The following is a 57671-nucleotide window of genomic DNA, read 5'->3' as shown; positions in this document are numbered from 1 at the left end:
AACTGATCAACGCTTTCGCCCTTCAAAAAGAACACATTGATGTCTTCGTCTGAGGCTTCGTCAAGCTCTTCCACAAGACTTACGGCTGTATATTGAGTTCCGTCAATCTTCAATGTTCCAAGCACTTCAATTTCTTCTTCTTGGTCATTTTCATCTGCCAGCGTAAAAATATCGCCTACTTGAATCTCTTCCATACTAATTCCTCCTCTGTTTCTGTTAGTGGGTTCGTTCCCTCAAATAGTATCTCCACAAGGTCATTGTTTATTTCTCCCCATTTGTTCCAGCGTGCGCAAAACAAATCGGGACAACATGTCTATACCCTTTTTCAAAAGAAAATCTTACTTTTCATCCGTGTTTTCTTCTGCTTTTTTCGCTTGCGAAAGCACCTTCCAATAGTAGCCAATCAACAAAACAGAAAGTATGGTAAAAACAAACCCTTCAGCAGGTCTCATAATCGAAAACGGGTTGATTATATGGTTTATAGAGAGTTTCACGTTATACCCTTGAATGATATCCAGCAGCAGCATTAAGCCAAATAACATCACTGCCACTAATATTGGAACACCAATGATTTTCACAGCAACAACCTTCATCATTATTCACCCAGCCTCTCAATTGTTATTTCGTTGCCGGTTGCTTTTTTTGTTTCTTCCTATTTACTAAGATGGCACTGACCAGCAAAAGAAGCGGAAAAATCATTTGAAACGGCAAATGCAAATACAGCGGCACAATGTCGAGCCCTTCCCGAATATGCTCAGGAAAATTGCTCGCTATCCCTACAGATAAAAATAAGGTAATAAACCCCAAGGGAAACACAAGATGAGATGATTCTTTTACCTTAAATAAACTCGCTGTCCCCATAATGGCTACATAAACGAAAATCGTGATTTTAAAGAATCCACCGATTATGACACCAATCATAAAAAATACATCTAAACGCTCAATGAATTCTGCAATCTCGATTGTTTGTATAGTGGAGAGCAGCGGAAATTGCGAACGTGAAAGCAGGCTGAAACCGAGGACACTTAAATTGATTGCCATCGTTACGGATAGAACGAGCCCGCTAACCAGCAAAGCATAAATGCCGACACGCTTTGCTTTGTTTAATTGATTTAAGTATGGGTAAATCATGGTAAAAACAACGATCTCGCCAAATGGGAAAAATACAGATTCCCCCATTGCCTTCAGCACCGTGACGCTTCCCTCCTCGAAAAGGGGCTGCAAATTCCTTGTATCAATAGAGCCATTAAGTATAAGAAGAATTAAAGCAGTGACCGCAAGGATGACTACAACAGTGAAAAGGATTTCTCCCGTTCTCGCCAGCGTCTCAATGCCTTTTCTAATCGTATAGACAACGAGAATCATCCACAATAAGTTAATAATGAATAAAGGGGTTTCCGGATATGCGAACATAACAAGCATTTCTCCAAAGTCCCGCAGTACCCGTGCAGCAAGGTAGAAAAGATACAGAACATAAAAAAAGGCAAAAAACTTTCCAAAGAAAGGACCCCAAAGTTTCGGCATATATTCTGTCGGTACAAGTCCCGGATAGTAAGAGCCCACCTTATAGTAGAGTAAAAATAAAAGTAATCCTCCCACCATGCCGCCTAGTATGGCCAGCCAGGCGTCCTGTTTTGCTGTTAATCCGACCGGAATGATAATTGAGCTTCCGAGTTGAAATAATATAATAAGCACAAACAGCTGGCGGGGACTGATTTTTGCTTTCTCCATTGCCCTTCACTTCCTTTTTATTCCTTTCCATTTTTCATTTCTGATAGGTAGGAATTATTTCTTAGACCAGTTCGGCGGATATAGGTTTCCACTGATACATCTACAGCCAGGTCGGGAAAGATCTCATCCTCCCACTTCTTTTCAATCTTTTTCCATTCTTTTGGTTCAGCGCGGTGAAACACCTCTCCAAATCCAAAGATATCTGCTTTCCTCTTTTTTATATGACGGATAGATGTTTCAATTTCCTTCTTTAGCTGTTTGCTTATATCGTTCTCTATTTTTTCCAGCGTCTCTGGATCTTTCAGATTAACAGGCACCATTACTTCTCCAATATCGCCTTCCATATGAACAGCAACAGAAACATGCGGTTTTCCGTTTTTCATATCTGCCGATACATTTGTTTTTTGACGGACGACGCGATAAGAAATCGCATCTTTCTGACCTTTCCATGGTGTTGTAATGGTCGTGCTCTGAATCCGGTCCAAAACCCAAAGGGCGCTTCTCGCATCTGTGTCCTCAATCCAGCCCACTAACTTTCCATTTTTAAAGATGGCGTTGCCATCTGCCTCAATAGACGTTGGTATCTCGGTTGCTTGAAGGCTCTCTTGTTTAGTTCCTGCTTTTGGATCACCTTTTAACGTAAAGCCGCTGATCATCGGCTCTCGGCCAGGCGATACAAGTGCGCTAATGGTTTCTTGTAAGTCAATGTCTATATTCTCACCTAGTGCTTTTTCTGTTGATTCCAATGTCTGCATGATTTTTTGAGAGGGGACTTTATCCAGAGCAGCCAAGGTCGTGACGAGATCCTTTGCCTTTACACCGTGGGCAATTACGACAGACGTCGTTACGCGGAATTGGGAACCTCTGTCAAATGCCTCTAATGCAGGCGCAATGCCTTCTTTTTTGGCTACATCTTCACCAATCACCACAAGATTGGTGTGAGAGTAATACGGTTCCCGTGAAATTTTCCTTGACATATTCCCATGAACTTCCATAATCGTATCGCCTGTAGCCGTATAAACAGCAACAGGCGGACTTTGGCCTCCGCCTCCTCCCTGCAGACCGCCGGCAATATTCCCCGGGTTAAAGAATTGGTAAGAAGCCTCATATTGCCCTTCTTCGTTTAGGTCAATTGCTACGGCAGCCACCATCGCTATATCGGTCAACTGCCTTTCACTCCAACAGCCGGATGTAAAAACAGATAAACTAGCCAGTATTCCAAACAGAAAAGTGCGTTTACGATTCATTTTGATTCCCCTTTTCTGTGCTTTCGTTTTTAATCGTCCTTGGTTGAGGAGGAGCTGGCATTTGATTTTCCCTCTCACGCTTAACGTTGCCAGGACTGAAAAGGCTCGGACGCTTTTTCGTTGCCCACCATGGTGTGCGAATAAGGGTATCGCCATTTTCAACAGGTCTGAATGGGCCGAGTGGCGCCATGTATGGAACACCAAACGAGCGTAAGCTGCATAAATGAACGGTCAGCATAATTAAGCCAATGATAATACCATAGAAGCCAAATGTAGCAGCAAGCCCCATAAAAACAAATCGCAGCAGGCGTACAGAGATAGCAATGGCGAATGAAGGCGTGGCAAAGCTTGCGATCGCTGTAATGGCTACGACAATAACCATTGGCGGCGAGACAATACCCGCCTGTACAGCAGCCTGCCCAATAACAAGACCTCCAACAATAGATACGGTTGACCCAATCGCTTTAGGCAGCCGTAAACCAGCTTCCCGCAAAACTTCAAAGGCTAGCTCCATGATTAACGCTTCCACAATAGCCGGAAAAGGAACCGTCTCCCGCTGGGCAGCTATAATCAGGACTAACTGTGTCGGTATCATTTCTTGATGAAACGTGGTAGCTGCAATATACACGGCTGGCCCAATAAGAGAAATAAAAAAAATAAAAATCCGTAAAAAGCGGGTGAATGTCGCAATATCGAAGCGGAAATAATAATCATCAGGAGTTTGGAAAAATTGCACAAAAACGACGGGTACCAATAGTGCAAACGGTGTACCGTTGACAAAAATAGCCACACGCCCTTCCAGCAAGTTTCCAGCGATCACATCTGGCTTCTCTGTATGATAAATTTGTGGAAATGGACTTGCTGGCTGGTCTTCAATCAACTGTTCAATATAACCCGATTCCAAAATGCTGTCGATTTTTATCCTCTTTAATCTTTTTTTAACCTCTTTCACAACATCGTGATCGACGACGTTATTTAGATACATAATTGAAACATTTGTATTGGTCTGGGTGCCTATTTTCATCGATTCTACCCATAAATCCGGCGTTCTAATGATTCTGCGGACCATCGAAATGTTTGTGGAAATGTTTTCGGTGAAAGCTTCTTTTGATCCCCGGATTACGTTTTGAGTAGTTGGCTCTGAAATCGAACGGCCTTCGCCGCCCTGTGTACTTGCGACAGTAAATGCTTTGTCCGTTCCATCAATAAAAATGAGTGTTGCCCCGACCAATAAAGATTCGAGCAGCTTACTCCATTCTGTTTGTTTTTTTACACCACCCATAGGGATTACCAGGTCGTATATGTTATCCAGCATTTCCGGCTTTGTTTCATTCTGCGAAGAAGATTGATACTGCATCAACGATTCGATCAAAAAGTCGTTTAATAATTGGTTATCCACCAATCCCTGTACGTAAATCACAGCCGCCTTTGCTTTTGAAGAACCGATTTTTATTTCGCGGATGATAATATCAGGACTGTTCCCGAATTTTTGTTTCACTAAAGAGAGATTGTCCTGTAAGTTGCTCGTTATCGACCCAGGCATCGGGTCAACTGGCTGTGACTGGTTTGGTGCTGCTTGTTTTTTGCCTTTAAAAAATGGGGACATAGCGCTGCCGACCTTTCTGCTCTTTTTATCTACAGATTTGCCTAAAAAAGAATTTTTATACGTGTCTTTCCTTAAGCTTTATAGCCCGGCTGTCCACCCTGAAATGAGTCATGTACTGAGTTCATGGCATGCTAAATGAAAAATAAAAATAAATGGAGTTAAAAAACAATAGAGAGGTAATGAGGAATAACAATATTATGTTGATTTTTACTGCCATCAAACGGTATGCAAAAAAAGAATGGGCTTTTATTTGAGAGACAGACCAGTTACCGAAAAGGTTACATTGCTTTTTCAATATCCCAGACCAATAACCTTTATTTCCCTTAAAATAGAATATTTTATTTTTAATCTATCCTGATGTATACATTCTCACTTTATAAAAATTAATAGAGACCCTTCACTAAATTGCTTAAGAAACCAGATGTGACCTGGACTTTTTATATAACCAGGTTTTATTTTTATTCAGTTTTTTTAGAAAATACCGAATAAATAAACAAGTCATTCTGTATTGACAATTTAACTTTGCGTCTAATAATATGTAATATATTATACAGAGTGTTAGAATCGCCGGGATTATAGTTGCTTTCTGTATATACCGCACGATTATATTAACACAGGAAATATATGCAAAAAATACTTATTTACATATATTACCTAAAAAAGAGATTATTATCGTTACATAGGCGGTTTTTTACGTCCCGTTAGGTTATTCACAATGACATAAGGGATAAACAGCTTTATAGGTAGGGACAAAAGGAGGAAATGAAATGGAGCAATTTATATCAACTCTAGTCGGGCAGATCAATGAGCTTTTATGGTCTAACATTCTAATTATTCTGCTTGTTGGAACGGGTCTTTATTTTACCTTCCGCTCACGCTTTTTACAATTTCGTCTTTTAAAGGAAATGGTATCTGTTTTAAAAGAAGGAAAAACGAGCGGTTCTGCTGGCCTTTCGCCGTTCCAGGCGTTTTGTATTAGTATGGCAGCCCGTGTAGGAACGGGTAATATTACCGGTATTGCGATCGCTATTGCCCTTGGCGGCCCGGGAGCGATCTTCTGGATGTGGGTGATCGCGCTGATCGGAGCTACATCCGGCTTTGTAGAAAGTACGCTGGCTCAGATTTACAAAGTGAAAGACAACGAAGGCTTCCGTGGCGGTCCTGCCTACTATATGGAAAGAGGCTTGAAAAAACGCTGGATGGGTGTCCTTTTTGCGATTCTTATTACTTTGTCATTCGGTCTTGTGTTTAATGCCGTACAGTCAAATACGATTACAGTTGCGTTTGAAAATTCATTCGGCATAAGCCGCTTGACGCTTGGTATTATCATGACCATCGTTTTTGCCATTATCATTTTTGGCGGCATTAAGCGGATTGCTAAAGCATCAGAATACATCGTCGTTGTATTAGCTGTTCTTTATATCGGTGTGGCTCTTTTTATTACCCTTATGAATATTAGTGACGTACCGGACGTTTTAGCTCTTATCGTGAAAAGCGCCTTTGGACTTGAACAAGCAGTCGGCGGAACGTTTGGCGCCATTATTATGAACGGTGTAAAGCGTGGATTGTTCTCTAACGAAGCGGGTATGGGAAGTGCACCAAATGCAGCTGCTGCCGCTGTAACAAGCCACCCTGTTAAGCAGGGGCTTATTCAAGCTTTAGGTGTTTTAATTGACACAGGTATCATTTGTACAAGCTCTGCCTTTATTATTCTGCTTTCTCCGGTATATAAACAAACTGACCTAAGCGGAATTGAACTGACACAAGCATCACTGGCTACACACATTGGTTCATGGGCACCAGGATTTTTAGCGTTCATGATTCTCTTGTTTGCTTTCAGTACACTAATCGGCAACTATTACTATGGCGAAACAAACATTGAGTTTTTAAATACAAGCAAAACGTGGCTGATGGTATACCGTTTAGCGGTACTAGGCATGATTCTTTTCGGTGCTGTAGCCAAAGTACAGCTTGTATGGGACCTTGCCGACTTGTTTATGGGCTTCATGGTTATCGTCAACTTGATTGCCATTTTGCTTCTATCTAAAATTGCTTTCTCCGCTTTAAGCGACTATACAGCACAAAGGAAAGCCGGGAAAAATCCGCAATTTTACAAAGACACGATTAAAGATCTGGATGGAGTCGAATGCTGGCCTTCTTCCAAAGAAAAATAACTATATGTAATTGAGATTTGCTTTTCAATACATCAAACAGCCGCTCTTTCTTTCTAGGAAGAGCGGCTGTTTTTTTATCACGCGGCGTCTCAAAAACCTGATGCAGCTCCATCTCCTCGGGGATCTGCCCCGCCAAACATTACCTTCGTGTCCGGGTCGATTAAAATGGCGCCTGCATGCCCCATCGTATCGCTAAAGTCTTCTACCAATTCAAGCGAATGCCCTTTATCTTTCAACTGCTCCACTACTGTTTCAGGAATTCGTGCCTCTACTTTTAAGCTGTTAGAATCAGATCCCCACGTACGCCCATACAGCCACCGCGGTGCTTCAATAGCGGCTTGAACGCTATATCCGTAATCAACAATCCGAGTGACAATCGCTGCCTGCGTCTGCGGCTGTCCTTCACCGCCCATTGTTCCGTAAACGAGGTAAGGGGCGCCGTTTTTAAACAGCATGGCAGGATTTAACGTATGAAATGTTCGCTTATTAGGCTCGAGCCGGTTGATATGTGCGGGGTCCAGTGAGAAGAAGCTTCCCCGGTTTTGCAGTGTTACACCTGTTCCCTCTGGAATGATTCCAGAGCCGAAATCATGATAAATACTTTGAATAAAAGAAACCGCATTTCCTTCTTTGTCTACCACACCCAGCCAAACGGTATCTCCTTTCGGCTCCAGCTGTTTGTTTAAATGATTAGCACGTGTAAAATCAATTTGCGCTGCCAGGTGTTCTCCCCGTTCAACTGACAGCAGCTTCCGGAGTGGAATATGAAGAAATTCCGGATCTGTCAGCCATTCATCCCGATCAGCAAATGCCAGCTTAGTCGCTTCGACCAGCAGATGATAATACTCCGCGGATCCTTCCTCAATAAAACGCAGATCAAACTGATTTAAAATATTTAAAATTGAGAGCGACGCAAACCCTTGTGTGTTAGGCGGTAAGTTGTAAGCTGTATAGTCTCGGTAATTGACCGAAATAGGCCGCACCCAATCGGAACGATGTCGCTGAAAATCTTCCATGGTCAAGAGACCGCCGTTTTCCTGAACCTCACTGACAATTTGTTCACCGATTCTTCCGTTGTAAAGAACCTGGCTGCCTTCTTTGGCAATGGCCTCAAGCGTTTGAGCCAAATCCGGCTGCTTCATGATTTCTCCTGTCCGGTAAGCCGTCCCGTCTTCTTTTAAAAAGGTTTCTCGAAACCCTTTGAACCGTTGAAGGTTTCTAAATTCTTGATCATGTTCATCTAAATTGACGTTCGTCCAGTACTCCTGGCTCGGCGTAACAGGAAATCCATGTTTTGCATAAGAGATCGCTGGAGTCAAAAGCTCTTCCCAGGACAAGCTTCCTTCCATATGCTTTTTTGAGTACTCGTACGCTTCTTCCCACCCAGCAACTGCTCCTGGAACGGTCAGCGCTGCCAAATACCCGCGGGAAGGAATAGAAGTGAGGCCTTGATTACGATAAAAGTCAATGGTTGCATGCTGCCCAGCGCGCCCGCTGCTGTTTAATGCGTTGATCTCTTTTGTTTTTTCATTGGAAATCAGCCAGAAATTATCTCCACCGATGCTGTTCATATGAGGGTATACAACGGATAAAGTAGAGGCGACAGCAATTGTAGCTTCAATGGCATTTCCTCCTTTTTGTAAAACAGCGAGACCCGCCTGGGTAGCCAGATAATGAGGTGCTGTTACCATGCCGTTAGAAGCTAATGTAGTTGGGCGATACGAATTCATCGTTTGACTTCTCATACAAAAACCCCCTTTTATCAATATATGTATATGTGGTTTTTACAAAGACACACACGCTGTTATGTATTCTAAACTTGTGTAGAAAATCAGTGTCTTGATTGCTATAGCGTTACAGCTATTAAACTACAGCAGGAAGCATTTGGAATGGTTAATGTAAGAAAATGTAACATATTTTATTAAATGCCAGGAAATTAGCTTTCTGATTCTCTTATCAAGCCTGTATCAGCCAGGCTCAACATAAAAAACGGCTCTTAACAAATGTTAAGAGCCGTTTTTTATGTTGATTTTACTCGATATACAGCCGAATACGTTCCAGGCTGTTTTTCCAATTATCCCGCAGGGCTTCTTTTGCCTGGGCTGGATTTTTTCTCTTTAATGCATCAATAATTTGTTTATGTTCCTCATAGGAGGAAAGTTTTCTGACGTTTAAGCGAAAATAATGAAGTTCCATTCTTTTAATTTTCACCTTTACACCTTCAAGTATTTTCGTCAGCTCTGCATTACCTGAAAGCTGAATAATCTTATTGTGAAACTCGTTGTCTGCCTGGATAGCCGCAAGCTTGTCATCGCTGCGAAGTATTCGATAAAAGCGTTCATTTAGTGCTTCTAGTTCCGCAATATCTTTTGAAGAAATAAGCGCTGTACCCTGTTCTAAAGCCAGACATTCAAGGGTCCAGCCAATAGAGTAAATATTTTCTGCTTCTACAGGGTTAATAGGCGCTACCTGCGTCCAGCGATTTGCTTTTGTGACAACTAACCCTTCATCTTCAAGCTTAAGCAGTGCTTCCCGGACAGGTGTTCGGCTAATTCCCAGCATTTCTGACAGCTCTTGATCCTTCAACTTTGCATCCGGTTCCAATTTTCCAAGTACAATCCATTCCTGAAGTGTATTGTAGGCTTCATCCCGCATGAATGTACGTTTAACTTTTTTTACCTCGTTTTTATCTATGTTCAACGTAAAACACCCCCAGTTTGTCGCATTGCATAACCTATGTATCCATCTCTTTAAGAAAAAATAATAATGGACCTCTATTTTATCTGCTATAGCGGAGAGTGGGCCTTCCTAAATTATAAAACGAAACAAACCCCTATTTTATTCTTTTTATATGATATGTAATATACCACATCTTGTTTGGCAATCAAGCTATTTTTGTTCTTCAAAATTTTTAACACTGTTGTTTTTTCATCAAAAAGTAATTGCTATACCTATGTCTCTCTTCTCTGTAGTATAGCCTCTCTATTCTTTTTCCGTTTAATTTGCCCTCCCTTATCGTTTGAATGTGACACAAATGCATGTTAGGCTATATTTAAGTAACATAAGAGGTGAAAAAAGTGGAGTTTGTCAACCCAATCAAAAATGTGCAGGACATCCAACTAATGAAAGCCATATTAAAGGAACGCTCCAGCCGAGATTTTGTTTTATTTGTTTTAGGTATTAATACAGGGCTTAAAATTAGTACGCTTTTGTCTTTAAAAGTAAATCAGCTCGTGGAGGAATCTGGTGACATTCACTCTTTTCTATTAATAGAAGGTCAAAAAATTTACATTAATGACCAGGTAAAAGCAGCTCTGTCTTTTCATTTGGAGCAAACAGAGCCGCCGCTTGACAGCTATCTGTTCAAATCGCCTAAAAGTGATGCTCCGATCACACGGCAGCAAGCATACCGCGTCATAAATGAAGCTGCCCGAAAAGTAGGGATTGCCGATCAAATTGGCACGCATACTTTGCGGAAAACGTTTGGCTATCATGCTTACTTAAAGGGAGTAGCCATCTCTCTTATTCAAGAAAGATTTCACCACGCCTCTCCGTCTGAGACGTTCCGCTATATTGGAATGGATGAAAGAGACCAAAAAATCGATGTGAACCTGTAAAGAATACACAAAAAAGCCCTCAGAAGGAGAGCATGCTCTCTTCTGAAGGCCTTCCCTGCGATTTAGTTTTCAAATTTTTCTTCTTTGATCGAAGAGTGAATCGATGTTGGCTCCGTAATCCGTTCATCTGTCACATGAAGCTGGCACGTTTTGTTTTCTTTAATGTATGTGAATACCCCGTTGTTAAAATCCGTACCGGTTTCTTTATAAAAAATTCCTTCATGAATCACATGGTCTGAGTGCGTAAAGGTGATTCGGTGTCCGTCTTCTCCTTTTACTAGATACGCTCTTGTACCATTTTCAAAAAGATTTTCGTTATCTTCGACAGATCGGTCGATGGACACAATATGAAAATCGACAAATGAAATTTCACGCAGCAGTGTATTTACAAAAGAACCCTTTTTAATTTCTTGCCAGCGGCTACGCGGAGACTGCCCCAAAATAATCTGGGTAATATTCAGCTCACGGGCCACTTCTGCGATCACTTTCGCGGCCGGCCTCTTTTCATTGTAGCGAATAATAAACTCTTCCGCCCCTAGTTCTTCGGCAAGAACTTTCCATTCTTGGATGTACGCCGCTTTGTCTGCGCCTACTTCGTCTTTCGGAGACGGATCAACCGTTAATATATAAAGCGGGCAGTCCAGCATATCGGCAATTTTACATCCACGTTTAATAAGCCGCTCACCGTTTGGGCCATAATAGGCACACACTAATATACTTTCATCCATACGGGCTCTTGCTTTTTTCATAACCGTTTCACCTCTAGTATGATTTCCTGCTCTATTCGCCTGGGGACGTTTAAAACCAAGCTAAAAAAAGGAAAGAACCATTTTCTCACTTATCTTTAGTTAGGATAAAGGTCTATCCTAAAATTTTCAACCCCTAATCCAGGAATCTGGGCACTTTTCCTTTTAAAAGGCTTTTGCCTTTTTTTAAAACTGATTGTGTTTATTTACTAAGTCAGGAGGGATTTATTTGACACTGATTCATCTGTTTGTTCTCGTTCCGATCTTGTCAGCGCTGCTGATCCCCTTTATCGGAAAATGGTTTCCGAAACTTCACCTTGGCTGGGCCGCTCTTTTTGTTCCCGTTTTATTATTTGTTTGTTTTTGTACAGCCATTCCGAAAGTGGCGGCTGGAGGATCCGTCTTTGGATCGATGAGCTGGTTACAGGCATTGGATCTTGCTTTTTCCGTGCATCTAGACGGACTCAGCTTAATTTTCACGCTGCTCATTACCGGCATTGGCAGCTTGGTCGTTCTTTATTCCATTTTTTATTTATCAAAAGAGCGGGAGTCTCTCTCTCACTTTTACGCCTATCTGCTTTTGTTTATGGGCGCGATGCTCGGGGTCGTTCTCTCAGATAACATGATCATGCTGTACGTATTCTGGGAACTGACCAGTATTTCGTCTTTCCTGCTCATCGCTTTTTGGTTCCGGCGGAAAAAATCCCGCTACGGGGCGCAAAAATCTTTTTTAATTACGGTTGGCGGCGGGCTTTTTATGCTGGTCGGCTTCATTATGCTGCATGTCATAACAGGGACAAACAGCATACAAGAAATCATTGCCATGGATGATTCTATCCGGGAACACGCATTGTTTGTGCCAGCGCTCATTCTGATTTTAATTGGCGCATTCACCAAGTCCGCCCAATTCCCTTTTCATATCTGGCTCCCTGATGCAATGGAAGCGCCGACGCCTGTCAGTGCTTATCTTCATTCTGCCACAATGGTGAAAGCCGGCCTGTTCCTGGTCGCACGTTTTACACCCATTTTTGGCGGGGAAGCCGTTTGGTTCTGGCTGGTCAGCGGAATCGGGATGTTTACGATGTTTTGGGGTTCTTTTTCCGCTGTCCGTCAAAAAGATTTAAAAGCCCTGCTTGCGTATTCAACCATCAGCCAGCTCGGTTTGATTATGTTTTTGTTTGGAATGGGTTCTGCTGCTCTGCAGGGCGGCGCTTCCACAGAGTCTGTCATCTATACGAAAGCGATTTTTGCTGCTCTTTTCCATCTTGTCAATCATTCTACGTTTAAAGGCGCCCTGTTTATGGTGGTGGGCATTGTGGACCATGAAGTCGGCACCCGGGATATCCGGAAGCTCGGCGGACTGCTGCCTTTTATGCCGGTTACGTTTACTTTAGCCGTCATCAGCAGTTTTTCTATGGCGGGCCTCCCTCCGTTTAATGGCTTTTTAAGCAAAGAAATGTTTTTCACCGCCTCTTTACAGGCAGGCAGCATGAACATCTTTTCCATGGATACATGGGGACCGCTTTTCCCCATTATCGCATGGACCGGCAGTGTGTTTACGTTCGTTTATTCTATGTTTATTGTATTTCGGACGTTTCTTGGTCCGTACCGCCGCGAGCGGCTGGAAAAAACTCCTCATGAAGCACCTCTGGGTATGTTGATTTCTCCGATTGTGCTTTGTGTGATCATTGTAACGTTATTTTTTGTTCCAAATGGGCTGAGTCATTACCTGCTGGCTCCCGCCATGTACAGCATTCTTCCCTCTTATCAAAGCATAGAAGGTTTGGTTCCGCATATTTCAGCCTGGCACGGCTTTAATCCAGAACTGCTTATGACAGCAGGTGTAGTCGTGATCGGTGCATTGCTGGCGAGAATGTACCGCACCTGGCAGGACGTGTACGAGTTGTTTCCAGCAAGCCGGAGTCTTGACCGCGGTTATCAGTGGCTTTTGGCTGGAAGTGAAATAGGCTCAAGAAAAGTAACCAACCTCTATATGACTGGCTTTTTGCGCCATTACTTGTATTATATTTATGGCTTTTTGATTTTCTTGACGGGCGGCACTCTTCTTTTTTCAGGCGGGCTTTCCCTTCGTTTTTCTCACGATGTGCCCGCTGCTCCATATGAAATGCTGCTCGTGCTCATCATGGCAGCAGCAGGCGTCAGCATTCTTTTTACCAAGTCACGGATGACGGCCGCGCTGCTCAATGGCATCCTTGGCTACTCGATTGCGATCTTTTTCGTACTTTTTCGGGCACCCGATCTTGCTTTAACACAGCTTGTAGTAGAAACGGTTACAACGGTTTTGTTTCTGCTTTGTTTTTATCATCTGCCGGAATGGCCAAAAGAAGATCGTTCCTTTAAAGTACGTGCTCCCAAAATACTCATTTCTATCGGTATGGGTATGTTAACGGTGCTGCTCGCTCTTTCGGTACAAGGAAATAAATTGTTTGATTCCATTTCTTCTTATTTTGAAGATTCTTATGACCTAGCAGGCGGACGTAATATTGTGAATGCTATTTTAGGAGATTTCCGGGCATTTGATACGATGCTTGAAGTTGTCGTGTTATTTATTGCCGGAGTGGGCGTGTATACGCTGGTGAAACTGAAAACACCGAAAGGAGCGGATGATCATGAGAGAAAATGATGTGATTTTACAAACGGTCTCAAAAGTTGCCGTCTTTATTATTCTAACGTTCGGTGTATACCTGTTTTTAGCCGGACATCATCATCCAGGAGGCGGTTTTATCGGCGGGCTGACTCTTTCATCCGCTTTCGTTCTTTTATATTTAGCGTTTGATATAGAAAGCGTCAATAAAGGCCTGCCTTTTGATTACAAAAAAGTCGCTGCGCTCGGTGTGATCATTGCCACTCTTACCGGCACGGGCTCTTTGCTGTTCGGCAGCTCTTTTTTAAGCCAGACGTTTGCTTATTTTAACCTCCCTATTTTCGGTAAAACAGAGCTTGCGACCGTCATGCTGTTTGAGTCCGGAGTGGCGCTCGGTGTGATCGGTGTAGTGGTCACGATTATTATCAGTATTAGTGAGGATGTGTAAGATGGAAACCATGATTATTCTTTTAGTTGGCGTTCTTGTTTCAACAGCCACCTATCTGCTGCTTTCTAAAAATATGATTCGGATTGTGCTTGGCACCGCTATTTTATCACACGCCATTCATCTGCTGCTCATGACAATGGGCGGGTTAAAAACAGGCGGCGTTCCCATTTTAGCTGGCCATGGCGACACCTACACAGATGCCCTGCCCCAGGCTTTGATCTTAACAGCCATTGTCATCAGTTTTGCCGTGACTGCTTTTTTTCTCGTTCTTGTGTACCGTACGTATCAAACGACAGGTGCCGATAATCTGTACGATCTGAAAGGGCCTCACGATGAATAACATATTGGTTTTCCCGATGATTGTGCCGATTTTAGCAGCCATGCTGCTTCTTTTCTTTCGATCAAATCGTGCCATTCAGCGCTGGGGCAGCGTTGGGGCGATGACGGCCGTGTTTTTGATCAGCGTATGGATTCTGCAGCAGGTGATGCGCCGCGGTATCCTTCGGCTTGACTTTGGTGAATGGCTGCCTCCGTTTGGTATTACCTTTGTAGCAGATGCGTTTGCGGTGCTGCTTGTAACAGTTTCTTCTCTTGTCACCGTTCTTTGTTTAGTGTATGCCGCTTTTGCGAAAGATGAAAAACGCGAATCTTTCTTTCTGTATCCTTTTTCCCTGCTGCTCGCCGCTGGCGTAAACGGCTCGTTTTTAACAGGAGACTTGTTTAATTTGTTTGTCTGCTTTGAAGTCATGCTGCTCGCTTCTTACGCCCTGATGACACTCGGCGGAGAAAAAAAGCAGCTGACTGAAGGCATTAAATATATGCTGATCAACATTTTATCATCCTGGCTGTTTCTGCTCGGAGTCGCGTATCTTTATGGAACACTCGGAACTTTAAATATGGCTCATTTGTCCCTGCGGATCGCGGAAGCTGGACAGCCGCCTCTTTTAACCACGATCAGCATGCTGTTTTTAGTGGTCTTCTCCTTAAAAGCAGGACTCGTCCTTTATTTCTGGCTTCCGGGCTCATACAGCGCGCTGCCGGCAGCCATCTCTGCCCTGTTTGCGGCTCTTTTAACGAAAGTAGGCGTTTATGCGCTGTTCCGGACCTTTACCCTTCTGTTTTACCATGAGCCTTCTTTTACGCATACGGTCATCGGATATATGGCGGCTGCGACTATGATTGGCGGCAGTATCGGAGCACTTGCCCATCGGGATGTAAGGAAAATTGCTTCTTATAATGTTGTCATTGCAATCGGCTTTATCCTGGTCGGTCTTGCTTCTTACAATGAAGCAGGGATTCAAGGCTCTATTTATTACTTGATTCATGACATTGTTATAAAAGGCCTGCTGTTTCTGCTTGTTGGGACGATTATTCATTTAACCGGTAAAGCCCGGTTTGATGAGGAAAGCGGCTTGATCACCAACTATCCGCTGTTTGGCTGGCTTTTCTTTATTATGATTCTCTCGCTCGGCGGCATTCCTCCGTTCAGCGGATTTGCAGGCAAGCTGTTCATTGGAGAAGGAGCCGTTGGTGCAGGCCATTACGGATTAACGGCTGTTGCGTTTCTATCGAGCCTGTTTGTCCTGTACTCCCTTTTGCGGGTGTTTCTCATTATGTTTTGGGGAGAGACGACCATTATGTCGAAAAATCAAGTTCCTTTATCGAAAGGAATGCTTGCCCCCCTTCTGGCATTAGGGATTCTGACGACCGTTCTTGGGCTTGGAATGGATGTTCTTTCTCCTTATATTTCAGAAGCCGCTGATGTACTGATGAATCCCGGTTTGTATATTGAAGGAGCCCTGCAAAATGATTAAGGCAGGCACTTATCAAGGAGGTGCACTCTCGTGCCGGTTCAGTTCCTATTAAATATATTAATCGCCGTTTTATGGGTGATGTTAAAAGATGAAGACAGCTTTCAGCTTGATACGTTTGCCGGAGGTTTTCTGCTTGGCATTGTGATTATTTTTTTGATGCACCGATTTTTCGGTACTCCTTTTTACTTGAAACGTACCTACTCCATGCTGAAACTGTTTCTTATTTTTAATTATGAGCTCTGGACATCCAGCCTTCTCATTATGAAGCAAATTTTAATTCCAGGCGTGATTTTTGAGCCCGGTACGTTCTCATATCAAACAAAGCTTAAAAGTGAATGGGAAATAACCGCTCTTGCGCTTCTGCTTATGCTGACCCCCGGTTCCACTGTGCTTCGCATTTCACCCGAGGGGAATGAGTTTTTTATTCACGCGATGGATATGCATCAGACGAAGCAAATGGTTTTACAATCTATTCGAACCTACGAAAAAATTATTCTGGAGGTGACCCGGCCGTGATTTATTCTATTTTCACTGCAGCAGTTGTACTTTTCAGCCTGGCGATCGGCCTTTGTCTTCTTCGCATACTTAAAGGACCTACATTGCCGGATCGGGTCGTGGCATTTGATGTGATCGGCGTCAATTTAATGTCGATTGTAGCTATCCTTAGTGCCCTGCTTCAAACGAAAGCCTATTTAGAAGTGATTTTAATTATTGCGATTCTCGCTTTTATCAGCACCGTAGCTTTCTCAAAATATATGGAAAGAGGGATCATCATTGACAGAAAACCAAATCGTTGAGCTGATTGCGGCATTGATGGTCCTGCTTGGAGGCATTATTGCGCTCATCAGCGCTTATGGCATTTTAACACTTCCAGATGTGTATACACGCTCACATGCTGGAACCAAAAGCTCTACACTCGCTGTTCTGCTGGCGCTGACCGGCGTATTTATTTACTTTTGGTCGACGGAACATTACATTAGTATTCGTCTTGTTCTGGGCATTGTATTTCTATACTTGACCGCGCCGGTAGCCGGCCATCTCATCTGCCGCGCTGCATATAATGCAGAAGCTAAAATGGTAGAAGAACCGGTGGAAAGCAGCTTGAAAAATATAACTGAGACGGATAATGGAAAATCGATTCCTTAAGAAAAAGACTGCTTAAACATTTGTTTAAATAAATGTTTAAGCAGTCTTTTTTGGCTATTCTATTAAATCTCTCGCTTCAAGTAATGTTACATTTATCGTAGAAATGTTTTTATTACGCTGTGCAGCAGCCAAATTCAACACATCCTTTTTTCCAATTGCTGCGCAAATCGCTCCTTTAACAGAAGCAGCTAATGCACCGCTTGCATTCGCAAAGGAAAGAAGTGATGTGTGATGGGTGTTAATTGTTTCAACCAGCCCCTCACTATGGACATTTAGCTCCATAAGTTTTGACAAAAAGCCACCAATAAACGCATCACCAGCGCCTGTTGTATCCGTGACTGCCACTTGAAATCCCGGATCATGAAATTGCTGGCCGCCCTCCAGAAAAAGGGAGGCGCCATTTTTACCTTTTGTGAAAATAACTGCTTTTACATTCCCAGCAAACAAAGAAGAAATGGCTTTTCCTTCTTCCTCAATACCCGTAATAAAAAAGAGTTCTTCATCTGAAATTTTTATTAAGTCCGCCATCGGCAAAAATTCTCTGATTGCTTCGCGGCAGCTTTCTTCATCTTCCCAAAGAGGCAGGCGTACATTCGGATCAAAGCTGATGATTCCACCCTTCTTACGGCAGCTGTTTATGGCTTTTTTATGGGTCTCTCGAATGGTTTCATGAATTAAGTTCACCGAACAAAAATGAAGCAGGTCCCCTTCCCCAAACCAGTCCTCCTCTATCTCCTCTTCTTTAAGCAATAAATCGGCCGCATTTTCCCTATAAAATGTAAAACTTCTTTCGCCTGTCTTATCCACTGAAACAAATGCAAGTCCGGTTTCTCCTTCGTCACTGCGTACGATATGTGCTGTATCGACATGATGTTCTTGAAGGACATCCATAAGATGTTCTCCAAAGTGATCATTGGCCATTTTCGTAATCATCGCTGCTTCCCCGCCGTATTTTGCGACGGCAATGGCTACATTCATCGGAGCACCACCTGCTACCCTCTCAAAACCGGCTACATTTTTTAATGATGTGTCTTTTTGAACCGGAATAAAATCAATTAATGCTTCTCCTATACAAAATACTTTTGCCATTTTACATCTCTCCCTTTAAGTTGTTTTCCCTTCAATCATTTTCACTGGAAAGACAAATTCCTTTGTATCAACCAGGTCGTACTTCCCTTCAATTTCTTGGATAAGTGTATGAACCGCTTTTTCGGCCATGACATCCAGCGGCTGCTGAATGGTTGTCAGCTCTGGCAAAATGGTCTGCATCGTTTCAGTACCGTCGTATCCGACTACCTTTAATTGTTCCGGCACAGCTATTTTTCTTCGTTTTGCTTCTGTCAGCACGCGGGCAGCGAGGTAGTCATCGCTCGCAAAAACACCATCCATACCGGGGTTTTCATTAAAAAGGCAGTTAATAACTAAATCAACTTGCTGTTCTTGGGCCGTTACTGGTATTTCGTACGTTTTAAATGTCATTCCATTTCCTTCCATTACCTCTTCATAGGCATCCCTGCGTTTGTTAGCCGGTGTTTCTAATTCTCTAGGTCCGTTTATATGAATAATGGATGTGCAGCCTTTTTGAACAAGCAATTCTGTTGCCAGCCGGCCTCCTTGATAGTTATCACTGGAAACAACTGGGATGCTTTCAGATAAGTAGCGGTCAATACCCACAACCGGCAAGTTGGAGCGCTGGTAATCTTTAATCCCTCGATTGTGTGCCCCGCTGATAATACCATCTACTTGATTCCCCAGCAGCATCGCCACATACAGCTCTTCTTTTTCGGGCTGGTTGGAACTGTTGCATAAAAGTACCTTATACCCTAACTCAAAACAAATATTTTCCATACGAGCGATCAATTCTCCGTAAAATGCATTCGCCGTTGAAGGAAAAACAAATCCAATCAGGTTGGTTTTTTTTGTATAAAGTGAACGAGCCACGTCATTTGGTATGTAGTTCAGTTCGGTCATCGCCTGACCCACTTTCAAGCGTGTTTGTTTACTCAAGTACCCCCGGTTGTTTAGCACTCTGGATACCGTTGTAGGGGAGACACCGGCCCGTTCGGCAACATCTTTTATTTTCGGCTTCATGATGATTCCCCCTTTTACTTAAACAAAAAAGGAAACGAGCTTTTGGACCCGTTCCTTTTTTGCATTCATGACTTATTCCGCACTTGCTGCATTTCGGTCATAGCCATCCTGCTTAATCTTAAGCCATGTTTTTAAGCCAAGACGGTCAAGCTCTGCTAAATACTCCTGCCATTCTTCTTCCACTTTCCCTGTCTTAATCCACTCAGCCCGTTTCCGATGCACGTAGGCAAACAAGTCCGCTTCAATTTTTGACAGCTTTTCTAATTCCTCTAGCGAGAAGAACACTTTCGGATAGATGTTCTCCGCTTTCATATGCGGCACCATAACATCTTTCATCAGACCCAGCCGCCACGCTGCATCATCCGGTTTTGTTGTATACTTACCATAATATTCATCGAGGATTGCTAATGGGCCGCCAATGTTTGTTTTTTGTCTCAGCTCTACCGGTGCTGCGCCTTCAAGCGGAAGATGCTTCAGCATATTTTTTTCCTTATCGTACTCAAAAATATTTTGCTGTTTGTCATCCCCATATGTGCCCCAGTTGTTTTGAACAGACTGAATCGGGTCATACAATTGGTCAATCCACTTCGCTGTCAGCTCTACATTTTGATTTGCGCTTGTAATAACCATCCGGCCGCGGTCAAATCCCATTCCGTTTGTACGGGCTACGTTAATTTCACCGCTTGGTCCTGCAAGCGGATTCATTAATTCATATTTTTCATTCATGCCGGTAATATTTGCTTTATCCCAAGTGAAATAAAGACCATACCGCTCATCTTTTCCTTTAGATAAATACGTGTTAAAGTCCTGTTCGAATGCTTCTTCGTCAATTAACCCTTCCTTGTACAGCTCATTAAAATACTTCATGGCTTCTTTGTAGCCATCCTGATTTGCTGTAAAAGTTACTTTTCCGTCATTGGTTACAACGGTATGATCCCAGTTGTCGCCAAGACCGAATGAGCCAAATAAAAAGGCTAAATCTTCTCCTCCTTTATTAATAATAAAAGACATCGGAATTTCATCTGCCTTGCCGTTTCCGTTTGGATCCTGCGTTTTAAATGCAATTAATACTTTCTTTAGCTCTTCTGTCGTTTTCGGCATATCCAGCCCGAGATTTTTCAGCCATTGCTGATTAATCCATGGAAAAGTATCAACAGAGTGAATACTTTCCTTGCCGGAACCAAGCTCTTCAATCCATGGGAACGAATAAATATGGCCGTCCGGTGCCGTAATCATAGCCCGGTACTCCGGTGCCTGCTCAAGTACTTTTTTGAGGTTTGGCATGTGCTCTTCAATCAAGTCTTCTACCGGAATGATCGCCCCGTCATCCGCCAGCTGAAGCAAGTCGTTATCACTATAAGCCGCATCCATAATAGCATCTGGCAGATCTCCGCTCGCCACCGCTAGGTTCCGCTTTTCGATAAAGGAGTCATTCGTGTAGTTTTTCCAGTCAATGTGCACACCTGTCTGCTTTTCAAGGCGCTGATAAATCAGCTTTTCATTCGGATCTTCCGGCGCCAGAGGAGAGCTTTGCGTTATAAATTTTAAGGTTACTTTTTCTTTTAATGGAAATTCCACATTCTCAAGATCTAATGCCTCTGTCGAACTGCTCGAGCCTCCGCTTCCACAGGCTGAAAGCAGGACTGCTGAGATAGATAGTGCTGACATTACCTTGTATACTTTTTTCATTCCAATCCCTCACTTTTTTATTTAATAGAACCAACCATGGCTCCTTTTTCAAAATACTTTTGGAAAAACGGGTACATAATAAGCAGCGGCAGGCTTGAAATAATAATCGATGAATACTTAATCATCTCTGATACTTTTTTCAGTTCAGCCATGGCCAGCTGGTCACTGATCATGCCCGGCTGTACTTCGTTTTGAATAAGGATAGAACGAAGAACGAGCTGCAGCGGGTGCATTGATGGATCTTCTAAATAAATCATCGCATCAAAGTAAGAATTCCACTGCGCGACAAATGCATATAAGGCGAGAACAAGAATAATAGGCTTGGACAGCGGCACAATGATTTTAAAGAAAATGTGCAGATCCGAAGCACCGTCGATCCGGGCTGCCTCGAACAGCTCTTTTGGAATCGCTTTAAAATACGTTCTAGCTAAAATAATATTAAACACGCTGACGGCGCCTGGAAGAACAATCGCCCAAATGGTGTTCAGCATGCCAAGATCTTTAATAACAAGGTAGGTTGGAATCAGCCCGCCATTGAAAAACATGGTAATAATAAAGAACACCATAAAGATCTGCTTTCCTTTAAATCCATCAATAGCTAGTGGATATGCGGCCAAAATCGATGTCAAAACGGTCACGAGTGCAAACAAGCCGGAGTAAAGAAATGCGTTAAAGAATCCCCGGACAATAGCGTCATTTTGGAAAATCCGTCTGTACCCTTCGAGTGTCCAATCAGAAGCACTTAATGCTAGCCCTTTTCGAAGCAGCACATTTGGATCTAAAAAAGATGCAAGCAAAATATAAACAAGCGGGATTAAAATAATGAGCGTAAATAACACGAGGGTAATCTTATTTGCTAATAGCAGCGCCCGGTCGGACTTGGTGTATTGATAATTCATTCTGAACCCTCCTCTCTTTAGTAAAGGCCTTCGCCTTCATTAAGCCGTTTTACAACAAAGTTCACAAACACAAGTAAAATTAAGTTAATCACAGAGTTAAACAGTCCAATAGCGGTTGAATACGCATAATCGCCAGCCTGCAGCCCAACTTTGTATACATACGTTGGCAAAATTTCGGAAGTCGGAATATTCATATCCGTCTGCATTAGATACGCTTTTTCAAATCCAATCCCCATGATACCCCCGGCAGCTAATATAAACAAAACGGCCATAACGGGTTTCAGGGCTGGGAGATCAATATGCCAGATTCGCTGCAGAAGTGATGCCCCGTCAATGGTCGCCGCATCATGAAGCTGCGGATCCACATTGGCGAGTGCCGCTACATAAATAATTGATGACCAGCCGGCCGCCTGCCAGATACCGGACAAAATATAAACAGAACGGAAGTACTCAGGCTCCGTCATAAAGGAAACCGGCTTATCCATTATCAACGTGATCAGTGAATTCACCATGCCGTTTGGCGATAAAAAGATAAAAAGCATCCCGGTAATGACAACAACTGAAATAAAGTTAGGCGCGTATAAAATAAGCTGAAGGTTTTTCTTTACGCGCTGACGTCTAATTTGATTAAGCATAAGGGCCAATAAAATAGGTACAGGAAACCCTAATACCAGGCCATAAAAGCTTAGTTTTAACGTATTCATAAAAATCTCGTAGAAGTTAGGTGATGAAAGGAAGCTTTGGAAGTGCTCAAGCCCTACCCATTCGCTTCCCCAAATTCCCTTTATTGGACTGAAATCCTTAAATGCGATAATGGCACCATACATCGGTACATATTTAAAGATGATCGTTAATAACACTGCCGGCAGCAAAAACAAGTAAAGCAGATAGTTTTGCATGATATATTGCAGCACTTTATGACGTTCTTTTTTAGCTGTCTTTTCTATCACAGATGTATTTTCCATCTTTTCTCCTCCATTATTTGCTCAGCTCGCTTTTAATAATGAACCGAATGTCAACCGGTTTCATATTTCATTTAAAAACGAGCTGCCCGTCTTTACTTCCAGATTCTTTTTAACGGATGCACGGTAAGTGAAATGAGTGTTACCTGTCCGTTTCCGGCAAATACTTCGATCGTGCGGCTGTCGCTGTCTGGAAAAATCAAATCAGTCATGGCTACTTCTCCGTCGTTCGCAAATACTTCCACCGATGACCAGTCAACGAAAATCCGCAGCTTTATTTTTCCTTCTTTAGGTGAAAGTACAGCTTGATGTTTTGCGGCGAAGCCTTCATGAAAATCAATCTGTCCGGAAGCCGTACGATCCATAAATAACTGTTCACTTTTCACATCATATCCAACAATCGTTTTTTCCGTGGAGGAAGTGCATAATGAAAAGCCAAATACGGCGACATCACCTATGTGAAACTCTGCTTCCAGCTCATAGGTATTTGCTTCTGGCATATACACTGCTTCTGTTTGATCGATAACTTCATTTTCTTTTAATAAAATGCTCTGTGACCGGAGGGCTTTTAATTCCTCCACCGGCGATTGAACGAGCCGTATTCCCTGCTTGCTTGATGCAAGCGACAATGTCCGCGGGAGTGTCATAGCTCCCCGCCACTTTGTAGACGGTGTCAGGTTCGCGTATTTCCAATTGCTCATCCAGCCGATATACACTCTTCTGCTGTCTGAATGCGGAATATCCGACCAGCTGACACCTGCATAGTTATCTCTGCCATAATCAAGCCAAAGGGTTGTCCCTTCTGAATTTTCATTACTGAATGCGGTTCCATTAAATTCACCAATAAAGTATTGTGTTCTTGATCCTTCCGCAAAATCGGGATGATCGCCTACGCTGACAAGCAGCACCCATTTGCTTGCTGATGGATCTCCGTCAACCGGAAGCTCGAATAAATCCGGGCATTCCCATACGCCTTCATGAAACCCCTGATTTTCACCAAACTCACTCGCAAATGTCCATTCTTTTAAATCGGGTGATGTATAGATGCTGATGGTTTGTCCCGTTGCCAGTACCATCACCCAGCGATTCGTTTCAGTATGCCAGAACACTTTTGGGTCCCGGAAATCCAGTTTTGATTCATCACTTAAGACAGGATTTCCTTCATACAGCTGCCACGTTCTTCCGTTGTCTTTGCTGTAAGCAATGCTCTGTACTTGCCTTGGACGATCCGAATCCGGGTATGTGCCTGCATGTGTGAAAATGGCTACCAGCCCGCTTTCACCATCGAAAAAGCCAGTTGTATCCTGCCAATCAACAACTGCGCTGCCAGAGAAAATAGCTCCGATGGAATCCGGCTCCAGCGCTACAGGCAGATGCTCCCAGGATACAAGATTACTTGAAACCGCATGCCCCCAGTGCATTGGTCCCCATGTCGTTCCATGCGGGTGATATTGATAAAATAAGTGATACTCTCCGTTGTAATAAACCATTCCATTCGGATCATTCAGCCAGTTTGATTCCGGTGAATAATGAAACTGTGGACGATAGGGTTCCGTATAATAAACTTCTTTTATGGGTATTTGTGTCATGGGCTCTTTCCCTTTCTGTCAGTTATTAAAGCGCTTTCTATAAATTGAATTGTATGTCATCCGGTTTCATATGTCAACCGGATGACAGAAAATATTTTTTGCTTTCTGGTCTGCTTATCTGACCGATGAAAAACCGACTATGTATGCTTCTAACAGCTTTTGAAAACAAAAAAGAACTGTCTCTCGTTTGAGGCAGTTCTTTTTTTGTATAAACCGTATTTTCAACGTATGCTTCGCTGTCTTTGAAACTGCGAAATGTTTTTTGCTTCTAAGTGCTGGCCCCTTCAATAAGCTGAACCGGAAAGACGTATTCTTTTTCGGTCTCTTTTTTAGGCGTTCCTTCAATCTCTTCTATTAAGAGAGCAACTGCTTTTTCTGCTATCGACACAATCGGCTGTTGGATTGTCGTTAATTCCGGAAAGATATCTCTAACAAAGCTTGTGCCGTCATATCCGACAACTTTTAACTGCTCCGGTACGCTTTTATTTCTTCGCCTGGCTTCCGCTATAACCCGTGAAGCAAGATAATCATCACTTGCAAAAATGCCGTCTACATCCGGCTCTTCATCAAAGAGGCTGTTTATGATTTTTTCCGCAGGACCCATTACCGGTATTTCATATGTTTTATATTCCATCTCGTTCTCTTTCATCACATCTTCATATGCATCTCTGCGTTTATTCGCAGGGCTGGCCATTTCTCTTGAACCGTTAATATGAATAATCCGCTTACATTTTTTTTGAACGAGGAGCTCACTTGCTAAACGGCCGCCTTGATAGTTGTCGCTTGATACAACCGGAATCGTTTCAGATAAATAACGGTCAATCGCAATAATAGGAAGAGAATGCTGATACGCTTTAATCCCCAAGTTATGGGCCCCGCTAATAATACCATCCACTTGATTGCGAAGCAGCATTTCCACATACTGCTCTTCCTTTTCCGGCTGGTTTGAGCTGTTACAAAGAAGCACTTTATATCCTCGTTCAAAGCAAGCGTTTTCCATATGAAAAATAAGCTCTCCATAGAATGGGTTTGAGGTTGTTGGAAAAATAAAACCAAGCAGGTTCGTGCGCTGCGTAAAAAGAGAGCGGGCTAAATCATTCGGAACGTAATTTAATTCTTTCATTGCCTCCGCTACCTTCTTGCGTACCTCCTGGCTTAAATAGCCTCGATTATTGAGAACCCGAGATACCGTTGTAGGCGATACCCCAGCTAACTTTGCTACATCTTTTATTTTCGGCTTCACTGATTACACGTCCTTAAATCACTATCTTTTTTTGTATTGTCTCATTGAAAGGACATAGCAGGCAAGAATTACACGTTATAAAAGAAAAGAGGCGGAAAAGCTATGCAAGCAGCTCTTCCGCCTCTTTTTACGGTCTTCTCTATCCTTTATTAACGGAACATTAAATAAATAAATCGACGATTAATACCATTCCAAAAGCGGCAAAAGCCAAAATCGTTTCCATAACCGTCCATGTTTTGAGTGTCTGGGTCACTGACATATTGAAAAACTCTTTAATCAGCCAGAAACCAGAATCGTTTACATGCGACAGCATAATGGAACCTGCCCCTGTAGCAAGAACAAGCAGTTCCGGGCTTACTCCCGGTGTCATAGCTGCAATAGGTGCGACAATTCCGGCAGCCGTCGTCATGGCAACCGTGGCAGAACCGACGGCTGCGCGGATCAGGCCAGCAATCATAAATGCTAGCACAATCGGTGAAAGATGTGCGTCTGTCGCGAGCTCTGCAATTGCTTCACCGACACCACTCGCCGTTAATACTTTGTTAAAGCCGCCGCCTGCCCCAATCAAAAGAATAATCGATGCAACCGGGCCGAGGCAGTCATTTGTAAAAGTTAAAATGTCTTTACCATTAAAGCCGCGGGCAAACCCGAATGAATAAAAAGCGAATAAAAGCGACAGCAACAAAGCGACAACAGGGCTTCCAATAAAGTCAACGACCTGACGGAATGAACTTTCAGGCGGATAGCGTAAATCGACAACCGTTGCAATCAGCATTAAAATAACCGGCAGCAAGATCGTGAAAATCGTAATGCCGAAGCCTGGCAGATCCTTATGCTTAGATTCTGTCAGCTGCTCGACAAGCTCTCCTGTTGGCTCTACTTTAATTTTTTTCGCAATATAAGATCCGTAAATTGGACCTGCAACTGCTGCAGCCGGCAGGGCAACAAGCAGAGAAAGGAAAATGGTTTCCCCTAGGTTTGCTTCAAAAATACCGACCGCAAGCATCGCTGCCGGATGCGGCGGAACAAGACTATGCACGACCGCAAGCCCGGCAACAAGTGATAAACCAATTTTCAAAAGCGGTGTGCCCGTATGTTTCGCAATCACAAAAACAAGTGGAATTAACAGAACAACACCAACCTGGAAAAAGACCGGAATTCCGCAGATAAGCGCTACAACCATCATAGCCCAGTGTACATTTTTTTCTCCGAATACGTTTACAAGTGTCCGGGCAACACGCTCGGCCCCGCCCGATTCTGCCATCATCTTTCCAAGCATCGTACCGAGCCCAAGAACAATCGCAATAAAGCCTAAAACACCGGCAACTCCTTCTTGAAAGGCTGTTAAAATATCCGGCAGTTTCATACCTGAAATTAAGCCCATAAATAAAGCAGCCATAATAAGTGCAACAAACGGATTCACATTAAATTTTGCGATCAGAACAATCAACCCTACAATTGAAATAATCGCGAATAAGAGCAAACTGACATTATGGCTTAAGCCAAAAATCGAATCCATGTTTTTTCCTCCTTCACCCTTCTCTTGATGTTTCGGCAAGTAAATACATTCACTTACCAGCCTGGCTGTATTCGCTTACAATAAGTGTAAGCGGCAGGTGCCGCACCCTCTTATTGGTGCAGCAGTTCTGCTACTTCTTTTAGCGTTGTTTTTGTTCCTACATTCCCAGGGAAAATCACATATGCCATTCCCGGAAACTTGCTTTCATTACCTGTCCACCAAACCGGGATACCCGGCTTGATCTGTCCCGCTACAACAGCCCGTTTTACACCAAGGCCATTAGTTCCAATATCGCTGGACGTAATGCCTCCTTTGGCAATAAGAAAACGCGGACGGACACTGAGCCGCTTCACGATACTCGTTACAGCATCAGAAATTTGGACGGACAGCTTTAATTCTTCTTCCTGCTTGTTTTCACCAAGATCCAGCCGTTCCCGTTTTGTGTAAACCGCAACCGTCTGTCCTGCCCGAATGAGACGTTCGCTCGTTTCAATCACCCGCTGAATTTCCGCTTGGAATTCCTCTGGCTGCAAAACAAGATGAACGTTAAATTCAATGAACTCGATAAAATCACATGTTTTAAGCGTTTCAAATTGTTCAGTTGTTTTCTTTACATGAGAGCCAATCATGATCAGCCCGCCATAATTGGATTCTTCTTTTATCAGTTCTTCTTTCGTTAAAAGCCCTCTGTCACTCACACCGCCGATTATTTTCGTCAGCGCCGCGGCACTTCGGAACATAAAATGCTTCCCGGCTTTCATAGCACGAACAAGCGCGATTACCACTACTTTTGCATCTATATAGTCCACCGCATTTACGATAACTTTGTTAAAGTTTTCAACAGTCATCAATTGCTGTACAAGACGGTCAATATGGAGAGCACGAATATCTTCCAAAGACAGGTACACAGCATTTGATGCTTTAAAAGCGCCAGCTGATTTTTCTTCTGCCCATTCCCCAAGATGGGAGGAGCGGTAGCCAAATGTCCGGTCTTTCGCAAACTCCGTTTCCCCTGCCGGCACCAGCTGATGTTCATCCTGTACATAGTGAATGTTTTCGATGGTAAAACGGCCGCCTTCTTTGAAAAAAGGCATAATTACTTCTCCATCAAACGCTGCGTCCGACTGTGACTCAATGGTGTTTTTTAACACCTCGGTCTCAAGTGGATAATGCCCGCGCAGTGTAGAATCCCCCCGGCTGATGATAATAAACTCTTTCCTAAATTTTTCGGCTGTCTTTTGAACGGTTGTGGCGATTTCTGTATGAGCCTGCTCCGTTTGGGCAGCTGTAAATCCTCTTGAATTCGTTAAGATAAAAAACATCGCATTTTCTTCTGCAAAACCAGCTTCTATACTTTCAGGCGACCAGTCTGTGTAAACGGAAATACCGTGGACCGTTTGAACTCCGGTAGGATCATCGTCAAGCACAATAATTTTCCGGCCGAATTCTTTAAGTTCCTTTGCAAGCAGCTCGTTTACAGTGCTTTCATCTGGAACGTTTGGCAGATGGGCGAATGTATCTTGTGCATTTAAAATGTTTGAATGATTCATCATACATTACGCCTTTCTTACTTCAACATTTGCTAATTTTTCATAGTACTGAACAATGCCGCCATGGTCGTCGCCTGATTTTCCATCGACTTTTAGAGCATGGAAAATCTCCAGCAGCTGGCTTGATAATGGGAGCGGAACACCAATTTCATGAGCCGTTTCCATTACATTTGTGAGATCTTTTAAGTTGATATCAATCCGGCCGCCTGCTACAAAGTTCCGGTCTAAAATCAATGGCACTTTGGCGTCAAGCACCGCGCTTCCCGCAAGACCGCCCCGGATTGCCTGATACATTTTCTCTACATCAATTCCTGCTTTTGCAGCTAATACAAGCGCTTCCGACATAGCTGCAATGTTTAAATTGACAATAATTTGATTGGCTAGTTTAGCTGTGACACCGCTGCCATTTTTGCCGACCAATGTTACATCTGATCCAACCGCCTGCAGTACATCTTTTACGGATTCGAATACGCTTTCTTTTCCACCTGCCATAATAGCCAGTGTGCCATCAATGGCTTTTGGCTCACCGCCGCTGACCGGTGCGTCGATCATGTCTACTCCTTTTTTGGCTGCCTCTTCAGCAATTTCCACTGAAGCTACCGGCGAAATCGAGCTCATATCAATAATAACGGTTCCTTCTGTAGCCGTTTCCAAAATACCGCCTTCACCAAGCACTACTTGTTTAACATGCTGGGAAGCAGGAAGCATCGTAATAATGACGTCACAAGTTTCTCCCATTTCGGCAGGCGCTGCCGCTTTTCCACCTGCTTCTACAAGCGCTTCCACTGCTTTTGTATTTAAATCGTAAACGCTTACGTTAAAGCCTGCTTTTAATAGATTTAGTGACATTGGTTTTCCCATAATGCCTAAGCCGATAAATCCAATTGTTTTCGTCATATGAAGTCTCTCCTTTTTCGTGATAACTTTATCGTTTTGTAGAACGCTTTCATTACTTTACGACTTCATTGTACACATTTATTTTCATTTTGTATACAAAAATATTTAAAATGTATACAATCATTTTGATCGTTCCTTAAAATACTAAGCTCCCCTCCCTTTGGTTGATTTCTTCTAACCTGCAATCAAAATATGTAAAGATAAAAAGCAGCTAATCTGCTTAGCTGCTTTTTACATTCTATTCAAACAAAATTCTAAATCCAGCTGTAGATGTTTTTTCATCAATTCTTCTGCCTGGTCACCATCATGCTGCACAATCGCGTTGTAGATTTCTTCATGCTCATCAATTAAAAATGGCCGTTTGTGGTATACAACCGTTTTTCGAAACAAATAAATAATAGACTGCATGCGGTCCAAAATATCTATCATGACTGGATTGTGTGTAGCCTTTACAATAAGCTCATGAAACTCCTTATTGGCGGACATTACCTCTTCTACTGTACCCGTCCGGCCGATATCCACACATTGCTTCAGCTTCTCCAGTGCTTCTTCCGTCATATAACTGGCACAGTGGCGTGCGGCGTACCCTTCAAGCAACATACGCACTTGAAAAATGTGGCGAAGGTCCATATCACTTGGATTAACCACCCGTTTTTGCTTAATCAGCCCTTCCTGCTCCAGTTTTCGTATAGATTCTCTGACAGGTGTCCGGCTGATGCCCATTTCTTCTGCAAGTCTTTCTTCTACCAGCTTTGTTCCCCGCTCGAGCTCTCCGCTTAAAATTTTATCCCGAACATATTCATATGCCTGCACATAAGCAAGTCTTGATTCCTTTTTTTCCACACTATCGTCTCCTGTAGCTTCTTTCCTTTATTCTAACCGATAATCCAGCAGACGTACATGTGAACGAAACCCAGTAGAAATCAAACTTTTAATAAAGTGTATACAAGTATATTTATATACTTGTATATTTGTATATGTGTATATCTGTATACTCGCATTAGCAAATAGAGTATTGTTCTGTTAACGAATTAAGCTCCCGGCTTAGGTTTGTCATCGCTTCAGCTGAAAGGGCCAGCTGAGCGATAGCTTGAACTTGTTCATCAATAGATGCAGTAATTTCTTCTACTGATGCTGCTGTCTGCTCTGAAACGTAAGACGCTTTTTGGACAGCTTCAGAAATGTCTTTGCTTTGCATCATCACTTTTTGCAGTTCGCTGTTTAATAATTGAACCCCCTCAGTTGTCTGAGAGATCACTTCTGAAATGCGGGCAAAGCCTTCTTCCGTTCCTTTTACGGCTGCGTCGAGCTGCTGTGAACGGTCAATGGTTTGGGATACGGCCAGCACCGTTTTTTCTGTTTCTGCTTCAATACCCAGAATCATTCCTTGAATCTGCTTGGTGGATTGATTAGACTGTTCGGCCAGCTTTCTTACTTCGCTCGCTACGACCGCAAAACCTTTTCCATGTTCGCCTGCCCTTGCTGCTTCAATGCTTGCATTGAGAGCCAGCAGATTTGTTTCAGCCGCTATGCTTTCAATCGTATCTGTAATACGCGAGATTTCCGTAATTTTCAGATATAAACTGGAAATGTTCTTACTTACTTCATTTGAAGAGGACAGGGACTCTTCGTTCGATTGTTTGAGCTGGCGAACCATTGCCTGACCCTGTGACACGGCTTTTTGCGAGTGTTCTGTCATTTCTTTAATCTGCTCGTTTTGATTATTCATTGATTGAATCGAATGGTTAAGCTGATTTAAGCTGGAATTTGTCATATCAAGGTCAGCTGCCTGCTCTACAGTACCCGAAGCAATACTTGTAATCGCTCTCTCCACTTCTTCGCTGCCCGCTGCGGTTTCTTCTGATATAGCAGATACCGAAGCTGAAGCATCAACAACTTGGCTGCTTGTTTCCTGCAGCCGGCCAACCAAATGGCGCAGCTGCTTATTCATTTCATTAAAGGATGTGCCCAGCCGGCCGATTTCATCTTTTGACTCGGGCAGCTTCTGATCATTTAGCTTCTTACTGGAAATAGCCGCAAAAGCAGCCGCAATTTGCTCCAAAAGCTTGATTTTTTTGCGGGATGCTGCATAAAATACGAGAACGCTGGCAGCTGTCATGCCGATTCCTGCTGCGATCATATACCATTTTAGTTTGACCAGCTCCTGATAAAATTGGTCATCCAGCACAATCATCCCAACCGACCATTGCCATGGCTCAAAGTAAGACATATAGGCCGTTTTCGTTACGGATGTTCCATCGTCTAACGTATCAGGAAAGTATACATACCGGTTTTGTGCCTCTGTCTGTTTTGAAGCTTGGACCATGTTTTCCCGGTTAGTCGTATCATCCGGTATATCTCCAACCGGGTTTTTTGGATGGAGTTCGGAAGAAAAGTCCTGCCCATACGCAACAAGATAGCCGTCCTGCTTATAAAGGAAGCTGGACTGTGTGTGATCATATATATCCCCTTTTTTTGGTCCTACAAGGAGAACCCTTGCCCTCTCTTTTGCCTCTTCAAGGCTTAAAGCTCCCGCCTCAACCTGCTCGTTTAACAAAGTAAGCGTTACAAGCGACGTTTCGACAAGATGCTTCATATCTTCTTTCCCTGCTTCGGTCAATTCTTTTTTGGTTAAATAGTAGCTTATACTGCTGACAACAAAAGCAGTGGCAAAAATCATAACCGTAATCAAAAGCATCAACTTTAAGAAAACGCTTTCTTTTAGCATTATACATCCTCCTTTTATAATGGTTCCTTTTGTCTATTTTATAAGAAGAAGAGGCAAAAAAATAGATTATATTCATAAATTCCACAAACTTTTTTTATTAATAAAGAAGGTTTATCTATTATACTTACTCTTCTCATCTTCAAATATCTTCCTTTTATCCCCACCTTCATTCAAACATAAAGCGAAAAGAAGTATTTTACATGGTTATTAATTCCATATATATCCTGTTTATATTTTGTTTTCTCCCTTCTCATTGGTATTACAGTTATCAGATATTTTCATCAGAAAACTTTCCTATATTCATAAAATTTACCAAAAACATCGATAATCCCCTATTTTTGTTGTAAAAATGAAATATTTCTGCAACTAAGTTGTTATACTTCCAAAATATAATAAAGGTAACAAATATTAAACTATAAAAAATGAGAAACGGATTCCAGGAGGAAAATAAACTTGAAAAAATTGATAGCGGCATTGACAGTCACTGGCATTTTGCTTAGCGGGCCACTTAACAGTGAAGCAGCGTTAGGCGACCGGACACTAAAAGCAAATATGAAACATCAAGACGTAATCCAATTACAAGGTTTACTCCAGAAGAAAGGTTTCTTTAATTCAAGCTACCGAAATGCTTATTTTGGAAAAAGCACCAAAAGAGCCGTTATGAATTTCCAAAGAAAGAACGGCTTGCGGGCTGACGGAATTGTTGGATCTAATACATATAAAGCATTAGGTGTAACCAAAACAACATCATCAAAAGTGAAATCTGCTTCTTATGGCAGTGTTTCAAGCGTGATCAGCGAAGCGAAAAAACATACGGGTACGCCATATAAATGGGGCGGAACCACTCCAAGCGGCTTTGACTGCAGCGGATTTTTACAATACGCATTCAAAAAGGGCGCTGGTGTCAGCATCCCAAGAACGGTTGCGGAAATCTATAAAACCGGCACAAAAGTATCTTCACTGAAAAAAGGCGATCTTGTATTCTTTGAAACGTATAAAAAAGGCGCTTCTCATGCCGGTATTTATCTTGGTGGAAATCAATTTATTCATGCTTCTTCTTCAAACGGAGTAAGCATTTCATCGATGAACAATTCTTATTGGTCTAAACGGTACATTGGAGCAAAACGAATTATGAACTAACAAAAAGCACCGCTTTTTCAATGAAAAGGCGGTGTTTTTACGTATACTTTTTGCTGACATAGCCTTTCTGCACTACTTGTTCTTTCAAACATCTAGATTCTCCTTTGCTGTTACTTCTGCGCTAGATTTATGCCTGCCACCGAAAAGCAAATGCAATTTAATTTATTAAATTAATGCAGGAATATGGGGAGGAAACAGCATAAAGATTTGATGTTTTGTAGAATACAAAAAAGCCTGAAGTCCTTGCCTGCAGGCTGAAACGTTTTTTGCGTGAATCGCTTTATAAAGACGATAGTTCTTTGCGAAGCAGCGATGTGTCTACATCGTCTTCTACTACAATGTGAAGCGGCTGATTAAACGGAAGTGTATACAAAGCTAGAAGGGTTTTTGCATCAAACAGCTGATTGTCGCTCTGCACCCATACATCGAATGAGTGGTTCTGCGCAATTTGATTCAATTTTTGTACATCGTCTTTGTCCCTTAACTGAAAATCGATTAACACCTGAACCGCCTCCTTTTCTACTATTATAGAGCACTAGCAGGCGATCGACGATGAAAAAGTGAAAAACCAGTCATTTGTTTTCTCTTTACGTTTTTTATGATACCGATAGATAGGTTTTAGGCGTTTTGTCTTTCTTTTATTCCCATATTAATAACTCACCTTTAGCGGTTAGGCACAATCGCCAATAAATCATACATTACCAGAATTGGGATCCAGCGGGTAAATTCTTCCCGAATCAGTACAATCTCCACTCCAGTTGCCTCGTGAATCGGCTGAATCGTTGAGTTGCAGCTTAAAAACGAATGCGCATGCCGCCATAAAAAGTAGCCCATCATAGTTAGGGAAACCGGTTCAGATCTTCTGAAGGTGAGCACGCAGTATTCATTCTCTTTCATTTCAGTTACCCATCCTTTGGGGACTAAAGAAAAAAGCTTAAAATAATTTTCGTCGTAAGTATCATTCCATTCGATCAGCAGCCCTTTTTCCAACAGCTTATCAATGGCCTGGTCCACTTCTTCGGCCGGCTTCTTTGTTTTCAGTAAGGTTATTGCTTCGAAACGCGTGGTAAGAGTTATTTTGACAGTCTCCCACACGTTGTATGTAAACTGTTCAAGAACAATTTCTTCGTTCCCATATTTAATAGAAAATGTTAAAGAAGCTGAGTCATTTGGAAAACCACCCATTACTTCGCCGACTGCGACTAACCTTTTGTCTCCATTGTCTTGTCCTGTTGCTTCTTTTTCATTAGAAAGGACAAGTTTCTTCGCTTCCAAAGCATTTGATGCACGGGACAAAAAATTTCCCAATAAGCTGCTCATTACGCTTCCTCCTCCATCAAAATCGGCAGATACTCGGTGTTCCAGAACCCTAGCTGAATCAGATAATATCCTTCCTTAGTCAGCAGCTCCAGCGCTTTTTCTTCTGTTAAAGACAGCTTCGTCATAATGGTATCGAGCACTTGAAGCAGCGGAGCACCGCCAGCTGCCGCGTTCCATAAGTGATACTGCTCCTGATTAAGCGAAATATTATTTCCATTTTCCCTGTGGTTACCGAGAACCCAGTGCCCCTCTATCTGTCCATACGCATAAGCATTGCGGGTAACAAAAATACCTGCTAACTCAGGGTCTTCTGTAGTCTCGAACTTCCATTGTCGAATTAAATTCAAAGAATAAAATCTATGTAAAATCCGGTCTAAATCATCGTTTGATATTTTTTTGGTTTTAGAGTGTATAAGCATCTTCCACTCGTCTAACGTGTCAAACTTACGAAACTGCCGCCAAAGTATGTATTCAAACTCTGGAAGTTCAACTTGTTCAATCCCATTTCCCGCTGAAAAGTATTTGTCTCCTGTTTCTTCGTCTTGATATAAAAAGCCGAGCTCCCGTCCAATTTGAACATAATGTTTTCCTGTCATTTTTTCCTCCTTAAAAATCCGCTTTATGTATCACACAGAAAAAAGCGGTATTCAAGTAACTTCCATAAAACAGTAGTTTATTTTAAACTTTGGGCGCCCCTTTTTTTTCCTACTCTACACTACAATTGCGGCATCCTGCGCCAAAATCATGTTCTTTATCATTCTCATACCAGTCATGGTCTTGTTTATTACTGAGGTTAAGAAGAATCATGCATTTTCATCCTGAATTAACTGTCTTGGCTTAAACTTTGTCCGTTTATGTATGACAGCTATTTCGGCAAGTAATTCTTGTTCACTCATCTCCTGATAAGGTTTTTTACTCAATCTGTAAATCAATTCCTTATTTGTAAAAACACTAGTTTAAATTGTATCATACTCTTTTAAAAGGTCTGTGATTCTAAAAGATCATTTCTCTCTATCTTTTAGACGTTGATAAAAGCTGAAAATCGACTTTTTATTAATGCTGTAATCTATCATTTTAAATAAATAAGACACTTAAAGACCTTTTTTGTTAAAAAAATATACGAAAAAACACACCTATACGGTATGTCAAAGTTGTTTCCTATAGAAATGATCATTTACTGTTTCTACGTTACGCTGTATTTTATTGTACTCTGCCGCTATAGACACAAACTCCTTTGTGCCTTCGTTCCCTGAAGGATAAAATGTATGTCTCACTCTGTATTTTCGTGCTGTCATTAGCGTTTTAAAATGTTCGAATGAAATGGTTAGTTTCTCGCTTTTCCTTGCTTCGACTATAAGTATATCTGTAAAAATAATATTGCAAGACTATGTAGGATATTAAACCAAATGGAGGAAAGAAGGTACAAAAAATGGGTGTCACGCTTCAGATGGACGAGTTTCTTCTATTATATATGACTGGCTGTTTCCGATGGCACGTTTAAGTTGAAGAAGGCCATCCAGCTAGTTGTGAATAAAGGAGAAGGGCCCTCCTGCTTGCTTTTACTTACTTACAATATTTTCACATAAAGAAACACCCCGATCGTTGATTTTTTGTTCAACCATTGGGGTGCCTTTCAGTGCTTTTTCCGTAATCCTATTGTATATGAGGAAAAGGCGTTTAGTTCTTCTTTTTAATAAAGCATCCTATTTTCCTTTTCGGTCAACTTCTTTCAATCGCTTTATCACTTCGGCTGTCACTTCATTTGTGGTACTGTTTCCGCCGATATCTGGCGTTAAGATTCCATCATTTGTCACACTTTCTACTACATCCAGTAGCACAGCTCCAAGCTCTTCTTCTCCAAAGTGATCCAGCATCAGTTTAGCTGTCCAAATTTGGCCAATCGGGTTAGCCGTTCCCTTTCCAACGATATCAGGTGCCGACCCGTGAACAGGTTCAAACATAGACGGATATTTTCCGTTCACGTTAATATTAGCTGCTGGCGCAATGCCAATACTGCCCATAATGGCTGCACCCAAGTCTGTCAGAATATCACCGAATAAATTGCTCGCTACAATTACATCGAAACGTTCAGGACGTGTAACAAAAAAAGCAGACAAAGCATCAATATGCTGGGAATCATGCTGAATATCTGGATAATCTTTGGCTACCTCTTTAAAAACGCTGTCCCAAAATGGCATAGAGAATGTAATGCCATTTGATTTTGTTGCACTGGTCACATGCTTTTTCCGCTTTGCAGCTAATTCAAATGCGTAGCGCATCGCTTTTTCCGTTGCTTTTCGGGAGAAGACCGCATTTTGAATCGCAATTTCATCTTCACCACTGTATATATTTCCGCCAACCGAGCTGTATTCGCCTTCACTATTTTCTCTGACTACAATCAGATCAAAATCTTTTGGGTTTACAAGCGGCGATCGAACACCTTTCATAACTTTGGCAGGACGTATGTTGATCTGCTGCTCAAATTCACGGCGTATTTTAATCAGTAGCCCCCACAGTGATATATGATCCGGAACGAGCTGTAAATTTCCCACCGCTCCTAAAAAAATCGAATCAAAATCTTTTAGTCTGTCCATTCCGTCTTCCGGCATCATGTGTCCGTGCTCCAGATAGTATTCACAGCTCCAAGGAAACTCTTTAAATTCAAAAGATAATCCGCCATGAATTTCTGCGATCGTTTTCAACACATCGGTTGCTGCTGGCACTACTTCTTTCCCAATCCCGTCTCCTGGAATACTGGCTATTTTCAGCTTTTTCATGTTTACGCCCCTTTTCACTATTTTACTAAGTATCCAATCGGTCGACGGTCGACCGATTATAAAATGATCATATAAAATAACCTGTAACAATGCAAGCGTTTTATTTTTTAAAAATAAAAAAGCTGCGGCTTTTATGGCCGGCAGCTTACCAAACTAGACTTATTTTTGATTTTCTGTTCATTCTGGCAGCACCTCTTTTAAATGATCCAGATCCAGCTTGAGGTGGCTGATCATTTCTTCTGCTGCTTTTTTTCCTTCTCTGTTCTGTATGCAGCCAAAAATTTTATGATGTTGTTCCAAAATGACCTCAGCCCTGTTTTCTCCTTCAAGATTTAAAATCCGAAAAAAGTACGTAAGAGATTTTAAACCATCCAGCTGTTTCTGCAGGCGCTTATTTTGTGTGTATGCAATAATCAAATGATGGAACCGCTCATTTAATGTGACGACCACTTCCGCTGATCTTTCATTTTCAATGGCTTCGGCGGTCTCTTGAAGCACTTGGTGGATGGATTGAATTTCTTCCTCTGTTGCCATACTTGTCATTCGTTCAACCGCAAATGATTCCAGAGCCATTCGGCAAAAATAAATTTCTTCTACGTCCTGAATCGTCGGTTCATACACTTTTACTCTTGATTTTTCATCTGTTACGACTAACCCTTCATTTTCCAGCATTCGAATGGCTTCCCGGATTGGGCTTTTGCTCACTCCAAATTCTTTGGCCAGCTGATTTTCGACAATTCGCTCACCCGGCTTGAATGTTCCCTCAAAAATCATTTTTTTAATTGAATGATAAAACTGTTCATAATACGGGATTGGCTTTTGAATTGAAAAATCGTTCATTTTCTCACTCGTTTCCTATTTGTTAGTAAAAGACCTTTTCCATCACCATGTATTTCTTCTGATCTCGTTGAAAACATTGCCCTGTCTCAACCAGGCCGAACTTCTGGTAAAACGGCGCTTTTTCTTTTCTTGCGTTGCACCATATTCTTTTTACGTCCCGCTTTTGTGCTTCATTTAAAAGAAAATGAAGCAGTTCGCTGCCATACCCTTTTCCCTGCTCTTCCTGGAGGGTCGCAAATTTACGAAATTGCATTTCAGCATCCTTTTCAAATGATGATACAACAGAAACGAGTTTATTACCGCTGTATAGGCCGTAGTGAAGACCTTTATCATCGTCTTTTAATTGAATATATTCGAGTTCCCGTTCAGGCCACATCACAACGTGCCTGATTTCCCATGCCTGCTCTTTTGAAATTGCCTGTATCTTCACATTCATACTCCCTGTTCATGACTTCGTTTCATTTATTATGACAAGTCATCACATATGGGTCAATCACTGTTCGTAAAACAAATAACGGGCGGGCACAGCCATGATTTTTTCTATCAAAAAAAGCTGCCATATCGGCAGCTTTTCCTTTTAAAAGTTAAAGTACAGAAATTCTGATACATTTTGTAACTGAAGAACCGAATAAATAACCAGGACAGCCAGATAAACAGCTGTCGGCCAATTTGGCTTAAATGCATCTTTCAGCTGAATAGAGTTTTTAGCAAAAACAGCAATCCCAAATGCAATGACAAGCAGAAGTGCTCCTTTCGCGAAGCTATCCATAATCGTAAAATCATAATATGGAAGGTCCAAGGTGTTAAACACTTTGTTCTGCAAATCATCTGGCAGGCTGAATCCGTTTAAACCGACCATACTTTTTAAAATCTGAAGAGCGACTTCCACCGATGGAGCACGGAAGAACACCCATGCCACGTTGACAAATTGGAAAGTAATAAACCATGCCAGCAGTTTAGGAAGCTTAAAGCCTGCCCGATTCCACAATCGGTTGATCACACTTGCTACACCGTGCATAATACCCCAAATAATAAATGTCCACCCGGCTCCATGCCAAATTCCGCTGATAAAAAAGACAGCTAAAATGTTTAGATAGGTTCTGACGGCTCCTTTACGATTTCCTCCAAGCGGGATATAGATATAATTCGTTAAAAATCTGGAAAGTGTCATATGCCATCTTCTCCAGAAATCCTGAATACTGAGCGCTTTGTATGGGGAATTAAAATTGACCGGCAGTACAATATTAAACAACAAAGCTGCCCCAATGGCCATATCAGAGTATCCGCTGAAATCAAAGTAAAGCTGGAATGTATAGGATAGCGATGTCACCCAAGAATCCACAAATGTTAGGTTTTCCGGTGTGCTGTATCCGGCATTCGCCCATACAGCAAACGTATCTGCAATTCCTACTTTTTTAAACAGCCCGATTCCAAAGATAAAAAGACCAGTTGCAATATTGTTATAGTTTATTTTCCGATTTTCTTTATCTTCAAATTGAACCATTACATCATTATGCTGAACAATCGGTCCGGCAATCAGCTGCGGGAAAAAGGTAAGAAACAAGCCATAATTTAATGGATTGTAGCCTTTTGTTTCTCCACGGTAGGAATCAACAAGATAAGGAATCTTTTGAAACGTGTAAAAGCTGATCGCCAGCGGAAGAACCAAATTTAAAATCACAAAATCAGTGCCAAAAACGGCATTTACATTTTCCACAAAGAAATCATGATATTTAAAGTAGCCCAGCAAACTAATATTAAACAAAATCCCAACTGTGAGCAGAATCTTTTTGCTCTTTTGATTATGCATTTTTCCAAGATTGGTACCGATAATATAGTTAACTGTTAAAGAAAGCAAAAGCAGCGGCAGATAAATCGGATTCCACCAGCCGTAGAAAAATAAAGAAGCTAAAAACAACCAGGTTTTTGATAACGTGAAATTAATTTTGTTTAAAGCAAAATAAACAATAAACACAACCGGAAGAAACATAAAAATAAATTCGAACGAATTAAAAATCAAGAAGCTCACTCCGTTAATAATGTTCTGTACAAATGCCCCCTACACTATACTATCTAAACCGTTCCCAAACAACAATACTTTAACGAAAATGTACAAAAATATTTATTATTTTCTTTTCTTCTTATAGAGCTAAATACAAAAAAGCTGCTCTTAAGAACAGGCAGCAGATGCTGTCTTCTCTAAAAGCAGCTTTTCATTTCTGTATATAGTTCCCCAACTTCCATATACAAATATACTTATATATTTGTATATGTGTATATGTGTATATTTATATACAAATATACTTCTACTTTAGTACGCTTTTTAAAAAATTATTGATTAATTCAGACTTGGCTCCCTTCCCGTGTTCCTTCCCAAACTTGTCCAATTTCTTTGCCACATCTTCATCAATATAAGCACTGATCTGCCGCTTAAGAACAGGCTTGGGCTTTTTAGTAACAGAATGGAGAATGTCCCCTACACTATTACTCAATGCATCTTGCTGTTTTTCTTCTCTTATTTGCTCTTTTTTCTCCATGCTGTGGATCACTTCCACCTTAGCTTCAGGCTGTTTTTCTCTCTCCGGCTGTACCCTTGCACCGGCTGTTGCAGCGACGGCTCCGAACCCTGCTAATCCTTTACCTTGCTTGCTCATTTTCTTTAATCTCCTTCCATAATTCAAAGTAGCTTTTCGCAATATCAGTGGACTTTTTTGCAAGTGTAGCCGGCACTTTTTCGTATGCTACACTGCTGGCAAATCGAATGCTTCTTGGAATATAGGAATCAAATAAATGAATCTGGCTTTCCGCGCAATATCTTCGTGTTTCCTGCATCACTTCCTGATGTAAAATCGTCTGGAAATTAACCATTGTTCCAACAACTCCAAGCACCCTCAGCTCTGGGTTAAACTGTTCTTTAAAATCATCAATGGTTCCCAACACTTTTACTAATGAACGCATGGAATAACTCTCTGGAGAAAATGGAATTAAAACCGAATCTGCAAAAGCAAATACATTTCCGACCATTAAAGAAAGAGATGGCGGCGTATCAATTAAAATATATTCATAATCATCCCGCAAAGAGCTGCATGTTTTCTGCATAATCGAGAAAGGTGCGCGATACTTTTTGCTTTTGCCAATCACCTCAAAATCAAATCCAATTAAATCGTCATTGGCTGGGAGGATATCTAAGTTTTCATAGACATTTTGAACCGCTTTTTTTGGCTCCAGCTGATTGATCAGCACATCATACAAGCTAACTTCAAACTCATCTGGATTTTTCCCAAACGACAAAGCCACATTGCTTTGATTGTCTGCATCAATGATTAACACCCGTTTCCCCTCGGCTGCCAAAACACCGGCCAGGTTTGTTGCTGTCGTCGTCTTTAAAGACCCGCCTTTATTATTGTTGACAGCAATTACTCTCATTTTCTAACCACCCTTTCTCTCTGTTTAAGCTGATTCTTTTTATATAGAAACCCACTAATATATATTCTATTAGCGATGCCTGCTCATTATTCATAGCAATAAACATTTCAACGTCAATAGCTGCTTGAAGTTTAAAAGAGAGTCGTGATCCATATGAAAGCTAATCTAGATGCCGTACAAAGCTTAAATTCCTTATTGATGGCTGTTTTCATTTTCATTTCAAACTCTTTACTTCATTTAATCTTTACATTGAGTAAGCGGTTTTATTAAAGAAGGAATTTATTTTTAGTACATTCTTTAAAAATAAAGTACGTATCTTTTTTGATACAGATATGGCAATGAACGTAGTATGACTGCTCATATTCATGTTAGTACTAATTTTAGTATTGATACTAGTACTCATATTGAAAAGTTGTTTCTGTGGAAGTCAAGTTACGTATTTAATTAGTAGAAGTATTTATATGAGAAACAATACCAATTATGCTTTTACTTTTATTTCAGTTGAGCCATTATATGAACTGTTAGTGCTTTTATGGGAGGTGAATTCCGTATTTGTTTTGTGACGCTTATTATATAGAAAGAACTCATCAGTATAAGCCTAGACATTCACCATAATATTTTCATTGTATCGAATATAACCATCCTCTTTAAGCTAATATCTTTTGGCATCTTATTGTACATGTTGATTTAATCGTATGATTATCGTTAAAAATAAAAAGAAAATAAATGATGATATGGATACTCGCTTTACCAGTCTTGATCGTGTAAATATTTTATAAGAGAGCGGAAGAACAAAGGAGAATGACGTGCAGTAAACGTACTGATAGTAACATTGATTTACTACAGAATGTTTTTCATTCATATACACATATACTAATATACAATGATACTTGTATATTAGTATATGTGTATATATGTATATCGGATTTGTGCTGAAAATAAGCTTAATGATAGGTTTGTCAGCCCCTTCTTTTCAGTATTAATATTAGTACTAATATTAATATTTAAAACAATAATAATAGAAAACAAACCATTTTAATACATGAAAAGTACACGATTTGTAAAGTATGAATTTCCTTTTTCTGAAGATGTATCGCTCGATTTAAGACCATGATTTTCGGGAGAGCTGCTCTTAGCAGTATGAAGCAAACAATTTTCCTCTATATTCGATATGATGGTTTTGAGGTGAGTGGAATGTATGATAGCGAGGTTACACAAAAAGCGATTGCTTTCGTCGAGAGAAACTTAACAGAGAATCTGCACTTGAATTTTTTTCCATTTGTAAAGGGATACTCTAAATATCATTTGCTGCGTGTCTTTAAACAAGAAACAGGTAAGTCAATTGGTGAATATATTCGCATTCGCCGGCTCGCTATGGCTGCAACGCTATTATTGCATTCTGAGAAACTCCTTATCACAATCGCTTTTTATTTCACTTTCAATCACAGGAAGCATTCACGCGAACGTTTAAAGAGGTTTACAACTTGCCTTCAGGAAAGTATCGTCAAATGATGAAAAACATATGGATCGAAGGGTGGAATAAGCGATGAGTATGACTGAATCCATTAAAGGCTGGTATTTAAGTGGTTTACCTCCCGAACCATATGACATTTCTATAGATACGAATGTTTTTCACACAGGAACTAAAGCCGGGCTACTCGCCGCAAAAAGTGAAGAATCGTATAGCAGTTTAGGACGATGACGCAAGGTTTCTAAGCCGGGCAATTTGTGGGGAAGCGTTTAAAATTGTCCTGCTATTAAAAAACAAAAAATGCCACAAAATGTGCAGCTTGGCTGCGGGTAGACAATGCAGACGATGACACACTACAATTTGATAATATGAGCGATTGCCCAATTGAAGGAACAACTGACTGAAATCATTATTCTGTCGTATTGGATGTTCCTGAACAAAGCGCCTCGATTTTCTTCGGTGTTTTACTCATTGGAGAAGGAAGAGTATGGGCACATGGGTTTTGTTTAGAGGAAGTAGACAAAAAAGTACCTCTAACCAATATGCTGGGCATTGAAAAGCTCTTCAAGCAGCCAAGCAACTTGGATTTTAGCGAATAACAAACCTTCTTACTTTTTCTCACTGCTTCCTATTCGCTCTACGTTCATTACGTTCACCACATAATAGAAGAAACACGATAAAAGATTGTTTCAAAAACAAACTATAGAGGAGATAAAAAGAGTTCGTTTTACTTGTTCTTTAAGTAAAAGGGAGGCTTTTTTTATATTCTATTGAAGGCTGCCCAATTGATTTAACTTTTGCTTGAGTGATATAAAAGACTGTAAGCTCTTCTCATCACGATAACTGAGGTATATTGAGTGGTGAGAGAGAAGGAACAATCCCCTTGCTTTAAAAACTTATCACTTCCTAAACATGGTTATGAACGGAGAGGCCTTCCGGGGAAGAAATTAAAATGTTTTAGAACTGTGGCCTGTATAAAATGTTTTCCTTCAGGAGATAAATAGAGTAGGTACGGATATAATGTATACTTATAGATATGTATATGTGTATACTCATTTACAGATATACTCATATACACAAATACATATATACTTGTATATTTGTAATTTGCTTAGCTTATGATTAAGATGAACCTTCTTTATTACCTGCATAAAGAATAGTTCATTTCACAAGCAGAAATTGATTTTCCTCTTAAGCGGTTTTAAGATCCTTGCCAGCAGTTCACCTCTCTATACTGTTTTTCAGTTTTACTCCTTACTCTCCTCATGTTTCTTTTTCCCAGTGAACAAAAGTATATTTCTTAGCCTTTAAACAGGACCCTGCTTGTTGACACTCCCACGGCTAAAGCCGCAAGCCCTTCACCTTGCGGTGAGACGGGTGGGATTCTGAAGTGCGAACGCGTTCCCAGTCCATTTCTGTTTAGAACTCGCCTTCAGTTAAGGGCGGTGTCATCAGCCCATCCTGCTTCGTTTTATATGCCTTCGGCATACATGTACCTTACAGGCGGTCCTGCTGTTACCACAGGACTAGGTTAAGCTGCTTGCTTGTTTTTCTTTTTTGAAAGGCCGCTGATGGCTTTCGAAATATTAATGGCGGCATTCGCATCGGCATGAAGTGTATATTGGCATTTGACACACGCAAACGTGTGTTTTTTTCGATTCTTTTTGTCTACATGGCCACATTTACATGTTTGAGAGGTATGATGTGGATTCACATATTCAACTTGAATCCCTGCCATTTTGGCTTTGTATTCAATAAACTGCTGAAGCTGATAATGTGCCCAGAAGTGCAGATTTCTGCCTGCGTCTTTTTTTGATTTGGCTTTACGGCGAATGCCTGTCAAATCTTCCATTCGAATGCAGCGAACACCGTTCTCTGCAGCGAAATGAACGATTTGCCGGCTTATTTTATGGTTCAGATTTTTCATCCATTGGGACTCTTTATTTTTGAAGGCTTTAATAACAGAAAGAAGCTTATTTTTTCCTAAGGTTTTTCTCCTCAAAGAAAATCTTCTTCGAATAAAAGCAGCCTCGTTTCCTTTGAAAAACAATGAATTTGTCCCTATTGAAGCAACAGCTAAATAATTTAGCCCTACGTCTACACCCATTACTTTAGAAGAAAGGGAAACGACCTTCGGTTCAAAGGAAACCGCCACAGACATATACCATTTCCCTTTTTTCTCATAAAGCTCGCCGGCACCTAGTTTTGCTTCGCCGGACAATATCTTATCAAGCCAATGCTGCTGATAGAGCTCAGCCACAACTGGAACACTGACTCGTTTCTCTAATGTAGGAAAGGAGAGTTTGTATAAGTTGTTTTCTTTTTCAACTTTTAAATTTTGGTTGTTAAAGGTACACCAAAAACGGCGAAAAGCTTTTGCTTTTTGATTTTTCTTTTGTGATTTTACTTCCCGGATGGTTTGGTTGACAATGGCCGAAGGCAATTTGTCCGTAGAAAAAAGTTTGTAGACCTTCGAAGTGGCTTTTGAAAGTTCATCATACTGAAGAAGCCAATTGGAAAATCCGGTGTTTAATTCGGTCATTTTGCAGTATATCTGTTCTTTTGCATGGGTTGGCTTCATTAGTTCCAGCTTTAAAGAAATGGTTTCCACTTCGTTCCTCCTTTCCAAAAGATTGGGTTGTATCAATTATAACAAACAAGCGTTTGGTATACAAGAGAGATAAACTAAAAGAAAAAAGTCGAACCTTTGACATGTCTGAAGACATGCCCGGTTCGACCTCGCTATCATCCCACACCTGAAGGAGTGGGCTTTCCCGCTCGTAAGGTCTGTAAAGAAACAAATGGCCCCATAAGGCGTATGATCGTCTTCTTTACCCCGTTAGCTTTTTATGAAAGGGAAGGGGAGCAAGCAGCCTGGTAACAGGCCAGGAACATATAGAAAGACTCACATGAACGTGAGTTAAGCTGAATGTTGAAACATACTACCGCAATATCAAAGAACTAACTACGTAATCTTTTCTATTTATTTGCTGATAAGGCTGTTGGTTGTAAGCAAAGTAAAAGATCCGGCCCGTATTTACTTTCCTTTCAAGCGTGTATATCCATATACAAATAGATCAGTATACTCATATACATGTATATGGATATACATGTATACTTGCATATTCGCGAAGCTTCTATGGTTAGGCTGTTATTTTTATTTTTGTCTGCCTCTCTTTATTAAATGCCTTACATTCATAAAGACTTTTTCCAGCTCAAAGAAATAAAGATATCTGGCAAGTGGAGTTTACTGGTTCTCTACTATATTTTTCAGTTTGGTTCTTGTATAAGAATGTCTGACATGCGATATAAATGTTTAAACTGTTCTACTTGATCTTGCTTATTACTTCCTTAGTGATTCGCTTTTATCCATTAAAGAAGAGAGCAGAAGGAACAAAAAGTAGAATTCAATGTATATTCGTATGTGCATATACATATATATTTGTATATCCATCTATGTGTATACCTATTTACTTTGCCCAAGGGAATAAGGGATTTCTTTTCCGTCTCCCCACAAAAGTGATTGTACAAGGCCATGCTTAAAGAAAAGGATAAAGGATTGATCCAGCTTTATTTAATAAGAGTCACTTAATCTATCTACAAATAAACATGTATATGCGTATACAAATATATGAGTATACTTGTATACTCGGTATTTCTAAGCTTACTATGAAGTTTGGCAAAAAGTTTTATTCCCGCTTCTCCTCTTAACACTTCCAGATTCATACTCTTATATAAAGTATTTAACGCAGTAAGTAACTGGTTACGCCTTTCCTGCTCAGGCAGTTGTTTTTAACAATCATTTTGGCAGCCAGCTTTCTTACAAAAACAGATCCAATCATTCGACTCAAACTTTTTTAACACGTATTTAAAGAGAGGGGAGACGACACCTTGCTATTACTTGTATATGAGCCATGCTAACTTTACCTAGATTTTAATGACATAGGAACATAAAAGTCAGACTAGCAGTCGTTTATAATTACATTATAGAAGAGAACCTTACTCATTTCTTCATTCAAAATACGTATACAAGTAGATGGATATACGAGTATATTTGTATTTTTGTATATGAATATATTTGTAGATATGTATATTTGGCTTTTTTGCAGCCCGCTTACTATAAAAAAACTCAATTATAACAAGACTTAGCAATAGAAAAGTGATATGATGATTTTAACTATAACAAATGTCTACATGTATATTGTAGATAAAAAGGGAGAGTGCCTACAATGTCGAGACCATGTACTGTCGTTACTTTTGGAAATTTTAAAGGTGGGACGGGCAAAACAACGAACAGCACGATGATTGCTTACACACTATCAAACATGGGATATAAAGTTTTACTCAGCGACCAGGATCCCCAAGCGAATGCAACGAGCCTTTATTTGCGTACAAAAGCACTTATATCGGATGAAATTGTTTCTTTTGACCGGACTCTTATGACAGCTATTCAAGCAGAAGACTTATCTAGTATTGTGACAGAAGTAAAGGAAAATCTATATTTGCTGCCAAGCTTCAGTGACTTTGCTCTTTATCCAAAGTTTCTGGAAAAGAAATTCCCTAATAATTTAGACCGTGTACAATACTTTTCTACATTATTAGAACCATTAAAGAAAGATTTTGATTTTATCTTTATTGATGTACCGCCAACGATCTCTGATATTACGGATTCGGCTCTTTATGCTTCTGATTTTGTAGTCGTCGTTCTTCAAACCCAGGAGCGCAGCTTACAGGGTGCTGAAATGTTTACAAAATATCTACAATCATTGATTGATGACTACGATGCACATATGGATATCCTGGGTATCCTGCCTGTTTTATTGAAAAACGGCGCGCCTGTGGATATTGCTACACTTGAAAACGCAAAAGAGATTTTTGGTGAGCACAACATTTTTGAAACGCTCGTAAAAAATATGGAACGCTTGAAACGCTACGATATTACCGGGATTTCAGATGAAGACATGCACGACAAAAAAGTCATGAAAAGCTATCGCGAAGTAACAGAAGAATTTCTTAAGCGCTGGGAACAAGAAGTAGGAGTGACTAATAATGTCTGATTTATTAAAGAAGAAACCCAATAAGCTCTTAAACAGAGGCAAGCAAATTACGCCTAATACGACTTTTTCTCTTGATAATGATAGTTTTAATAAACCTAGCATCGCTACAGACACAACACCGCCAGAAAAGAAAGAAACGCAGACAAAAAGAGTGCAGCCGGGAACGACAACAGTTCGGGTTAGTACGACAACAAAAGAAAAGCTGAACGGCCTAGTTACATTAGGGATTGCAGAAAGCGTCGACAGTCTATTGGAGATCTTAGTAGAAGAATACCAGTCGAACTACCTTACTAAAGAACAAAAGAAACAGTATTCTTTAATACTCGACATCTATGCCAGCCGGAAAAAATAAAAGATACCCCCAATTATCTGGGGGTATCTTTTATTTTTTTCATCAAAACCGCCCAAAAAAGGCTCTTTTTTTATCCACAAGTGAATAAAAATAAAACGGTAGATTTATAGATGTGTGGATAAGTAGATTTATCTACTTATACTTTTGTATACTTATCTACAATGTTAAAAGGTGAACAAAGTTATCCACAGTAAAAAACCCTATTGTACCAAGGGTTGAAGCGTCTTAATGTATACATGTATACATTTTTCAATCATTCTATTTTATATACATAGTTACTCATATACATGTATTTGCATATACATATCTACCATATTGCAAAACCGCCCAAAACCCTATTGCAGTGCGGGTTTTTATTGTTTACAATTTGAAATATCAACAGTTGTCCACAACCAAACAATAAAATGGGCAGCAGAGAATCTACAAAAATGAAAACTAAAAAATAAAAAGGCAAAAGCGTGTTGCAAAGATGCTACCAACATCTTTACAACCATTCACCGTGAACCACCCACGGTAAACACCTGCTTTTACCTTCTTGAATACCTCTATTTATATGTTTATTTTACGATAAATAGATGGTATTTTCAAGAGGTATCTTTCTGTTGCAGATCGACGGCGTGTTTACCGATAAACGGTAAATGCGCCTTTTTGTTTTCTGGAAACGGAGGCAAATAGCATGACTGCAAGTGTAGTAATTTCAGTTAGTGAATTTAAAGAGATGAACGATTATGTTCCTTTCGCTAAAACACATCAGGAACAGCAGGATATGAAGTTAACACTTTTAAAAACGGTTGAAGCCATCTATGGTGATCGGTATTACCGCTTAAAAGAAGGGACCAGAAAAGCGATCGATATGATGTGCTGGTTTGCAGCAGAGAAAGGCTTCTTTTTTGCCAGCGATGACTACCTGGCCGCTCGGTATGGCGTTACGGATAAAACAGTCCGTAATATTTCGAAAAAACTTCGGGATCATGGTGTGATTCAAACGATTTACCGGCGTTCCAGCACACAAAACGGTCTTAGTGCACCCATTCATTTATTCACAGCTCATCCTTATTTCGATCACTGGAAACAAGTTCTTCAGCTGTCAGATTTCCAAGCTGATTTCCAAGCTGAAAACGCTGAAATCCCTTGTGAGAGTAAGGCTGAACAGCCAAAAAAAGTTTCTACCAAGTATTTATCTTTTAATAAAAATCTTTTAAAGATCTTACGTAAGGAAAATCGTCTCGGTTACACCTTTACACCGAAAAACGTTCCACAAACATTCATCAAAGCTGTAAAACCATTTTTTGATGAAGCAGAGGACATCTATCATTTGTGGGGCAAAGCCATACTTGCTTATAAGAAGTTTAATCTTTCTCAAGTGCTTGAGTCTTACGAAGAAATGGTAATTGAAGCATTTAAACAATCCGTATTCGCTCATAAGCAAAGAAAAATTAGAAAAGATTTTAATGGTTATTTCTATGGTACGCTCGTGCGCATGTTTACGTACAAAAAACGCGAAGAAACGTTCACTAGTCATCCGACGATTTTTAACTGGCTGGAAGAACAGGAAGAAAGCACAATTCCTCCTAAGGAAGTCAGCAGACAAAGCTGGCAGGAACAAATTAATCAGTTAATGCAAAAAGAAGATCAGCGTATTCAATTTCATCCAGACGAAATTCCTTATTAACAGCAGAGTATAGAAATTAACTATTTGCTTTTATAATGGTTTCTTAACAGAGAAAATATGTTTGCATATGAAGTGGTTCGTGGCTGCATGTTTACGAGAAAAGCATATGGTTATTTACAGCTGCTCATTTTAATCGTGAAACGAGAGTAAAAGTGGCTGCTTTTCAATAGGATGCTGGCTTTTACAAGAAGTATAGAACGGTTTTGTGTCTGTAGTAGAGTAGTGCACGCTTGTTTTCTTTGGAGAAAACGAGGATATAGCCGTGTTTCATAAACAATGTAATAAAAAAGCGTCATTTTATTATGGCCTACTGTGAAGCAGGTTTATTAAGGGTGCAAATAAGATAGGAACCCATCATGTTTTTTTGATGAGAAAAATACAGTTTTTTAAATAGTTACTTTATTTAGAATACAATATTTTACTGTTATTTTTCAACTAAAAATTCTGCATTTATGTTTAAAATTTAATGACAAAAGCAGAAGGACGCGTCAGACCAGCTATTTTTTGAAACAAGCTGAATTTAGCCTGCTTAATAAAGAAATGATGATTCTTAAAATGCCCCCCTTTGACTACAAACATAGGGGAAAGTATTACGCAACAAGATATGGCGCGGACCTTGTTTGTTGTACTTAAGTATAAAGTCAAAGCCAGGCTGTAGGTGCAGAGCGTCGTATTTACCAGGTTCTTTATCCACAAAGAGCGAAGAAGACCCTTACTTAAGGCCGCACTGTAAAATGGGATAGTATGCGCATGTAAGAAATCGTTCTGCTTCTTTTTTTATATTCAATAGCAAGAGAATAATTCCGTTTTCCAATAAAGTTTAAACAGTTTATTGACGTATGGACACCATGGTGTGCTAATCGTGACAAATAGTTTTTGATTTTCTCTCGTTTAGAAAATATCTGATCGTCCGCTTTTTGTTCCTTCAATCGTTCGAGACGAGGGGAGATAGAGGAGTTAAGCAGCATTCTATTTTTAAAAAAGAGACGATTACTATTCCGTTCGTATAAGAAAGTTCCTGCATTAAATCTACATAATCAGAAAAGCAGAGCAGCCATGATTGCATGCCAAGAATACAGGTATCCGCAGCAGGTCGTTTCTCCATAGCAGCTTAAGAGCGATTCAGTCCTTTATCCAGGCGGATCCTCCCGTTTTCTATTCGATAATATACAATGATACATATATACTCATTTACAAGTATTCTTGTATATAAGTATTCATGTATATAAGTATATGTGTAATTTTGTATATATGTATATTGATATACATATATACGTGATATGTGCTATTTCCTTTTTCCTTTACACAAAAAAATATTGCAAAAAAGAAAGCGCTTTAATATAATGTGTTCAACACCAAGTCCTTTAAACAGTTTTGAGTTTTCAGAAATAACGTCAGTAAATCTGACAAATTCATTGTGCACACTTATCGACCTCTGCATAATGAAGGTATTCCTTAAAAAAACAGAAGCAAAGAATTTCAAATGGGAATTGTGGTATATACCAAAATAGATTTTCTGGTATATACCAAAAAATAAAAGGAGTGGATCATATGTTGAATTTCAGTCAAGAAAGGTACTTAAAGGTTACGGAAGGAGCGCTTTCCTTAAGAAGCCAGATTGAGCAGGCTGCTGATGGGATTTCAAAAAAAGGTTTTAAAAACATTTTTCTTCTTGGATCAGGCGGATCCATTGCTATCATGTATCCTTTTGAATACATGCTCAACTCACTTTCAACGATTCCTTCTTATGCTGAAATTGCGTCAGAATTCATGCTTCAAAACCATAAACAATTTACAAAAGAGTCGCTCGTTATTTTATCTTCTTTATCTGGTACAACAGAAGAAACCGTAGCCGCTGCGGAATATTGTAAACAGCATGGGGTAACCTCTATTGGGTTAGTCGGTGAAATGGGAACACCGCTTGCCGGCCTTGTGGATTATCCAATTGCCAACTATGCAGAAAATGATTTTGCTGCCGATTCAATTAATTTACAAATGTATATGCTTGTTTTTCGTCTTATTCATAATCATGGTGAATTTGAGCAGTATGAGACATTTATCGATCAGCTTCAAACCATTCCACAGCAGCTGATTAAAGTAAAAGAATTAACAGATCCTAAAGCAGCAGACTTTGCAGCTCGTTATAAAAATGAAGACTATCATATGCTCGTTGGATCGGGTACTGCCTGGGGCCGTACATATGCTTATGCGATGTGCGTGCTGGAGGAAATGCAGTGGATTCGCACAAAGTCCATTCATGCCGCTGAATTTTTCCATGGCACAATCGAATTAGTAGAAGAAGACTTAAGTATGATTCTCTTGAAATGTGAAGATGAAACACGCCCATTAATGGAGCGCGTGGAGCGGTTTGCGGAGAAATATACAAAGAAGCTGAGCATTTTTGATACAGCTGATTACCCGCTGGATGGAATCAGCCAGGAATTTAGAAAATATTTAGCTCCGCTCGTATTGGCCACCGCTTTGCAGCGAGTCAGCATTCATTTAGAAGAGCAAAGAGGGCATTCGTTAGAAACACGCCGCTATTATCGTACGGTAGCGTATTAAACACTTTCCCACTTTGGTCTATACCAAAGTGGGAGATATAAATGTAGAGGAGGATGGAAAATGAAAAAGGTACGTTTGGCTTCTTTACTATTGATGGTCGGGATGCTCTCCGCCTGCGGAAATACGGAAGAAAAAGCAGAGCAAGCATCAGCGAGCGGTGATACGCTGAAAGTTATTACAACAGCCGGCGGATATCCGTTTAATGCAACAAACCCAAGCACGAATGAGATAGAAGGGTTTATGATTGACATTGCCAAGGAAGCAACAAAGCGGGCTGATATGGACATGGAAATTGTAACAGGCGAATGGAATTCACTCATTCCTTCTCTGCAATCAGGCAAAGCGGATGTGATTGTGGATGGCATGTATATTACCGATGAACGAAAAAAAGAAATTAACTTCACCGATCCGGTTTTTGGATTTGGAGAAGGGCTGATTGTTCAAGAAGGCGACAAAACCACTGCTTCTCTTGAAGACTTAAAAGATAAAACGATCGGTGTTCAAATGGGCACATCGTTTAAAGACATGCTGGAAGAACAAAGCCCGGAATTGAATCTCGAAGTTAAAACCTACCAAACATTGGCTGATTTGCTGAAAGATATTGAATCGAAACGTATTGATGCCGCTCTTGCTGATAAACCGGCTTTTACGTACATGAAAAGCCAAAATCCAAACATGACCTATCGCATTGTAGACGAGTATGTACCTTCTTTATCTGGTGAAATCGGGCTAGGCGTGGCAAAAGAGAATACCGCTCTTGTTGAAAAGCTGAATACATCTATTGCAGAGATGAAAGAAGATGGAACGCTGACCTCCATCTATGAAAAATGGGGAGTAGAATGGGAGCAGCCGTAAGTATAGCAAAATGGGTATTGAGCAGGAAAATCCTTTCTGTCATCAGGAAGGGTTCTGCCTGCTGTAATCTATAAAAGGAGCGGATAGATATGCAGGAAATCTGGTCAAATATTGTTCTTTTTAGCCCCAGACTGCTTGAGGGCACCCTGATTACAATTCAGTTAACAGCCATCTCTTTAATTTTTTCCTTGATCATCGGACTTGCCGTTGCATTAGGTAAAATCACACATAACAAAACCATCAACCGAATTTGCAATTTCTATATTAGTATTGTCCGCGGCACACCTCTTCTTGTCCAACTGCTTTATGTGTACTTTGTTTTTCCGGATATCGGCATATCCTTAACTGCTTTTCAAGCGGCAATTGTCGCTCTTTCTATTAATGAAAGTGCGTATTTAGCTGAAACATTTCGAGCGGGCATCAAATCAATTCCAAAAGGACAAATGGAAGCTGCCCAGGCAATTGGGATGGACTACTCCCTGGCTATGCGCCGGATCATTCTGCCACAGGCCATTCGAAATGTGATTCCGGCGATTGGAAATTCGGCCATTGTGTTAATTAAAAACTCTTCTCTTGCTGCGGTTATCACAGTGACGGAACTGATGCATAATGGAAACCTGCTGGCTGCTTCTACGTATCAAAACATTCAAATCTTTACGATGGTCGCTATTGTGTACTGGGTTCTTCACTATCCATTGTCTTTGTTTGTGGATTATTTAGAAAAGAGAGGGGCGGCTCACCATGTTACAAGTAACCAACATTAATAAATCTTTTCATGGCAAAGAAGTGATTAAAGGCATTGATCTCTCTATTCAAAAAGGAGAGGTCGTCGTGATTATTGGGCCGAGCGGAAGCGGAAAAAGTACGTTTTTGCGTATGATGAATGCGCTGGAATTTCCGACAGAAGGAGACGTATTGCTTGAAGGCGAATCGATTCTGTATCGAACCGTTGGAAACAAAAAAGTACCAAGAAAAGAAAAAGAGCTAAGCAAATTTCGGGCAGAAGTAGGCATGGTATTTCAAGGATTTCATTTGTTTGCTCATAAAACCGTATTAGAAAATATCATTGAAGGGCCTATGCGCGTACGCAAAGTCAACAAAGAAACGGCTATCTTAGAAGCGGAACGTCTTTTACAAAAAGTAGGGCTGGCGGATAAACGTGATCAATACCCCCATGCTCTTTCGGGCGGACAGCAGCAGCGTATTGCCATCGCAAGGGCCCTTGCCATGAAACCGAAAATCCTTCTTTTTGATGAGCCAACTTCCGCTTTGGACCCTGAATTGGTCGGCGAAGTGCTGCTGGTAATGAAAGAACTGGCGAATGAAGGAATGACCATGGCCGTTGTGACACATGAAATGGGCTTTGCACGAGAAGTGGGCGACCGGATTATTTTTATTGACCAGGGCGTCATCGTACAGGATGAATCGGCCCATCATTTTTTCCATATCAATAACAACAATGACCGGATTAAGCGGTTTTTAAATACCATTTCCAGAAATGTTGTGTAACATTTTATAGCTGTTTAAATGAATGATTAAAAAAAGAGGTGCTGAACATGAAAATTATTGGAGTGGGCGATAACGTTGTCGATTATTACAAAGACCGCGAGGAAATTTTCCCTGGAGGCAATGCAGTGAATGTAGCTGTGCTGGCCAAGAGATACGGAGCCAGCGCTGCTTCCTATATGGGGATTGTCGGAAATGACCGCTCCGCGGCACATTTATTGGAGAGCTTAACAGCAGAAAACATTGATATCTCGACCGTCCGGCAGGTATGTGGACCAAATGGCGAATCCGTTATTGCGTTAACAGAAGAGCTAGACCGTGTATTTGTCGGATCGAATAAGGGAGGCGTTCAGTCATCGGTCAGACTGAATTTTAATGAACAGGATCTTGCCTACATTGCGCAGCATGATATTCTGCATAGCAGTATGTATAGTGATACAGAAACCGATATTGCTTTACTATCCCGGCACATTCCGGTTTCGTTTGATTTTTCATTTAAATATGAAGAAGACTACCTGCAGCTTCTCTGCCCGCATGTAACCTACGCGTTTTTTTCGGGGAGTGAGCTGACAGAAGAAGAAGGCATTTGTCTGCTTCACCGGGCAAACGAGTTAGGCGCAGCTGTTTGTGTTATGACAAGAGGAGAAAAAGGAGCGATCGCTTTGGCAAATGGAAAGCTTTACAAGCAAGGAATCGTTCCAGCAGCTGTTGTCGATACACTCGGAGCAGGCGATTCTTTTATTGCCATGACATTGGTTGACTATTATGAGAAGCGGGATATGGCCTCCGCTTTACAAAAAGCCGCTCAAGCTGCAGCCGCCACTTGTGAATTCTATGGCGCTTTCGGATATGGCGTTCCTAAAAAAGAAGCAGAAAATATTTTATAAAAGTACACATGCTGTGAGTAGAATGCAAAGCCGTGCTTTCGTGAAAGGAGGACATCATGAAAAGCGAGGGAGCAGACATTCCTTATTACCAGCAGTTAAAAAAAATCTTTATTAACCATATTAAAAACGGGAAATTGAGCTACGGAGATAAAATTCCTTCTGAAAGAGAGCTCGCAGATATCTATCAAGTAAGCCGGATGACAGCCCGGCATGCGGTTATGATGCTTGAAAGGGAAGGCTTTGTAGAAAGAAGGGTAGGGGCTGGAACTTTTATTACAAATGAACGAATCCGGTGGAACACCGTTACCGTTAACAGCTTTACAAAAGGCATGCAGGATAAAGGACGGGCTCCCTCCACCAGAACATTAATCATGGAGGAAAGAGAAGCAGACGCACAGACGGCAGAGCAATTAAAAGTGTCAGAAGGTGAGCGGCTTTTTTACTTGAAACGGCTTCGCAAAGTGGACAATATTCCGTTAGCCATTGAAGTCAGCCAAATTCCTTATCGATACTGCCCTCAAATTGAACATTATATGGAAGATAATGTTTCTCTCTATCATGTACTCCATCAATATTTTGATATCCAGCTTATCCGCCAAAAACAGTATATGAAAATATCTTTGGCTTCCCAGTCTGAAAGTACATTGTTGGGAGTTCCTGATTTAAGTCCTTGTATATCCATAGAAGGGCAGGCATTTGCGGAATCAGGTCAACCGATTGAAGTTTCACAAACGCTTGCAAGAGGAGACTTAGTGGAATTTTACTCGGAACCTTCAAACCCATAAGGAAGTGTAAATCCGTTTTGGTAAAAAGGAGGCGGGCATGACGATGAAATCTGTATTTTTTCAGTAAACCGATCCGACACTTTAAAACAGCAGGGGAACTGACAGGCCTGACAATTGCCTGCTTCTTATTTGCATTCGGCACCAATCAGCTGCTGACGCCAGCTGAACTTCTGGCTGGCGGACTGGGTGGTGTTTGTGTGATTTTTTATCATTTATTTGGGTGGCCAATTGGTACTCAGTATTTTTTATTCAACGTGCCGCTGCTTGTACTTGGGTATCTTCATATTGGCAAAAAGTTTATTGTGTATACTATTTATTCGGTGATCGTTTCTTCCATTTTCTTTGATTGGATACCGGTTGAGCCGATATGGACAGAAGATGTGATGCTGAATGCGGTTTTCGGTGCTATTATTTCAGGAATCGGCGCTGCCGTTATACTGAGGCTGGGTGGATCTGTTGGCGGTTTGGACATTTTATCCCGGGTGATGGCCAAGTACTTTAATATAACGATAGGAAAGTTCGGGCTGATTTTCAGTGCGTGCATCGTCCTAATTTCAGCGCTCCTATTCGATGCCCAGTCTGCTATGTATACCATTATTTCTTTTTTTGTCGGCACGAAAACATATGATGCGATTTTGAGTATTGCTGAAAAAAGCACGGTGTTGATTGTGACGGACCAGGGAGATGAAATTTCTTCTACATTAAACCGTCTTTTTA

At 41.0% G+C, this 57671-nt stretch carries 52 protein-coding genes (2 of these 52 cut by a window edge); 22 read left to right on the top strand and 30 right to left on the bottom strand.

Going from position 1 to position 57671, the window contains the following annotated elements; all coding sequences use genetic code 11:
* From M3221_RS15390 to M3221_RS15370, 5 genes are all read right to left on the bottom strand, one after another.
* Positions 1-194 carry the 5' portion of a DUF1292 domain-containing protein gene (locus M3221_RS15390; protein ID WP_251272625.1) on the bottom strand. The gene continues 70 nt to the left of window position 1, outside the view, so 194 of the gene's 264 nt are visible here — the first part of the coding sequence; it begins with the start codon at positions 192-194; its stop codon lies off the left edge, out of view.
* Between the two features lie 144 nt (positions 195-338).
* A complete protein-coding gene (locus M3221_RS15385) occupies positions 339-596 on the bottom strand; it encodes a YczF family membrane protein (protein ID WP_251272624.1) in 258 nt (85 codons plus the stop codon).
* A gap of 22 nt (positions 597-618) precedes the next feature.
* Positions 619-1731, bottom strand: coding sequence for a GerAB/ArcD/ProY family transporter (locus tag M3221_RS15380; RefSeq protein WP_251272623.1), 1113 nt, complete (start codon positions 1729-1731; stop codon positions 619-621).
* A gap of 17 nt (positions 1732-1748) precedes the next feature.
* Positions 1749-2978, bottom strand: a complete 1230-nt coding sequence (locus M3221_RS15375; RefSeq protein ID WP_251272622.1) for a Ger(x)C family spore germination protein — start codon at positions 2976-2978, stop codon at positions 1749-1751.
* A complete protein-coding gene (locus M3221_RS15370) occupies positions 2968-4584 on the bottom strand; it encodes a spore germination protein (protein ID WP_251272621.1) in 1617 nt (538 codons plus the stop codon). The genes M3221_RS15375 and M3221_RS15370 overlap by 11 nt, the downstream gene beginning before the upstream one ends.
* A 767-nt stretch (positions 4585-5351) precedes the next feature.
* Between M3221_RS15370 and M3221_RS15365 the strand changes: the two genes are divergently transcribed.
* Positions 5352-6758 (top strand): alanine/glycine:cation symporter family protein, encoded by a 1407-nt coding sequence (locus M3221_RS15365; protein ID WP_251272620.1) that lies wholly within the window; start codon positions 5352-5354, stop codon positions 6756-6758.
* An 89-nt stretch (positions 6759-6847) separates the two neighbouring features.
* Here M3221_RS15365 and ggt read toward each other — a convergent pair whose 3' ends face one another.
* Complete coding sequence (ggt, locus tag M3221_RS15360; protein ID WP_251272619.1) at positions 6848-8503, bottom strand: gamma-glutamyltransferase; 1656 nt, start codon at positions 8501-8503, stop codon at positions 6848-6850.
* Positions 8504-8789: 286 nt separating this feature from the next.
* Entirely contained in the window at positions 8790-9413 is a 624-nt protein-coding gene (locus M3221_RS15355) for a GntR family transcriptional regulator (RefSeq protein WP_251272627.1), read from the bottom strand.
* A 422-nt stretch (positions 9414-9835) separates the two neighbouring features.
* Here M3221_RS15355 and M3221_RS15350 point away from each other — a divergent pair, with 422 nt between their 5' ends.
* Positions 9836-10375 carry a tyrosine-type recombinase/integrase gene (locus M3221_RS15350; RefSeq protein WP_251272618.1) on the top strand — a complete coding sequence of 180 codons (540 nt, stop codon included), beginning with the start codon at positions 9836-9838 and terminating at the stop codon, positions 10373-10375.
* A 62-nt stretch (positions 10376-10437) separates the two neighbouring features.
* On the opposite strand, the gene M3221_RS15345 is transcribed toward M3221_RS15350, so the two are convergent.
* On the bottom strand, positions 10438-11124 hold the full coding sequence (locus tag M3221_RS15345; protein ID WP_251272617.1) for a universal stress protein: 687 nt from the start codon (positions 11122-11124) through the stop codon (positions 10438-10440).
* A gap of 226 nt (positions 11125-11350) precedes the next feature.
* Between M3221_RS15345 and M3221_RS15340 the strand changes: the two genes are divergently transcribed.
* From M3221_RS15340 to M3221_RS15310, 7 genes are read left to right on the top strand one after another with little or no spacing between them, the layout of a single operon-like run.
* Positions 11351-13765 carry a Na+/H+ antiporter subunit A gene (locus M3221_RS15340; RefSeq protein WP_251272616.1) on the top strand — a complete coding sequence of 805 codons (2415 nt, stop codon included), beginning with the start codon at positions 11351-11353 and terminating at the stop codon, positions 13763-13765.
* Positions 13752-14174, top strand: coding sequence for a Na(+)/H(+) antiporter subunit B (locus tag M3221_RS15335; protein WP_251272615.1), 423 nt, complete (start codon positions 13752-13754; stop codon positions 14172-14174). The genes M3221_RS15340 and M3221_RS15335 overlap by 14 nt, the downstream gene beginning before the upstream one ends.
* A 1-nt stretch (position 14175) precedes the next feature.
* Positions 14176-14514 (top strand): Na(+)/H(+) antiporter subunit C, encoded by a 339-nt coding sequence (locus M3221_RS15330; protein ID WP_251272614.1) that lies wholly within the window; start codon positions 14176-14178, stop codon positions 14512-14514.
* Entirely contained in the window at positions 14507-15988 is a 1482-nt protein-coding gene (locus M3221_RS15325; protein ID WP_251272613.1) for a Na+/H+ antiporter subunit D, read from the top strand. Before M3221_RS15330 ends, M3221_RS15325 begins: the two co-directional genes overlap by 8 nt.
* A 30-nt stretch (positions 15989-16018) precedes the next feature.
* Entirely contained in the window at positions 16019-16504 is a 486-nt protein-coding gene (locus M3221_RS15320; RefSeq protein ID WP_251272612.1) for a Na+/H+ antiporter subunit E, read from the top strand.
* Positions 16501-16785 (top strand): Na(+)/H(+) antiporter subunit F1, encoded by a 285-nt coding sequence (locus M3221_RS15315; protein WP_251272611.1) that lies wholly within the window; start codon positions 16501-16503, stop codon positions 16783-16785. The genes M3221_RS15320 and M3221_RS15315 overlap by 4 nt, the downstream gene beginning before the upstream one ends.
* Positions 16763-17134 carry a Na+/H+ antiporter subunit G gene (locus M3221_RS15310; protein WP_251272610.1) on the top strand — a complete coding sequence of 124 codons (372 nt, stop codon included), beginning with the start codon at positions 16763-16765 and terminating at the stop codon, positions 17132-17134. Before M3221_RS15315 ends, M3221_RS15310 begins: the two co-directional genes overlap by 23 nt.
* Before the next feature lie 54 nt (positions 17135-17188).
* Here M3221_RS15310 and M3221_RS15305 read toward each other — a convergent pair whose 3' ends face one another.
* From M3221_RS15305 to M3221_RS15250, 12 genes are all read right to left on the bottom strand, one after another.
* Positions 17189-18223, bottom strand: a complete 1035-nt coding sequence (locus M3221_RS15305) for a carbohydrate kinase family protein (RefSeq protein ID WP_251272609.1) — start codon at positions 18221-18223, stop codon at positions 17189-17191.
* Positions 18224-18238: 15 nt separating this feature from the next.
* Positions 18239-19225, bottom strand: coding sequence for a LacI family DNA-binding transcriptional regulator (locus tag M3221_RS15300; RefSeq protein WP_251272608.1), 987 nt, complete (start codon positions 19223-19225; stop codon positions 18239-18241).
* Between the two features lie 72 nt (positions 19226-19297).
* The gene (locus tag M3221_RS15295) at positions 19298-20914 is read right to left on the bottom strand and encodes an ABC transporter substrate-binding protein (protein WP_251272607.1); all 1617 of its coding nucleotides are present in this window, start codon (positions 20912-20914) and stop codon (positions 19298-19300) included.
* A 17-nt stretch (positions 20915-20931) separates the two neighbouring features.
* Positions 20932-21813 carry a carbohydrate ABC transporter permease gene (locus M3221_RS15290; protein WP_251272606.1) on the bottom strand — a complete coding sequence of 294 codons (882 nt, stop codon included), beginning with the start codon at positions 21811-21813 and terminating at the stop codon, positions 20932-20934.
* A gap of 17 nt (positions 21814-21830) precedes the next feature.
* Positions 21831-22778 carry an ABC transporter permease gene (locus M3221_RS15285; protein WP_251272605.1) on the bottom strand — a complete coding sequence of 316 codons (948 nt, stop codon included), beginning with the start codon at positions 22776-22778 and terminating at the stop codon, positions 21831-21833.
* 92 nt (positions 22779-22870) lie between these two features.
* Positions 22871-24364, bottom strand: coding sequence for a glycoside hydrolase family 32 protein (locus tag M3221_RS15280; RefSeq protein ID WP_251272604.1), 1494 nt, complete (start codon positions 24362-24364; stop codon positions 22871-22873).
* 268 nt (positions 24365-24632) lie between these two features.
* The gene (locus tag M3221_RS15275) at positions 24633-25607 is read right to left on the bottom strand and encodes a LacI family DNA-binding transcriptional regulator (protein WP_251272603.1); all 975 of its coding nucleotides are present in this window, start codon (positions 25605-25607) and stop codon (positions 24633-24635) included.
* Positions 25608-25767: 160 nt separating this feature from the next.
* On the bottom strand, positions 25768-27126 hold the full coding sequence (locus M3221_RS15270; protein ID WP_251272602.1) for a GntT/GntP/DsdX family permease: 1359 nt from the start codon (positions 27124-27126) through the stop codon (positions 25768-25770).
* A gap of 110 nt (positions 27127-27236) precedes the next feature.
* Positions 27237-28676, bottom strand: coding sequence for a four-carbon acid sugar kinase family protein (locus tag M3221_RS15265; protein WP_251272601.1), 1440 nt, complete (start codon positions 28674-28676; stop codon positions 27237-27239).
* Between the two features lie 6 nt (positions 28677-28682).
* Positions 28683-29573, bottom strand: coding sequence for a 2-hydroxy-3-oxopropionate reductase (gene garR, locus M3221_RS15260; protein WP_251272600.1), 891 nt, complete (start codon positions 29571-29573; stop codon positions 28683-28685).
* Between the two features lie 231 nt (positions 29574-29804).
* The gene (locus tag M3221_RS15255; protein WP_251272599.1) at positions 29805-30416 is read right to left on the bottom strand and encodes a GntR family transcriptional regulator; all 612 of its coding nucleotides are present in this window, start codon (positions 30414-30416) and stop codon (positions 29805-29807) included.
* Between the two features lie 157 nt (positions 30417-30573).
* Positions 30574-32301, bottom strand: a complete 1728-nt coding sequence (locus tag M3221_RS15250) for a methyl-accepting chemotaxis protein (protein ID WP_251272598.1) — start codon at positions 32299-32301, stop codon at positions 30574-30576.
* Positions 32302-32754: 453 nt separating this feature from the next.
* On the opposite strand from M3221_RS15250, the gene M3221_RS15245 reads away from it, so the two are divergent.
* Positions 32755-33441 (top strand): C40 family peptidase, encoded by a 687-nt coding sequence (locus tag M3221_RS15245; RefSeq protein ID WP_251272597.1) that lies wholly within the window; start codon positions 32755-32757, stop codon positions 33439-33441.
* Between the two features lie 280 nt (positions 33442-33721).
* Here M3221_RS15245 and M3221_RS15240 read toward each other — a convergent pair whose 3' ends face one another.
* The 9 genes from M3221_RS15240 to M3221_RS15200 form a co-directional block, all read right to left on the bottom strand.
* Positions 33722-33943, bottom strand: a complete 222-nt coding sequence (locus M3221_RS15240) for a hypothetical protein (RefSeq protein ID WP_251272596.1) — start codon at positions 33941-33943, stop codon at positions 33722-33724.
* Positions 33944-34104: 161 nt separating this feature from the next.
* Positions 34105-34761: a hypothetical protein gene (locus tag M3221_RS15235; RefSeq protein ID WP_251272595.1), complete on the bottom strand. Its 657-nt coding sequence runs from the start codon at positions 34759-34761 to the stop codon at positions 34105-34107.
* The gene (locus M3221_RS15230; RefSeq protein WP_251272594.1) at positions 34761-35357 is read right to left on the bottom strand and encodes a hypothetical protein; all 597 of its coding nucleotides are present in this window, start codon (positions 35355-35357) and stop codon (positions 34761-34763) included. The genes M3221_RS15235 and M3221_RS15230 overlap by 1 nt, the downstream gene beginning before the upstream one ends.
* A gap of 1107 nt (positions 35358-36464) precedes the next feature.
* Positions 36465-37538, bottom strand: a complete 1074-nt coding sequence (locus M3221_RS15225; RefSeq protein ID WP_251272593.1) for a tartrate dehydrogenase — start codon at positions 37536-37538, stop codon at positions 36465-36467.
* A gap of 177 nt (positions 37539-37715) precedes the next feature.
* Entirely contained in the window at positions 37716-38378 is a 663-nt protein-coding gene (locus M3221_RS15220) for a GntR family transcriptional regulator (protein WP_251272592.1), read from the bottom strand.
* Positions 38379-38400: 22 nt separating this feature from the next.
* Complete coding sequence (locus tag M3221_RS15215; protein ID WP_285880755.1) at positions 38401-38814, bottom strand: GNAT family N-acetyltransferase; 414 nt, start codon at positions 38812-38814, stop codon at positions 38401-38403.
* A 141-nt stretch (positions 38815-38955) separates the two neighbouring features.
* Complete coding sequence (locus M3221_RS15210; protein ID WP_251272590.1) at positions 38956-40398, bottom strand: MBOAT family O-acyltransferase; 1443 nt, start codon at positions 40396-40398, stop codon at positions 38956-38958.
* A 286-nt stretch (positions 40399-40684) separates the two neighbouring features.
* Complete coding sequence (locus tag M3221_RS15205) at positions 40685-41032, bottom strand: hypothetical protein (RefSeq protein WP_251272589.1); 348 nt, start codon at positions 41030-41032, stop codon at positions 40685-40687.
* Complete coding sequence (locus M3221_RS15200; RefSeq protein WP_251272588.1) at positions 41016-41804, bottom strand: ParA family protein; 789 nt, start codon at positions 41802-41804, stop codon at positions 41016-41018. Before M3221_RS15200 ends, M3221_RS15205 begins: the two co-directional genes overlap by 17 nt.
* Positions 41805-42944: 1140 nt before the next feature.
* Between M3221_RS15200 and M3221_RS15195 the strand changes: the two genes are divergently transcribed.
* Both M3221_RS15195 and M3221_RS15190 read left to right on the top strand, forming a co-directional pair.
* Complete coding sequence (locus M3221_RS15195) at positions 42945-43316, top strand: helix-turn-helix domain-containing protein (RefSeq protein WP_251272587.1); 372 nt, start codon at positions 42945-42947, stop codon at positions 43314-43316.
* 34 nt (positions 43317-43350) lie between these two features.
* A complete protein-coding gene (locus M3221_RS15190; protein ID WP_251272586.1) occupies positions 43351-43506 on the top strand; it encodes a hypothetical protein in 156 nt (51 codons plus the stop codon).
* A gap of 1300 nt (positions 43507-44806) precedes the next feature.
* Here M3221_RS15190 and M3221_RS15185 read toward each other — a convergent pair.
* The gene (locus M3221_RS15185) at positions 44807-45886 is read right to left on the bottom strand and encodes an RNA-guided endonuclease InsQ/TnpB family protein (RefSeq protein ID WP_251272585.1); all 1080 of its coding nucleotides are present in this window, start codon (positions 45884-45886) and stop codon (positions 44807-44809) included.
* A gap of 1618 nt (positions 45887-47504) precedes the next feature.
* Between M3221_RS15185 and M3221_RS15180 the strand changes: the two genes are divergently transcribed.
* The 10 genes from M3221_RS15180 to M3221_RS15135 all read left to right on the top strand — a co-directional run.
* Positions 47505-48332, top strand: coding sequence for a ParA family protein (locus M3221_RS15180; RefSeq protein WP_251272584.1), 828 nt, complete (start codon positions 47505-47507; stop codon positions 48330-48332).
* Positions 48325-48684: a DUF5388 domain-containing protein gene (locus M3221_RS15175; protein ID WP_251272583.1), complete on the top strand. Its 360-nt coding sequence runs from the start codon at positions 48325-48327 to the stop codon at positions 48682-48684. The genes M3221_RS15180 and M3221_RS15175 overlap by 8 nt, the downstream gene beginning before the upstream one ends.
* Before the next feature lie 676 nt (positions 48685-49360).
* Positions 49361-50356, top strand: a complete 996-nt coding sequence (locus M3221_RS15170; protein WP_251272582.1) for a helix-turn-helix domain-containing protein — start codon at positions 49361-49363, stop codon at positions 50354-50356.
* 1551 nt (positions 50357-51907) lie between these two features.
* Positions 51908-52921: an SIS domain-containing protein gene (locus M3221_RS15165; RefSeq protein WP_251272581.1), complete on the top strand. Its 1014-nt coding sequence runs from the start codon at positions 51908-51910 to the stop codon at positions 52919-52921.
* 60 nt (positions 52922-52981) lie between these two features.
* Positions 52982-53776, top strand: a complete 795-nt coding sequence (locus M3221_RS15160; protein ID WP_251272580.1) for a substrate-binding periplasmic protein — start codon at positions 52982-52984, stop codon at positions 53774-53776.
* An 89-nt stretch (positions 53777-53865) separates the two neighbouring features.
* Positions 53866-54540: an amino acid ABC transporter permease gene (locus M3221_RS15155; RefSeq protein WP_242234328.1), complete on the top strand. Its 675-nt coding sequence runs from the start codon at positions 53866-53868 to the stop codon at positions 54538-54540.
* Positions 54518-55285, top strand: a complete 768-nt coding sequence (locus M3221_RS15150) for an amino acid ABC transporter ATP-binding protein (protein WP_251272579.1) — start codon at positions 54518-54520, stop codon at positions 55283-55285. The genes M3221_RS15155 and M3221_RS15150 overlap by 23 nt, the downstream gene beginning before the upstream one ends.
* A 47-nt stretch (positions 55286-55332) precedes the next feature.
* Complete coding sequence (locus M3221_RS15145; protein WP_251272578.1) at positions 55333-56169, top strand: PfkB family carbohydrate kinase; 837 nt, start codon at positions 55333-55335, stop codon at positions 56167-56169.
* A gap of 56 nt (positions 56170-56225) precedes the next feature.
* Positions 56226-56954, top strand: coding sequence for a GntR family transcriptional regulator (locus tag M3221_RS15140; RefSeq protein WP_251272577.1), 729 nt, complete (start codon positions 56226-56228; stop codon positions 56952-56954).
* Between the two features lie 50 nt (positions 56955-57004).
* Positions 57005-57671, top strand: the 5' portion of a protein-coding gene (locus tag M3221_RS15135) for a YitT family protein (RefSeq protein WP_311316147.1). Its footprint extends 179 nt past the window's final position; only the first 667 of its 846 coding nucleotides appear in the window; its start codon is at positions 57005-57007; its stop codon lies beyond the right edge, outside the window.

This window comes from Domibacillus indicus, from assembly GCF_023715895.1.
Lineage (GTDB): Bacteria > Bacillota > Bacilli > Bacillales > Domibacillaceae > Domibacillus > Domibacillus indicus_A.
This window is presented reverse-complemented; position numbering and strand designations above follow the sequence as displayed.

What these genes read in the sequence shown, in the direction of transcription:
- M3221_RS15180 (WP_251272584.1), top strand. Translation starts at nt 47,505, where the DNA reads ATGTCGAGACCATGTACTGTCGTTACTTTTGGAAATTTTAAAGGTGGG.
- M3221_RS15155 (WP_242234328.1), top strand. Translation starts at nt 53,866, where the DNA reads ATGCAGGAAATCTGGTCAAATATTGTTCTTTTTAGCCCCAGACTGCTT.
- M3221_RS15295 (WP_251272607.1), bottom strand. Translation starts at nt 20,914, where the DNA reads ATGAAAAAAGTATACAAGGTAATGTCAGCACTATCTATCTCAGCAGTC.
- garR (WP_251272600.1), bottom strand. Translation starts at nt 29,573, where the DNA reads ATGACGAAAACAATTGGATTTATCGGCTTAGGCATTATGGGAAAACCA.
- M3221_RS15270 (WP_251272602.1), bottom strand. Translation starts at nt 27,126, where the DNA reads ATGGATTCGATTTTTGGCTTAAGCCATAATGTCAGTTTGCTCTTATTC.
- M3221_RS15170 (WP_251272582.1), top strand. Translation starts at nt 49,361, where the DNA reads ATGACTGCAAGTGTAGTAATTTCAGTTAGTGAATTTAAAGAGATGAAC.
- M3221_RS15305 (WP_251272609.1), bottom strand. Translation starts at nt 18,223, where the DNA reads ATGGCAAAAGTATTTTGTATAGGAGAAGCATTAATTGATTTTATTCCG.
- M3221_RS15215 (WP_285880755.1), bottom strand. Translation starts at nt 38,814, where the DNA reads ATGAATGTGAAGATACAGGCAATTTCAAAAGAGCAGGCATGGGAAATC.
- M3221_RS15200 (WP_251272588.1), bottom strand. Translation starts at nt 41,804, where the DNA reads ATGAGAGTAATTGCTGTCAACAATAATAAAGGCGGGTCTTTAAAGACG.
- M3221_RS15205 (WP_251272589.1), bottom strand. Translation starts at nt 41,032, where the DNA reads ATGAGCAAGCAAGGTAAAGGATTAGCAGGGTTCGGAGCCGTCGCTGCA.
- M3221_RS15285 (WP_251272605.1), bottom strand. Translation starts at nt 22,778, where the DNA reads ATGGAAAATACATCTGTGATAGAAAAGACAGCTAAAAAAGAACGTCAT.
- M3221_RS15290 (WP_251272606.1), bottom strand. Translation starts at nt 21,813, where the DNA reads ATGAATTATCAATACACCAAGTCCGACCGGGCGCTGCTATTAGCAAAT.
- ggt (WP_251272619.1), bottom strand. Translation starts at nt 8,503, where the DNA reads ATGAGAAGTCAAACGATGAATTCGTATCGCCCAACTACATTAGCTTCT.
- M3221_RS15365 (WP_251272620.1), top strand. Translation starts at nt 5,352, where the DNA reads ATGGAGCAATTTATATCAACTCTAGTCGGGCAGATCAATGAGCTTTTA.
- M3221_RS15330 (WP_251272614.1), top strand. Translation starts at nt 14,176, where the DNA reads ATGGAAACCATGATTATTCTTTTAGTTGGCGTTCTTGTTTCAACAGCC.
- M3221_RS15380 (WP_251272623.1), bottom strand. Translation starts at nt 1,731, where the DNA reads ATGGAGAAAGCAAAAATCAGTCCCCGCCAGCTGTTTGTGCTTATTATA.
- M3221_RS15165 (WP_251272581.1), top strand. Translation starts at nt 51,908, where the DNA reads ATGTTGAATTTCAGTCAAGAAAGGTACTTAAAGGTTACGGAAGGAGCG.
- M3221_RS15195 (WP_251272587.1), top strand. Translation starts at nt 42,945, where the DNA reads ATGAAGCAAACAATTTTCCTCTATATTCGATATGATGGTTTTGAGGTG.
- M3221_RS15175 (WP_251272583.1), top strand. Translation starts at nt 48,325, where the DNA reads ATGTCTGATTTATTAAAGAAGAAACCCAATAAGCTCTTAAACAGAGGC.
- M3221_RS15230 (WP_251272594.1), bottom strand. Translation starts at nt 35,357, where the DNA reads ATGACAGGAAAACATTATGTTCAAATTGGACGGGAGCTCGGCTTTTTA.
- M3221_RS15140 (WP_251272577.1), top strand. Translation starts at nt 56,226, where the DNA reads ATGAAAAGCGAGGGAGCAGACATTCCTTATTACCAGCAGTTAAAAAAA.
- M3221_RS15300 (WP_251272608.1), bottom strand. Translation starts at nt 19,225, where the DNA reads ATGAAGCCGAAAATAAAAGATGTTGCCGAACGGGCCGGTGTCTCCCCT.
- M3221_RS15325 (WP_251272613.1), top strand. Translation starts at nt 14,507, where the DNA reads ATGAATAACATATTGGTTTTCCCGATGATTGTGCCGATTTTAGCAGCC.
- M3221_RS15150 (WP_251272579.1), top strand. Translation starts at nt 54,518, where the DNA reads ATGTTACAAGTAACCAACATTAATAAATCTTTTCATGGCAAAGAAGTG.
- M3221_RS15375 (WP_251272622.1), bottom strand. Translation starts at nt 2,978, where the DNA reads ATGAATCGTAAACGCACTTTTCTGTTTGGAATACTGGCTAGTTTATCT.
- M3221_RS15250 (WP_251272598.1), bottom strand. Translation starts at nt 32,301, where the DNA reads ATGCTAAAAGAAAGCGTTTTCTTAAAGTTGATGCTTTTGATTACGGTT.
- M3221_RS15190 (WP_251272586.1), top strand. Translation starts at nt 43,351, where the DNA reads ATGAGTATGACTGAATCCATTAAAGGCTGGTATTTAAGTGGTTTACCT.
- M3221_RS15335 (WP_251272615.1), top strand. Translation starts at nt 13,752, where the DNA reads ATGAGAGAAAATGATGTGATTTTACAAACGGTCTCAAAAGTTGCCGTC.
- M3221_RS15220 (WP_251272592.1), bottom strand. Translation starts at nt 38,378, where the DNA reads ATGAACGATTTTTCAATTCAAAAGCCAATCCCGTATTATGAACAGTTT.
- M3221_RS15235 (WP_251272595.1), bottom strand. Translation starts at nt 34,761, where the DNA reads ATGAGCAGCTTATTGGGAAATTTTTTGTCCCGTGCATCAAATGCTTTG.
- M3221_RS15145 (WP_251272578.1), top strand. Translation starts at nt 55,333, where the DNA reads ATGAAAATTATTGGAGTGGGCGATAACGTTGTCGATTATTACAAAGAC.
- M3221_RS15355 (WP_251272627.1), bottom strand. Translation starts at nt 9,413, where the DNA reads ATGCGGGATGAAGCCTACAATACACTTCAGGAATGGATTGTACTTGGA.
- M3221_RS15160 (WP_251272580.1), top strand. Translation starts at nt 52,982, where the DNA reads ATGAAAAAGGTACGTTTGGCTTCTTTACTATTGATGGTCGGGATGCTC.
- M3221_RS15345 (WP_251272617.1), bottom strand. Translation starts at nt 11,124, where the DNA reads ATGAAAAAAGCAAGAGCCCGTATGGATGAAAGTATATTAGTGTGTGCC.
- M3221_RS15370 (WP_251272621.1), bottom strand. Translation starts at nt 4,584, where the DNA reads ATGTCCCCATTTTTTAAAGGCAAAAAACAAGCAGCACCAAACCAGTCA.
- M3221_RS15385 (WP_251272624.1), bottom strand. Translation starts at nt 596, where the DNA reads ATGATGAAGGTTGTTGCTGTGAAAATCATTGGTGTTCCAATATTAGTG.
- M3221_RS15265 (WP_251272601.1), bottom strand. Translation starts at nt 28,676, where the DNA reads ATGAATCATTCAAACATTTTAAATGCACAAGATACATTCGCCCATCTG.
- M3221_RS15225 (WP_251272593.1), bottom strand. Translation starts at nt 37,538, where the DNA reads ATGAAAAAGCTGAAAATAGCCAGTATTCCAGGAGACGGGATTGGGAAA.
- M3221_RS15280 (WP_251272604.1), bottom strand. Translation starts at nt 24,364, where the DNA reads ATGACACAAATACCCATAAAAGAAGTTTATTATACGGAACCCTATCGT.